Annotated in this window: 50 protein-coding genes, 1 pseudogene and 1 riboswitch (1 of these 52 running past the window's edge); of the genes and pseudogenes, 37 read left to right on the top strand and 14 right to left on the bottom strand. The window is 36.0% G+C overall.

The features are described from left to right. From K9V48_RS10555 to K9V48_RS10470, 18 genes are all read left to right on the top strand, one after another. Positions 1-724 carry the 3' portion of a Gfo/Idh/MocA family protein gene (locus K9V48_RS10555; protein ID WP_224138962.1) on the top strand. Its footprint begins 437 nt before the window's first position, so 724 of the gene's 1,161 nt are visible here — the last part of the coding sequence; its start codon lies beyond the left edge, outside the window; the stop codon is at positions 722-724. Between the two features lie 65 nt (positions 725-789). Beyond that, entirely contained in the window at positions 790-1,794 is a 1,005-nt protein-coding gene (locus tag K9V48_RS10550) for a Gfo/Idh/MocA family protein (RefSeq protein ID WP_224138961.1), read from the top strand. Positions 1,795-1,796: 2 nt separating this feature from the next. Continuing rightward, on the top strand, positions 1,797-2,657 hold the full coding sequence (locus tag K9V48_RS10545) for a sugar phosphate isomerase/epimerase family protein (RefSeq protein ID WP_224138960.1): 861 nt from the start codon (positions 1,797-1,799) through the stop codon (positions 2,655-2,657). A 395-nt stretch (positions 2,658-3,052) separates the two neighbouring features. After that, positions 3,053-3,913 carry a sugar phosphate isomerase/epimerase family protein gene (locus K9V48_RS10540; protein ID WP_224138959.1) on the top strand — a complete coding sequence of 287 codons (861 nt, stop codon included), beginning with the start codon at positions 3,053-3,055 and terminating at the stop codon, positions 3,911-3,913. A 375-nt stretch (positions 3,914-4,288) separates the two neighbouring features. Further along, the gene (locus K9V48_RS10535) at positions 4,289-5,506 is read left to right on the top strand and encodes an MFS transporter (RefSeq protein WP_224138958.1); all 1,218 of its coding nucleotides are present in this window, start codon (positions 4,289-4,291) and stop codon (positions 5,504-5,506) included. Positions 5,507-5,752: 246 nt separating this feature from the next. After that, the gene (locus tag K9V48_RS10530) at positions 5,753-7,222 is read left to right on the top strand and encodes an alpha/beta hydrolase (RefSeq protein ID WP_438803884.1); all 1,470 of its coding nucleotides are present in this window, start codon (positions 5,753-5,755) and stop codon (positions 7,220-7,222) included. Positions 7,223-7,963: 741 nt separating this feature from the next. Next, positions 7,964-8,947: a LacI family DNA-binding transcriptional regulator gene (locus tag K9V48_RS10525; protein WP_224138956.1), complete on the top strand. Its 984-nt coding sequence runs from the start codon at positions 7,964-7,966 to the stop codon at positions 8,945-8,947. A gap of 137 nt (positions 8,948-9,084) precedes the next feature. Then, positions 9,085-10,326: an MFS transporter gene (locus tag K9V48_RS10520; protein ID WP_224138955.1), complete on the top strand. Its 1,242-nt coding sequence runs from the start codon at positions 9,085-9,087 to the stop codon at positions 10,324-10,326. A 21-nt stretch (positions 10,327-10,347) separates the two neighbouring features. Continuing rightward, positions 10,348-11,823: a glycoside hydrolase family 32 protein gene (locus K9V48_RS10515; protein ID WP_224138981.1), complete on the top strand. Its 1,476-nt coding sequence runs from the start codon at positions 10,348-10,350 to the stop codon at positions 11,821-11,823. Between the two features lie 104 nt (positions 11,824-11,927). Continuing rightward, on the top strand, positions 11,928-12,917 hold the full coding sequence (locus K9V48_RS10510; RefSeq protein WP_224138954.1) for a carbohydrate kinase family protein: 990 nt from the start codon (positions 11,928-11,930) through the stop codon (positions 12,915-12,917). Between the two features lie 505 nt (positions 12,918-13,422). Further along, positions 13,423-14,277, top strand: a complete 855-nt coding sequence (gene ablB, locus K9V48_RS10505; protein WP_224138953.1) for a putative beta-lysine N-acetyltransferase — start codon at positions 13,423-13,425, stop codon at positions 14,275-14,277. A 257-nt stretch (positions 14,278-14,534) separates the two neighbouring features. Next, positions 14,535-15,935: a lysine 2,3-aminomutase gene (kamA, locus tag K9V48_RS10500; RefSeq protein ID WP_224138952.1), complete on the top strand. Its 1,401-nt coding sequence runs from the start codon at positions 14,535-14,537 to the stop codon at positions 15,933-15,935. A 16-nt stretch (positions 15,936-15,951) separates the two neighbouring features. After that, positions 15,952-16,230, top strand: a complete 279-nt coding sequence (locus K9V48_RS10495) for a YokU family protein (protein ID WP_224138951.1) — start codon at positions 15,952-15,954, stop codon at positions 16,228-16,230. Between the two features lie 173 nt (positions 16,231-16,403). Then, a complete protein-coding gene (locus tag K9V48_RS10490) occupies positions 16,404-17,741 on the top strand; it encodes an aspartate aminotransferase family protein (RefSeq protein ID WP_224138950.1) in 1,338 nt (445 codons plus the stop codon). Between the two features lie 17 nt (positions 17,742-17,758). Beyond that, positions 17,759-18,463, top strand: coding sequence for a CoA transferase subunit A (locus K9V48_RS10485; protein WP_438803882.1), 705 nt, complete (start codon positions 17,759-17,761; stop codon positions 18,461-18,463). Then, complete coding sequence (locus K9V48_RS10480) at positions 18,448-19,110, top strand: 3-oxoacid CoA-transferase subunit B (RefSeq protein ID WP_224138949.1); 663 nt, start codon at positions 18,448-18,450, stop codon at positions 19,108-19,110. The genes K9V48_RS10485 and K9V48_RS10480 overlap by 16 nt, the downstream gene beginning before the upstream one ends. Before the next feature lie 43 nt (positions 19,111-19,153). Next, on the top strand, positions 19,154-20,413 hold the full coding sequence (locus K9V48_RS10475) for a peptidase (protein ID WP_224138979.1): 1,260 nt from the start codon (positions 19,154-19,156) through the stop codon (positions 20,411-20,413). 26 nt (positions 20,414-20,439) lie between these two features. Continuing rightward, positions 20,440-20,643, top strand: a complete 204-nt coding sequence (locus K9V48_RS10470; protein ID WP_224138948.1) for a hypothetical protein — start codon at positions 20,440-20,442, stop codon at positions 20,641-20,643. 10 nt (positions 20,644-20,653) lie between these two features. Here the strand turns inward: K9V48_RS10470 and K9V48_RS10465 are convergent, their stop codons facing one another. After that, positions 20,654-21,145 carry a hypothetical protein gene (locus tag K9V48_RS10465; protein WP_224138947.1) on the bottom strand — a complete coding sequence of 164 codons (492 nt, stop codon included), beginning with the start codon at positions 21,143-21,145 and terminating at the stop codon, positions 20,654-20,656. A 581-nt stretch (positions 21,146-21,726) separates the two neighbouring features. Between K9V48_RS10465 and speD the strand changes: the two genes are divergently transcribed. The 3 genes and pseudogenes from speD to K9V48_RS10450 all read left to right on the top strand — a co-directional run bounded on the left by speD (position 21,727) and on the right by K9V48_RS10450 (position 25,666). Further along, entirely contained in the window at positions 21,727-23,049 is a 1,323-nt protein-coding gene (speD, locus tag K9V48_RS10460; RefSeq protein ID WP_224138946.1) for an adenosylmethionine decarboxylase, read from the top strand. Between the two features lie 272 nt (positions 23,050-23,321). Continuing rightward, positions 23,322-24,347, top strand: a pseudogene (locus K9V48_RS10455) (IS91 family transposase); the annotation flags it as partial. Positions 24,348-24,826: 479 nt separating this feature from the next. Beyond that, positions 24,827-25,666: a hypothetical protein gene (locus K9V48_RS10450; protein ID WP_224138945.1), complete on the top strand. Its 840-nt coding sequence runs from the start codon at positions 24,827-24,829 to the stop codon at positions 25,664-25,666. A gap of 46 nt (positions 25,667-25,712) precedes the next feature. Here K9V48_RS10450 and K9V48_RS10445 read toward each other — a convergent pair whose 3' ends face one another. From K9V48_RS10445 to K9V48_RS10425, 5 genes are all read right to left on the bottom strand, one after another. Next, a complete protein-coding gene (locus K9V48_RS10445) occupies positions 25,713-26,246 on the bottom strand; it encodes a cupin domain-containing protein (RefSeq protein ID WP_224138944.1) in 534 nt (177 codons plus the stop codon). A gap of 24 nt (positions 26,247-26,270) precedes the next feature. Next, complete coding sequence (mtnB, locus tag K9V48_RS10440) at positions 26,271-26,945, bottom strand: methylthioribulose 1-phosphate dehydratase (RefSeq protein WP_438803883.1); 675 nt, start codon at positions 26,943-26,945, stop codon at positions 26,271-26,273. Then, the gene (locus K9V48_RS10435) at positions 26,942-27,610 is read right to left on the bottom strand and encodes a 2-hydroxy-3-keto-5-methylthiopentenyl-1-phosphate phosphatase (protein ID WP_308012549.1); all 669 of its coding nucleotides are present in this window, start codon (positions 27,608-27,610) and stop codon (positions 26,942-26,944) included. Before K9V48_RS10435 ends, mtnB begins: the two co-directional genes overlap by 4 nt. An 11-nt stretch (positions 27,611-27,621) precedes the next feature. Continuing rightward, a complete protein-coding gene (locus tag K9V48_RS10430; protein WP_438803881.1) occupies positions 27,622-28,848 on the bottom strand; it encodes a 2,3-diketo-5-methylthiopentyl-1-phosphate enolase in 1,227 nt (408 codons plus the stop codon). Between the two features lie 100 nt (positions 28,849-28,948). Next, complete coding sequence (locus K9V48_RS10425; RefSeq protein ID WP_308012548.1) at positions 28,949-30,133, bottom strand: pyridoxal phosphate-dependent aminotransferase; 1,185 nt, start codon at positions 30,131-30,133, stop codon at positions 28,949-28,951. Between the two features lie 158 nt (positions 30,134-30,291). Between K9V48_RS10425 and mtnK the strand changes: the two genes are divergently transcribed. The 5 genes from mtnK to K9V48_RS10400 all read left to right on the top strand — a co-directional run bounded on the left by mtnK (position 30,292) and on the right by K9V48_RS10400 (position 37,068). Then, entirely contained in the window at positions 30,292-31,524 is a 1,233-nt protein-coding gene (gene mtnK, locus K9V48_RS10420; RefSeq protein ID WP_224138942.1) for an S-methyl-5-thioribose kinase, read from the top strand. Then, on the top strand, positions 31,514-32,578 hold the full coding sequence (gene mtnA / locus K9V48_RS10415) for an S-methyl-5-thioribose-1-phosphate isomerase (protein ID WP_224138975.1): 1,065 nt from the start codon (positions 31,514-31,516) through the stop codon (positions 32,576-32,578). The genes mtnK and mtnA overlap by 11 nt, the downstream gene beginning before the upstream one ends. A gap of 377 nt (positions 32,579-32,955) precedes the next feature. Continuing rightward, positions 32,956-34,179, top strand: coding sequence for a methionine adenosyltransferase (gene metK / locus K9V48_RS10410; RefSeq protein WP_224138941.1), 1,224 nt, complete (start codon positions 32,956-32,958; stop codon positions 34,177-34,179). 234 nt (positions 34,180-34,413) lie between these two features. Then, the gene (locus K9V48_RS10405) at positions 34,414-35,742 is read left to right on the top strand and encodes an aminotransferase family protein (RefSeq protein ID WP_410429610.1); all 1,329 of its coding nucleotides are present in this window, start codon (positions 34,414-34,416) and stop codon (positions 35,740-35,742) included. A gap of 207 nt (positions 35,743-35,949) precedes the next feature. After that, positions 35,950-37,068 carry a GerAB/ArcD/ProY family transporter gene (locus K9V48_RS10400; RefSeq protein ID WP_224138939.1) on the top strand — a complete coding sequence of 373 codons (1,119 nt, stop codon included), beginning with the start codon at positions 35,950-35,952 and terminating at the stop codon, positions 37,066-37,068. A gap of 554 nt (positions 37,069-37,622) precedes the next feature. Here the strand turns inward: K9V48_RS10400 and K9V48_RS10395 are convergent. Next, the gene (locus K9V48_RS10395; RefSeq protein WP_224138938.1) at positions 37,623-38,045 is read right to left on the bottom strand and encodes a YfmQ family protein; all 423 of its coding nucleotides are present in this window, start codon (positions 38,043-38,045) and stop codon (positions 37,623-37,625) included. A gap of 1,111 nt (positions 38,046-39,156) precedes the next feature. On the opposite strand from K9V48_RS10395, the gene K9V48_RS10390 reads away from it, so the two are divergent. Then, positions 39,157-40,353: an MFS transporter gene (locus K9V48_RS10390; RefSeq protein ID WP_251526278.1), complete on the top strand. Its 1,197-nt coding sequence runs from the start codon at positions 39,157-39,159 to the stop codon at positions 40,351-40,353. Positions 40,354-40,478: 125 nt separating this feature from the next. Here K9V48_RS10390 and K9V48_RS10385 read toward each other — a convergent pair whose 3' ends face one another. Continuing rightward, positions 40,479-41,432, bottom strand: a complete 954-nt coding sequence (locus tag K9V48_RS10385; protein ID WP_224138937.1) for a 3'-5' exonuclease — start codon at positions 41,430-41,432, stop codon at positions 40,479-40,481. 148 nt (positions 41,433-41,580) lie between these two features. Here K9V48_RS10385 and K9V48_RS10380 point away from each other — a divergent pair, with 148 nt between their 5' ends. From K9V48_RS10380 to K9V48_RS10370, 3 genes are all read left to right on the top strand, one after another. Then, positions 41,581-42,999, top strand: coding sequence for a YcdB/YcdC domain-containing protein (locus K9V48_RS10380; RefSeq protein ID WP_224138936.1), 1,419 nt, complete (start codon positions 41,581-41,583; stop codon positions 42,997-42,999). Between the two features lie 125 nt (positions 43,000-43,124). Further along, the gene (locus K9V48_RS10375) at positions 43,125-43,700 is read left to right on the top strand and encodes a chromate transporter (protein WP_224138935.1); all 576 of its coding nucleotides are present in this window, start codon (positions 43,125-43,127) and stop codon (positions 43,698-43,700) included. Next, a complete protein-coding gene (locus K9V48_RS10370; RefSeq protein WP_224138934.1) occupies positions 43,697-44,227 on the top strand; it encodes a chromate transporter in 531 nt (176 codons plus the stop codon). The genes K9V48_RS10375 and K9V48_RS10370 overlap by 4 nt, the downstream gene beginning before the upstream one ends. Before the next feature lie 323 nt (positions 44,228-44,550). Here the strand turns inward: K9V48_RS10370 and K9V48_RS10365 are convergent, their stop codons facing one another. The 4 genes from K9V48_RS10365 to K9V48_RS29050 form a co-directional block, all read right to left on the bottom strand. Beyond that, positions 44,551-44,832, bottom strand: a complete 282-nt coding sequence (locus tag K9V48_RS10365; RefSeq protein ID WP_224138933.1) for a hypothetical protein — start codon at positions 44,830-44,832, stop codon at positions 44,551-44,553. 516 nt (positions 44,833-45,348) lie between these two features. Further along, complete coding sequence (locus tag K9V48_RS10360) at positions 45,349-45,633, bottom strand: hypothetical protein (RefSeq protein ID WP_224138932.1); 285 nt, start codon at positions 45,631-45,633, stop codon at positions 45,349-45,351. A 330-nt stretch (positions 45,634-45,963) separates the two neighbouring features. Continuing rightward, positions 45,964-46,902, bottom strand: a complete 939-nt coding sequence (locus K9V48_RS10355) for a magnesium transporter CorA family protein (RefSeq protein WP_224138931.1) — start codon at positions 46,900-46,902, stop codon at positions 45,964-45,966. A 30-nt stretch (positions 46,903-46,932) separates the two neighbouring features. Next, a complete protein-coding gene (locus K9V48_RS29050; protein ID WP_263432793.1) occupies positions 46,933-47,061 on the bottom strand; it encodes a hypothetical protein in 129 nt (42 codons plus the stop codon). Positions 47,062-47,411: 350 nt separating this feature from the next. After that, positions 47,412-47,454: riboswitch (PreQ1 riboswitch) on the top strand. Between the two features lie 69 nt (positions 47,455-47,523). Here K9V48_RS29050 and K9V48_RS10350 point away from each other — a divergent pair. From K9V48_RS10350 to K9V48_RS10340, 3 genes are all read left to right on the top strand, one after another. Then, a complete protein-coding gene (locus K9V48_RS10350) occupies positions 47,524-48,063 on the top strand; it encodes a VUT family protein (protein WP_224138930.1) in 540 nt (179 codons plus the stop codon). 204 nt (positions 48,064-48,267) lie between these two features. Next, entirely contained in the window at positions 48,268-48,954 is a 687-nt protein-coding gene (locus tag K9V48_RS10345) for a GNAT family N-acetyltransferase (protein ID WP_224138929.1), read from the top strand. A 236-nt stretch (positions 48,955-49,190) separates the two neighbouring features. Then, complete coding sequence (locus K9V48_RS10340; RefSeq protein WP_224138928.1) at positions 49,191-49,706, top strand: DoxX family protein; 516 nt, start codon at positions 49,191-49,193, stop codon at positions 49,704-49,706. Positions 49,707-50,321: 615 nt separating this feature from the next. Here the strand turns inward: K9V48_RS10340 and K9V48_RS10335 are convergent. Further along, complete coding sequence (locus K9V48_RS10335) at positions 50,322-51,029, bottom strand: PRC-barrel domain-containing protein (protein WP_224138927.1); 708 nt, start codon at positions 51,027-51,029, stop codon at positions 50,322-50,324. Between the two features lie 551 nt (positions 51,030-51,580). Between K9V48_RS10335 and K9V48_RS10330 the strand changes: the two genes are divergently transcribed. Continuing rightward, complete coding sequence (locus tag K9V48_RS10330; RefSeq protein WP_224138926.1) at positions 51,581-52,540, top strand: aldolase catalytic domain-containing protein; 960 nt, start codon at positions 51,581-51,583, stop codon at positions 52,538-52,540. Positions 52,541-52,836: 296 nt separating this feature from the next. Here K9V48_RS10330 and liaG read toward each other — a convergent pair whose 3' ends face one another. Then, a complete protein-coding gene (gene liaG, locus K9V48_RS10325; RefSeq protein WP_224138925.1) occupies positions 52,837-53,691 on the bottom strand; it encodes a LiaG family protein in 855 nt (284 codons plus the stop codon). 296 nt (positions 53,692-53,987) lie between these two features. Here liaG and K9V48_RS10320 point away from each other — a divergent pair, with 296 nt between their 5' ends. The 3 genes from K9V48_RS10320 to K9V48_RS10310 all read left to right on the top strand — a co-directional run. Further along, entirely contained in the window at positions 53,988-55,529 is a 1,542-nt protein-coding gene (locus K9V48_RS10320; RefSeq protein ID WP_224138924.1) for an N-acetylmuramoyl-L-alanine amidase, read from the top strand. 256 nt (positions 55,530-55,785) lie between these two features. Next, positions 55,786-55,983: a hypothetical protein gene (locus K9V48_RS10315; protein ID WP_224138923.1), complete on the top strand. Its 198-nt coding sequence runs from the start codon at positions 55,786-55,788 to the stop codon at positions 55,981-55,983. A gap of 365 nt (positions 55,984-56,348) precedes the next feature. Beyond that, on the top strand, positions 56,349-57,671 hold a 1,323-nt coding region (locus K9V48_RS10310; RefSeq protein ID WP_224138922.1), incomplete at its 3' end, for an SSO2105 N-terminal domain-containing protein.

The following is a 57,671-nucleotide window of genomic DNA, read 5'->3' as shown; positions in this document are numbered from 1 at the left end:
TGGTAATATTCGTCGTACAAACTGGATCATTACAACATGGTGGAGACCACAAGGTTACTACGACCAAAGTGCATGGAGAGCAACTTGGGGCGGTGAAGGTGGCGGTGTCCTTGTAAACCAAGCACCACATCAAATCGATTTGCTTCAATGGATTTGTGGAATGCCTAAAAAAGTATATTCTAATGTGAAATACGGCTACCAAAGAAATATCGCAGTTGAAGATGAAGTAACAACAATACTTGACTACGGTAATGGTGCAACTGGTGTATTTATTACAGCTACGCATGATATTTTGGGTACTGACCGTTTTGAGATTTTGGGCGATAAAGGAAAAATCATTGTTGATGATAGCAAAAAAATTACAATCAAACGACTTAACACACCTGAGCCTGAAATGAGCGCTACGATGAGTTGGGCAGATGTAATGAAAATTTTCACTGGTCAAGGCCCATCAGAAATATCTACTGAAGAAGTGATTGAGTTTGAAAGCGTATGGGGTGCTCAACATTGCTCTGTATTAGAAAACTTTGCTGCAAATATCTTAGATGGTACACCTTTAATTGCACCAGGAAGCGATGGTATTAATGGTGTTGCATTAGCAAACGCAATCCATCTTTCAAGCTGGTTAGATAAAGAAGTAGAGCTTCCAATTGATGAAGAGCTATACTTTGCTGAATTAACTAAAAAGATTGAAGAAGAAAAAAAGAGTCCTGTTAAACAATAACGAAATAAAATCAAAAGAGCTCATGGCCACCTAGGTCATGAGTTGTTTACAAAGGAAGTGCTCTAATGCTGAAAATAGCCGTAATTGGTCTTGGGGATATCTCTAAAATTCATTTACCAGCTATACAAGCTAATCCAAGTGTTGAGTTAGTAGCTGTATGTGATCGTGATGAAACATTAAAGGATAACGTACCTGGTGTGAATTTTTATACCGATTATCACGAGATGCTAGAAAAAGAAGCATTGGATTGTGTTCATAATCTTTTGCCCCACTATCTTCACTACCCAGCAACGAAGGCTTGTGTCCAAAAAGGAGTTCATGTTTTTCAAGAAAAACCTTTAGGATTGAACACTGAAGAGGGATTAGAACTAGTCAAATTAGAGGAAGCCAATAAGGATATTAAAATTGGTGTATGCCTTCAAAACCGCTATAATGAATCCTTTGAAAAGCTGCAAGAGATTGTGAATAGTGGAGAATATGGCAAAATAATTGGTATCAAAGGGTTAGTAACCTGGTTTAGACCAAAATCTTATTATGATGTTAAACCGTGGCGGGGAAAAATGGAGTATGCCGGTGGAGGGGTTATGATTAACCAGGCGCTACATACTCTCGATTTAATGCAACTGATTGGCGGAGAAATTGCGTCCATAAGAGGGACTGTTGATCAGTTATTGGATTATGGCATTGAAGTAGAAGACACGGCTACAGCCAATATTAAGTTTAAAAACGGTGCATCAGGATTGTTCTTTGCGACGAATGCGAATGCAGGAAATTCCAGTGTTGAACTTCAAGTCGTCTTTGAAAAGGGAAAATTCACAATTAAAGACAGCACTCTTACTAGACTAAATGAAAATGGTAAGAAGGAAGAAATCATGGAAGACCGAAAGCTTCCTGGTACAAAATTCTATTACGGTGCAAGCCATACAAAAATAATTAATCACTTCTATTCTTGTATAGAAAATGATACTCAAGATTATGTTCACGCTAAAGATGCACTTACATCGATTCAAATAATTGATGCAATTCTTAAATCGTCCGAATTAAAACAAGCAATGACAATGGAGGGGTAAACATGAATAAAGGTAAAATTGGCGTTCAAATGATGATGCTAAAAGGCAAAGTAGAAGAGATTGGTGTTTATGAAACAATGAGAAAAATAAACGAGCTTGGATACCATGCTGTAGAAGTATCGCAAATTCCAATGACAGAAGAAAATGTCTCTGAGTTAAAAAGAGCAAGCGCAGATTTTGATATCAAAATTGCCGCTATGTCTGCAGGACTTGAGCCAATGCTACCTGGAATGCCTGGCGAGACATTATCAGCTGATTTTGAAAAAATTGTCAATGATTGTAAAACGCTTGACTGTAATTTCTTACGTATTGGTATGATGCCGCTAAACTTAATGGGCGATAAAGATCAAATCATGGCGTTTATCGATCGAGCTGAAGCTATGGCAGTGAGATTAGCAGAGCAAGGTATTGATTTATATTATCACACGCATCATCTTGAATTCCAAAAATATGATGGTGTCTATTTATTAGACATGATCAAAAATAATACATCTAAGCTTGGTTTTGAGTTAGATGTTCACTGGATTCAAAGAGCAGGCGAAAATCCTGCAGAGTTTGTTAAACAATACGCAGGTCGTGTTTCTTTATTGCATCTGAAAGATTACCGAGTAGGACAAATGGATTTAACTGATGTTGACTTTAAAGACATGGCCAAATTTATGCAAATCTTCACAAATACAATTGAATTTGCTGAAGTCGGTGAAGGTAACCTTGATATGAAAGCAATTATCGAAGCTGGCCTTGAAAGTGGCGCACAATATTTCTTAGTTGAGCAAGATGATGTATACGGAAAAGATCCATTTGATTGCTTGCAAACATCTGCAGAAAACTTACGAAAATTAGGTTATGCAGATTGGTTTTAAGGTAAAGCTGAAAATGAATTAGGGAATTTAAAAAAGGTCTGACTCTGTCAGATCTTTTTTATCGTTCTAGATTAATACGTAATTGATTAATAAAAGAAACAAACGGACATTAGAAAGCGCTCTCAGTAAATTTCATTTGAAATATCGACAGTTTGAGATAATGAAGTTCATAGAAATTTATATTAAACTAATAAGAGATTCGTTAGTTAATATTGATTAAAACACATGAGAGCTTTACTGAGAGAAGTAAGTAAGAATGAATTTTTTTGAAAACGTTTACCATGCGAGTCATAGAATTTCTCTTAATATGATAAATGTATATTAATGAAGATGTCTAGTGTTATTCGTCGTTAATCAGAAGTCACAAGGAAAATGAAACTGGAGGCTATCGAAAAATGAAAAAAGGCAAACTTGGCGTTCAAATGATGATGGTTAAAGGTAAAGTTGAAGAATTAGGTGTCTATGAGACGATGAGAAAAATAAATGAGCTTGGATATCATGCAGTTGAGGTTTCACAAATTCCAATGACAGAGGAAAATGTTTCTGAGTTAAAAAGGGCGAGTAAAGATTTTGATATTAAAATTGCAGCGCTTTCTGCAGGTTTAGAGCCAATGGCATCTGGTGCTCCAGGAGAGACGTTGACAAATAATTTCGAAAAAATTGTAAGTGATTGTAAAACGTTAGATTGTAGTTTCGTACGTATCGGCATGCTACCGGTAAATGTAATGGGCGATAAAGAAAAAATAATGAAATTTATCGAAAAGGCTGAAAAGATGGCCAATCGCTTAGCGGAGCACGGGATTGAATTATATTATCATAACCACCATATCGAATTCGCAAAATATGATGGTGAATATTTGCTTGATATCATGAAAAATAGTACCTCAAAGCTTGGCTTCGAACTTGATGTGCACTGGATTTATCGAGGTGGCGAAAACCCTGTTGAATTTATTAAAAAATATGAAAACCGCATTTCATTATTACATTTAAAAGATTACCGCATTGGTCAGATGGATTTAAGTGGAGTAGATTTAAAAGATCGAGCTAAGTTCGGCGAAATTTTCACTAATGTTATCGAATTTGCAGAAGTTGGTGAAGGGAGCCTTGATATGAAAGCAATTATTGAGGCGGGTCTTGAGAGTGGCGCACAATATTTCTTAGTCGAGCAAGATCTGCAGTACGGGCGAGACCCCTTTGATTGCTTAAAAACTTCCGCAGATAACTTGAGAAAACTGGGCTATGAAGATTGGTTCTAATGGAAAGATAGGGTTTGTTTTTGGAATTAAATGAAAATTATGTAATATAATCGAGAGAACAGAAATTGTTCTGTCGATTATATTTGTTACCGAATGAAAATAGATGGGAAACTTAATGAAAAGAATAAAACTAAACTAGGCGAGCTTTCATTAAGATAGAAATTAATCACTCCTCGGTTTATGTGTATTCATACCATCATTCATAACGATTGTAACTTTTAGCTATTTTATGAATGAGGTCTAGTTGTAAGAGAGTAAGTTACTCTTAACTAAATGGATTAAAAATTAATGAGTAACCACTAATTTAATTAATTTGAAAAACAAATTAAGAGGTGCTTACAATCTACTTGTGATCGAAAGAAGGAGAAAATCGAAATGGAACACAAAGATGTACCTGTACTTTGGTCAAAATCATTTATTTTACTAATAATAGGAAACTTGTTTTTGTTTATGAGTTTCATGATGTTATTACCTACTATGCCGCCACAAGCGAAAGCACTTGGAGCATCTGATATTCAAATAGGATTGGTCACAACTCTATTTGCTGTGTCAGCGATTTTAATTCGACCATTTATTGGATTTGTCTTAGAATCTAGTAGTCGTAAATGGTTAGTTATTGTAGGGGCTTTAGCTCTGGTGCTTTTAACGATTAGCTATTTGTTTACTTTTGCGATTCTACTATTCCTCATAGTGCGTTTTATTCATGGATTTGCATGGGGATGGTCCACAACTGTAAATGGTACAGTAGCTGTTGAACTAGTCCCCTCTAAACGAATCGGTGAAGGGATGGGGTATTTTGGCTTGTCAGCTACTATTGGTATGATAATCGCCCCTAGTCTAGGAATTTTAGTGTATCAAAATTTTGGCTTTCAATTACTTATCATTTGTGCGACAAGTTTAGCTTTGATTGCTATTGTGACTCTATCATTTGTTAAGTATGAAACGCCAAAATCAGTTCAAGAAACGACATTCAATCCTAAGGAATTTACTATTTTGGGCTCTTTGTTTGACAAAAATAGTTGGTATCCAGCAGTGATCGTCATTTTAGCGACATTTGGCTATGGTGCGATTGTTACATTTATCGTCATTTTTGGGGAAGAGCGGGGAATTGACCAAATCTTTTTATACTATTTTTGTAATGCAGTTATGGCTACAATCGTTCGACCTATCTCTGGGAAAGTATTTGATGCAAAAGGACCATGGGCATTGATCGTGGCATGTGCGATCTTAACAATTGCCGGGCTATGGGTGTTATCTTATACGTATTCTGTGGGAATGCTTATTCTCGCAGGGGCTTTATTCGGAACAGGTTATGGCTCTATGCTCCCAGCACTTCAAGCTTGGATTTTATCAAAGACTGATCCAGAACGACGCGGTATTGCCAATGGAATGTTTTACTCCTCAATCGATTTAGGACTTGGTGTAAGTGCCATCTTATTAGGAGCTGTTTCAGCATATGTAGATTTAGGAACTGTTTTTCAAATTTCAAGTATTTGTTTTGTGATTATCATCTTGATGACATTGTATGATAGCCTCAAACAAAAAAAGCAAGTTCAGAAAAAAGGTAAAATGTTTCTACTAGAAAATAAATGAAGCGATTAGTCTGTAGGTAAAAGTATCGAACGCATGCTACTTATGTCTTTCTGTAGTGTGCGTTTGTTTTCTTTTTTATAAATCTGCATTGTGCTAATAGTCAATTCGACTCGTGTAACTCTAGGTAAATAAATGTAAAATATGGATAATGATGGACAATTTTCACAAATTGGAGGGGTTTATTTGAAAAGGAAAATGTTAGCGTTTACTATTTCTTCCTCACTGCTTTTTACGATGAGTTCATTTATGCATAATCTTCCACATTCATTCGCGTCACAAGGCAATAAAGGTATTCCTGGAGCTCATAATGTTACGACTACTTATTTTGACGGTGTCGATGGGAATTGGTTAACAACGAAAAATCCTGCACAATATGAACAAGCAATTTTATATGGAAACCAGGCGCTTACCCCATTCAATTGGGGAAAGAAAACGGACAATTCAGGATGGCATCAAATGTACAACCCTGCTGAAATTACGGGTACACAGGTAAATGGAATCTTTGAAGATGCACACTTTGTTATTCGTATTCCCGATCATTGGAATGGAAAGCTTGTTGCCGCTGGCATTCCAGCCACTCGAAATGAAACGTCAACAGACCTATTATTTAGTGATTTTGTTTTAGAGAAGGGCTATGCATATGTAGCGACTGATAAAGGTACTCAAGGAGAAAGTGACCCAAGTGATCCACTCGCAAAAGTGAAAAATGCTCTAGTAAACGATGATGATACTGTAATGGAATGGAACTTTCGCTTTCGACAAGCAACGAAAGCAGCTCAAAATTACTTGCTTAAACATTATTCTCATCGCCTCATTCGTTCAACTGACGCTACAAATCCAGCAAGTCATTTAATTAAAAAAAATCATCAGGTACCTACATATGCAATCGGCCTATCGAATGGAGGTTATGTGGTTCGTTATGCGCTTGAACATGATGGAGCCCAAAAAACGGGAGAACCGCGTCTCTTTGATGGAGGAGTTGATATGGCGGGTGTTTTATGGTCGGTAGAAGCTCCCAATCTCATTAGCTCATTAGTACCAGTTGTTAATCATGCAGAAAAAGCGATCTATGGAAACGGAAAGGAAAGGGAAAAAGCAGTGAAGGAATTGTATCGAGCCGGAGTGCCAAAAGGATCAGAAAACCTTTGGGGTTACCATGATCAAGTATACTGGTTCGTTACATTAAATATCTACCGTGATCACTTTGATCCTACTGCTCCCAATAAAATTGATTGGAGAAACTATTTAAACTTTACGGAAGCTGGTCAAAGAGACCGTACCTATGATTCTATCTTTAAAGATTATCATTATAATAGCCGTAAAAAAAGTTTGAAAGAAAATGTTAAAAAGGTTGCCAATACAGGAGATATTGACGTTCCTCTTATTAGCATTGCGGGTTCATTAGATACGTTAATTTTTCCAGATGTTCATGCAAAAGGATATGAGAAACTAGTAAAAAAGGCAGGGAAAGAAAATTTGCATCGCCTCTACATGATTGAAAATGGAAATCACGTTGAGAGTCTTGTATGGAATCCATTAACAGATGCAAAACAAAAGCTACAACCGCTACTGCCATATGCTCACCAATCCTTTGATTTACTTGTTGATTGGGTAGAAAATAAGCAATTAGCTCCAGCAAGTCAGGTAGTTCCTGTTCCTAAGAATTCTGTAAAGGTGATTGATTTAAAATCAGGGAAAGAAAGAAATCCACTTTAAAAATGTGAATTTACCCACTGCTCCCTTTTTATTTATCAGTGCTCACATGTTTTGTGCATTATTTAATCGAAGAGGAAAAAATAGGCTGCCGAGCGGTTTTGCGGCAGCCTAAGTTAATGAAAAATGCATCTAGATCCACCTTTTTCTCTAGAGGTTAATAGTAAAATATTTAACAGTGAAACTTCCATAAATGGGGGGTCTTCATCCTCCAATTATGCTCTCTTTATTCCTCTGAAGTAGGAGCTTTCTTACGCCTATTAATCTCCGAAAAAAATTTCAAATCAACGCTACCGAACATGTGATAAAACCCTATATAACCTATGAAGGATTATATAGGGGCAGTCATATATGAAGAAAAAGGAAATCACACTTATCGCTTGTACAGATACTTATCAGACATTAAGTTCATTTTCATCATTTCATTAATCGAGATTCTTTTAGTATCCTTTTTGATATAATAAGAATATATGATTTGACTACTTAATGTTGATAAATGAAAAGACGAATAGTACATTTTGATTTAAATCGGAAATAAAGTCTAGCTGTATTCTTTATGTTTATGACAGATTAACGGGCAGAAAAAACCCGTCTTCTAGACTTCGAGGAGAAGAAGAGCTATAAGTGTGGGCTAAACTACCTGAAAGATTAAGATAAGTTTCGCTAACCATCCGTGGGGATAAAGAAAACCTTCACTGATGGAAGTCTCACTTTATGTTATTGAAAGCATTTGGAGGAAATGGAATGAAGCCTAAAATTAGTGATGTAGCAAAGCTAGCGGGTGTTTCGCCAACAACAGTTTCGCGGGTATTGAACAATCGTGGCTATATTAGCGAGGAAACAAGAGAAAATGTTCAGAAGGCTATGAATGAGCTTAATTATTTTCCAAACGATGTTGCTCGTTCATTATTTAATAAAAGATCTAATCTGATTGGAATCATTTTGCCTACAACAAGTAATCCTTTTTTTGGTGAGCTAACCTTTCATCTTGAAAATATCAGTGCTTCCCTAGGGTACAAGGTGTTACTTTGCAATAGTTTAAATCGTATTGATAAAGAAGAAAAATATTTAGAGATGCTTATGCGCAACCAAGTTGATGGAATTATTGTTGGTACACATAACCGCGGTATTCTAAATTATCATAAGCAAAATCTAGCTGTTGTGGCGATTGATCGAAATCTATCAGAAACAATTCCAGTTGTAAGTTCTGATAATTATGAAGGCGGAAAAATAGCAATAAAGCTTTTAATAGAGAAAGGCTGTCAGACTATTATTCATATTAATGGACAAAAGGAATTGGAAACACCGGCAATGTTAAGGCGAAATGCGTATGAAGATGTCATGAATAATAATGGAAGAACACCAATCACATATGAAGTTCCGGATGTTTTTGATCGACAAAGTCAACAACAAGTCATAAGTAAGATTTTTGATGATTATCCCAATGTAGACGGAGTTTTTGCGAGTAATGATTTATTTGCCGCATCTTTTATAACGGAGGCAAAAAAACGAGGTTTAGATGTACCAGGTCAGGTAAAAGTGGTCGGCTATGACGGAACAGAAACTACTCAAATATTACTGCCAGAATTGACAACAATTCAGCAGCCGATTGCATCAATTGCAAAAACAGCAATTGAATTATTAGTAAAAGAAATAGAAGGGGATTTTAGTGAAATCCCACTGGAAACACGTCTTCCTGTTAAATTAATAGAAGGAACAACAACGTAAAAACATTGCTGAGGGCAATGTTTTTTATTTTTTCATATGTCAACGGGTTGACATATGAAACCGGTTGACATAAAATGATGTTGAAAGTGCTTTCAGAAACGAAAAATTTATTATCCTATCTAAAAGGAGCAAATGCTATGAAAGATTCAAAGAGTCTTTATTGGAAATTAAGTGCATATTTTTTCTTTTTCTTTTTTACTTGGTCATCTAGTTATTCCTTATTTTCAATTTGGTTAGGACAAGAAATCAATTTAAGCGGGGCAGCAACGGGGATTATCTTTTCTGTAAACGCTATCTTTGCTTTGTGTATGCAACCAATATACGGTTATATTTCTGACAAAATAGGATTAAAGAAAAATATTTTATTTTTTATTAGTGTCATGCTCGTATTTGTCGGACCATTTTATATTTATGTATATGGACCATTATTACAATACAATGTCATCTTAGGAGCAATTGTTGGGGGACTTTACTTAGGGGTTGCTTTTCTAGCAGGTATCGGAGCGATCGAATCGTACATTGAAAAAATCGGTCGTAAATACGACTTTGAATATGGGAAATCAAGAATGTGGGGCTCATTAGGATGGGCAGCAGCTACATTTTTTGCAGGACAACTATTTAATATCAATCCAAACATCAACTTTTGGGTGGCATCAGTTTCAGCGATCATTTTAGTTGCCATCATTCTATCTGTGAAAGTTGAAATGACAGATCAAGAGTTAGAGAGAGCTGATTCTGTTAAATTAAAAGATATTGGGCAGCTCTTTCTATTAAAAGATTTCTGGTTTTTGATAGTATATGTGATCGGAGTAACATGTGTCTATAGTGTATATGATCAGCAATTCCCACTGTATTATGCATCATTATTTCCTACAGAAGCATTGGGAAATCAAGTATTTGGTTATTTGAATTCGTTCCAAGTATTTTTAGAAGCAGGAATGATGTTTCTTGCCCCATTTATTGTCAATAAATTAGGAGCGAAAAATAGTTTACTATTAGCAGGATTTTTGATGGCGTTTAGAATAGTAGGATCTGGGATGGTAGAGGGGCCAATCGGAATATCAGGGATGAAATTAATTCACGCTTTAGAATTACCGATTATGCTCATCGCTATTTTTAAATATTTAGCAGCAAATTTTGATACGCGTTTATCTTCCGTATTATATCTAGTTGGTTTCCAGTTTGCTTCCCAAGTAGGGGCATCTATTCTTTCACCAATTGCTGGTAAATTATACGATAGTATCGGTTTCCGAGATACGTATATGGTAATGGGAATTATGGTTTTATGTTTTACGATCCTATCAATCTTCACTCTCGTAAGCTCTAAAAAAAGTAAAGGGATCAATCACAATAAAAATGAAGTTCAAAAGGCTATTTAGGAGGAAATGATTATGTTAACAATTGATAGAATAAAACAAGCAGAAGAGGCACTAACGAAAACAAAGGAAACAATGAATCAACGTTATCGACTTGGTTACCACATTATGGCGCCAGCAAACTGGATTAATGACCCAAATGGTTTAGTACAATTTAACGGAGAATATCATGTATTTTACCAACATCATCCATATAATGAAAACTGGGGGCCGATGCACTGGGGACATGTGAAAAGTAAAGATCTTGTTCATTGGGAACATTTACCTGTTGCGTTAGCTCCTGGAGATGTTTGTGATGTAGATGGCTGTTTTTCAGGAAGTGCGGTAGATAATGATGGTGAGTTAACATTAATTTATACAGGACACCATTATACAGACAAAGAGAATGATGTTTTTTTTCAAAATCAAAATATCGCAGTAAGTCGTGATGGGGTTACTTTCGAAAAAATAGGAGAAAATCCTGTTATTGCAAAACCGCCAGCAGATAGTGCACATCATTTCCGTGATCCCAAAGTATGGAAGCATAACGACACATGGTATATGATTTTAGGAAATGCAACGAAAGAGAAGGTTGGGAGAGTCATTTTATATCGCTCAGCTGATTTGCGAAAATGGGAGTATGTTGGTGTTCTAGCTCAAAGCGACGGTACACTAGGGTTTATGTGGGAATGCCCAGATTTCTTTGAGTTAGATGGGAAATATGTGCTAATGATTTCACCACAAGGTATTGAGGCAGACGGTGATGACTATAATAACTTATTCCAAACAGGTTATTTAGTAGGGGATTATGATTATGATACAAATGAATTTGTTCATGGTGCGTTCACTGAATTAGATCATGGACATGACTTTTATGCAGTACAAACATTATTAGATTCAAAAGGTCGTCGAATTGCGATAGGCTGGATGGATATGTGGGAAGCAAACATGCCGACAAAAACAGATGGCTGGTGTGGAGCATTAACATTACCGCGTGAAGTAACATTAGGATCTAATAATAAAATTCTCATGAATCCTGTTGAAGAAGTATCTTTACTACGTGAATCAGAACATCATGTATGCAAGAATAAATCAATCTCTGGTGACTATTTAGTAAAAACGAAAGAGGATCTACTCGAAGTAAAGGCTGTCTTTGAGTTAACAAATACTACTGCATCTGCTGTTGGCTTGAAAATTCGTGGTCTTAATGATGAGGAGACAGTGATAACTTACCATTTGGAACAACAAAAGTTAATCCTTGATTGTTCTAAAAGTGGAAAGGTAGAAGATGGGGTTAGAAATGCAACACTTGAAGCAAATGGTTTGCTGACTTTACGTATTTTCATTGATCGTTCCTCAATCGAAGTATTTGCTAATGATGGACAAGCGACGATGACAAGTCGTATCTATCCGGGAGAAGAAAGATTAGGAGTTGAGCTTTTCGCTTACAATGGTGACAACAATAGTGAAGTACTAGTACAGGAATTAACTTATTGGAATTTGAAAGATATTTGGAAATAAAAAATCAGTGTGGGTGACTAAAAGAAAAGTGTCAATCATTCTAACTCTATTAGTTAGGGATGGTCTACTACCTTTGAGCTACCCACTTGTTTTGAGGTGAAGAGATGAAGAAAGTTTTTTGTATCGGTGAGACATTAATTGACTTTATTCCAGTTCAAAAAAATAAACCACTAAAAGAAGTATCAGGTTTTGAGCGTGTTGCGGGAGGTGCTCCAATGAACGTAGCTATTGCAATTGCAAAATATGGCGGCCATTCAGTCATGCTCACAAAAGTTGCGAATGATCACTTTGGAGATTTTTTGATGGATGTAATAAAAGAAAATGGTGTTGATACCTCATCTATTATTCGAACGGATGAGGGTGAAACCGGATTAGCCTTCGTTTCGGTCGATAAGCATGGTGAAAGAAGCTTTAATTTTTATCGTGAAAACGCGGCTGACTTAATGCTCACGCCACAGGAAGTGAAGTCAGATTTGTTTACAACAGGAGATTTTCTCCATTTTTGCTCAGTCGATTTAATTGAAAGCCCAATGAAACAAACTCATAAAAAAGTGATCGACGATTTTCGTGAAATTGGTGGGATTATTAGTTTTGATCCAAATGTCCGTCTTCCATTATGGCCGGATGCAGAAAGCTGTCGCCAAACAATCTTACAATTTTTGCCTTTAGCGGATTTGGTGAAAGTATCTGATGAGGAGCTCGCTTTCATAACAGGTATTGAAGAGGAAAAATCAGCAATAGCTTCTCTTTTTGTTGGTAATGTGAAAGTTGTAGTGTATACAAAAGGAAGCGATGGAGCTAGCATTTATTTGGAAGATGGCGTGGAATATGAAGATGAAGGATTTAAAGTAACAGTTGCTGACACTACTGGAGCAGGTGATGCTTTCATCGGAGGATTTCTATCGGAACTGTTACTTTTAGGAGTAACTACTGAAAATCTTTGTGAAAAAATTCATGAATATCATCAGCAAATTTTGGCTTTTGCGAATGCAAGTGGAGCACTTACAGCTTCTGTAAAAGGTGCTATTCAGGCAGCACCTTCAAGACGACATGTTATGAATTTTATTAATACTCAAGTGAGAAACAATAAATAGTATGAATGATCAATAGTTTTATTTTAAAAGAATGAAAATGAATAAAAGAGATCGATGTATTACGGATTGAATAAGAATCCGTGACATCGATCCTTTTTGATTTATACGAAAAAGATGTAGCTGTTTGTCGTAAATCTAACGATGGTATATCATAAAATCTATATTTTGACATCGGTGTCTAAAAATGGGGAAATTTAAATGGTAGTTTTATAGGACACTTATTTACTTGGGACAGACTTAGGCATTTGCGAGTTTGCCTGTACAAATAAATCCCCTGTTTCAACCTTTTTGTATGAACGGAATAGGGACGGTGAATAGTTGCTTGTTAAACTTAATAACTATATATAAATAGGTATAAAAATCAAGGAAAACATGTCTTAGCGAATTCTAAAACAATCTAGTCAACAGCAAGGAGCCACACGACCTTAGAACCCACGAGAAAAGCACTAAAATAAAAAAGTAAGATATTTTCTTGTAGAACAAATATACAAAAAGGAGGATACTTGTGAAGCCGACGTACGAAACGAAAAACGCGAAAACGACGGATTATTCAATCCAACTGTTTCTCGATTATTTTAATGAACGCCTTCGTGTCGATCATTACCGGGGAAATATGACAATGATTTTAGATGAACTTGAACGAGTGGTAGGTCAGCACAGATTTTCAAAAATCATCTTTTATTCTTTACCAGAACATTGGCAGCTACTTCTATCAAAGGGATTTGAGTTAGAAGCAATGATAAAGGGTTACTTTAATGGAACGGATATGTATATGATGACCAGTTACAAAGAAATCGAACGGAGAACGAGCAACTCTTGGATTGAAGAAGATGCGACACTTCATACGATAATGGAAAAAGAAAGAAAGACTGAAGAACTACTATCACCGGATTGTTATCATTTCCGAAAAGCGACGGTACAAGACGCTGATCAACTTGCCGATCTTTATAAAAAGGTATTTGCGGTGTACCCGACACCAATGAATAATGCAGAATATGTAAAAAAAATGATTAGTAGTGGTAATGCTTTTTACGTTGTAGAATGCGATAAACAACTAGTGAGTGCTGCATCAGCAGAAATTAATCACACACTCCACAATGCAGAATTAACTGATTGCGCCACGTTATTAGATCATCGAAAGTATGGATTGATGAAAAAACTGATAATCCACCTCGAAAATGAATTAAAGAATAACGGTATTCATTGCGCTTATTCGATTGCGCGAGCACGTTCGTTCGGGATGAATGCTGCCTTCTATCAGCTAGGCTATGAATATAACGGGAGGTTAACCAACAACTGTTATATTTACGAAAAATTAGAGGATATGAATGTATGGGTTAAGGATCTTTCTACTTTATAGTCGCTACTGAAAATTGGTAAACTGCTATGATTAATTTGTAGAACGATTCCCCTAATGGACCTAACTTGCATATATAGAAAAGAGGCGTATATCACGATTTTGATGTACGATAGCCTTTTTTAGCCTTCACATAAGAGAGACAATATTTTGTTTAAGAAACTATAATATGCTTGAACTGTGGAGAGCGCATGACATCCATTGCTTTTGTTATTGTGCAAAATTTGCGAGTTAATCAGGAAACTAAGGGGGAATCCAACATGCTTCATGATTTATATAAACCTGACCGCCATTGGAAAGATATTGAACTATGGAAGGATGTACCAGAAGAGAAGTGGAATGATTGGATCTGGCAGTTAACGAACACGATCCGGACACTTGATGATCTTAAAAAGGTCATCAACCTAACACCAGAAGAAGAAGAAGGCGTAAGAATTTCCACAAAAACAATTCCGCTAAACATTACTCCTTATTATGCAGCATTAATGAATCCAAATGATGTAAGATGTCCGATCCGGATGCAATCTGTCCCGATTGGAGAAGAAATAAAGAAAACGAAATATGATTTAGAAGATCCACTTGAAGAGGATGAAGATTCACCTGTCGCAGGTTTAACACATCGTTATCCAGATCGCGTTTTATTCCTCGTCACAAACCAGTGTTCAATGTATTGTCGCTATTGTACTCGGCGCCGTTTCTCAGGACAGATAGGCATGGGTGTTCCTAAAAAGCAGCTAGATGGTGCAATCGACTACATTCGAAACACACCAGAGGTTCGTGATGTCCTTCTTTCTGGTGGAGATGGTTTACTCATTAATGACACGATACTTGAATATATATTAAAAAACTTAAGAGAAATTCCACATGTAGAAATTATCCGAATTGGCACAAGAGCTCCTGTCGTTTTTCCACAACGAATCACTGAAAACCTCTGCAATATTTTGAAAAAGTATCACCCTGTTTGGTTAAATACTCATTTCAATACGTCAATAGAAATTACCGAAGAATCGAAACGTGCTTGTGAAATGCTTGTTGATGCAGGAGTCCCTGTTGGAAACCAGGCGGTTATTTTAGCTGGAATTAACGACAGCGTTCCAATCATGAAAAAACTTATGCATGATTTAGTGAAAATCCGCGTTCGTCCTTACTATATTTACCAATGTGATCTTTCAGAAGGAATTGGTCATTTCCGTGCACCGATTTCAAAGGGGCTTGAGATCATTGAAGGGCTACGTGGACATACAAGCGGGTATGCCGTACCTACCTTTGTCGTAGATGCTCCTGGGGGTGGTGGGAAAATCACTCTACAACCTAACTATATGATATCCCAAAGTCCTGCAAAAATAGTACTACGTAATTTTGAAGGTGTCATTACAACCTATCCAGAGCCAGAGAATTATATTGCTGGTCGTGCAGATGATTATTTTAATAAAATCTATCAAAGTCATGATATGGAACCGTCGAAAATAGGGATTACAGGTTTAATGAATGATGAACAATTCACCTTAGTACCTGATTCACTTGAGCGTTATGATCGCAGAAAAAACTTTCAAGAGAGCCCAACCTTTTCTACATTAAAAGATAAAAGAGAAAAACGTGATGAACTGAAAGAGAAAAAATATCTCGCACAGTTACAGAAGGAAAAGAAAGGCGAGAAATAATGCGTTAAGGGTGTGGATGATCTTGAAATGTGAATGGTGTGAAAAGTTACATGCTAGTGAAATCGCATGTACAGTATATTGGGAGCTTCCTGATGGTTCGCGGGCGATTGAAATAACGGAAACACCTGGAATAAAATGCACTTCATGTGGAATGGAGTATCAAACTGAAGCAACAATTGAGGCGTTAGAGGATCAGCTATTATTAGTGGACACAAAAAGGATAGGAAATGGGATCCCCTATGATGAGTTGATGGCACTTCCAAGATTTTTAAAAAGAAACTATTTTAAATTTTAATTTAAGCCTCAAATTGTCATGAGTGTTTATTTGAAAGGAATCAGTGGTTCGCTGATTCCATCAATTCCGACATAACTCTCCTCACATCAAATGAAAAACTCATCACAAGTAGAAAAATTTTAATAGCTAGATTAAATGTGATTGTTGCCTGCTATGAAAGAGAGGAGATTTATGTGAAACGTTCGTTATTGATTAAACCAATGATGAATGATCATTATCCAACAGTGACTCACGGGAATGGCATCTATCTTTATGATACTACTGGAAAAAAGTATATAGATGGTTCCTCAGGTGCAGTCACAGCAAGCATCGGTCACCGTGTCCCGGAAATTATTAAAGCAATGGATGAACAGGCGAATAAAGTATCATTTGTCTATCGCTCACAATTTACGTCAGAGCCAGCAGAAATGCTTGCTAGAAAATTAAATGAGCTTGTTGATGCAGATGAGGACTATTGGTCATTTTTTGTAAATAGTGGCTCAGAAGCAACAGAAACTGCAATGAAAATCGCAATTCAACATTGGCAGGAGCAGGGTAATTATCGGAAAAATAAAATCCTTTCCCGTTGGATTAGCTATCATGGAATCACGCTTGGGGCATTATCGATGTCAGGTCATGTTAAGCGACGTGAACGATTTGTTCCGTTGCTAGAGGAATATCCTTCTGTTTCAGCTCCCTATTGCTATCGGTGTCCATTTAATCAAACATACCCAGATTGTCACCTGTTTTGTGCGAGTGACTTAGAAGTCGCTATTCAGCGAATAGGTACTGAACATATTGCTGCATTTATCGCTGAACCTATTGTCGGAGCAGCTGGCGGTGTCATTGTCCCTCCAGAGGGCTATTACAAAAAAATCAAAGACATTTGTGATCAACATCATATTTTATTTATTGCTGATGAAGTGATGACAGGTATTGGTCGTACCGGAAAAATGTTCGGGATGGATCATTGGGACGTGAAACCAGATATCATTGCATTAGGGAAAGGAATGAGTGCTGGTTATACAGCAATTGCAGCAACACTTGTTAGCGAAAAAGTAATGACACCTATTTTAAAAGGTTCCGGGTCGATAATGAGCGGACATACGTATAGTGCAAACCCCCAATCGGCGGCAGTAGCTTTAGCTGTTCTTGATTATATAGAAAAACATAGGTTGATAGAAAAAGTGAAAGATAACGGTGACTATTTACTTGGAAAATTGAAAGCACTCGCATTGACCACCGACATCATTGGTGATGTACGTGGAAAAGGACTCATGATTGGGATTGAGTTTGTCGCTGATCCAACAACAAAACGTTCGTTTACGCCCGAAACAGAGTTAACGAGTAAAATCGTCGAAAAAGCTAGAGATAAAGGGTTGCTCATTTATCCGGCATCAACAGGTAATGAAGGAGTAAACGGCGATGCAGTCATACTTTCTCCACCGTTTGTCATAACGAAAGAGGAGATTGATCAGCTAGTTGTTCTTTTCGAAGAGACCATTTCAGAGATTCAAAGTGAAATTAGCTAAGGTAGGAGGAGACAGATGTGACGGAAATACCTCCAAAAAAATCAATCAGCAAAGTAGGAACCCTCGAAGATGCGCTGTCATATATTCATGATCGGTGTACCCTCATGTTTGGTGGATTTGGGGGAGTTGGAAATCCGCCAACAATCATAAATGGCATGCTTGAAAAAGGGGTAAAGGAACTAACCTTGATTGGAAATGATGCCGGATTTCCTACGATTGGAATCGGTAAGCTTGTAAGTCAAGGCAGAGCAAAAAAACTCATTGTTTCTCATATCGGTTCTAATCCGGTCGCCGGACAGTTAATGATGGAGGGGAAGCTTGAAGTGGAATTTTCTCCACAAGGAACATTAGTTGAACGTATAAGGGCAGGCGGTGTTGGCCTTGGTGGGGTTTTAACAGACATTGGGATTGATAGTATGGTAGAGGAAGGGAAACAAAGAGTCATCGTTCATGGGGAGGAGTATTTGCTAGAAACAGCTTTGACAGCTGATATCGCCATTGTCTACGCAAAAACAGCAGATACGTTTGGAAATCTCGTTTATGAAACAAGCGCTCGGAACACAAATCCGCTCGTGGCAATGGCGGGAAAATTTACAATTGCGGAAGTAGAGGAAATTGTTGAAATAGGTGAACTAAACCCCGAGATGATTGTGACACCTGGAGTATTCGTTGATCTTGTCATTCAAAGTAAAGGAGTAGATTGGAAATGGGCATGGGAGTAGATATTCGAAACCGCATTGCCAAACGAGCAGCACGGGAAATCAAGGACGGTATGATTGTTAATTTAGGGATTGGGATTCCCTCGCTTGTTCCAAATCATCTTAGTCATGATGTCCATGTCATGTTTCATGCAGAAAATGGGGTTCTCGGTATGGGGAAATCACCAGAAAAAGGGTTAGAGGATCCAAGCCTTTGCAACGCTGGAGGCTTTCCTGTTACCATTGTCCCAGGGGCTTCCTATTTCGACAGTGCCACAGCTTTTGGAATGATTCGCTCAGGTTACTTAGATCTTACAATCCTCGGTGGGTTAGAAGTGAGTGAAAAAGGTGATTTGGCTAACTGGATTGTTCCTGGAAAAAGAATTCCAGGAATCGGTGGTGCTATGGAGCTTGCGAAAAAGGCGAAAAAAGTCATTGTTCTCATGAATCATTGTAATAAAAAAGGTGAACCGAAAATTTTAAAAACATGTACATTGCCCTTAACTGCAAAAGAGTGTGTCAGTATCATCATTACGGATATGGCTGTGATTGAAGTGACAGACCATGGGCTGCTGTTAAAAGAGGTAATGTCTCCATTTACTACAGAAGAAGTTGTTTTGAATACTGATGCACCTTTACAAGTTTCGAAGGATTTAGGAACGGTTAACTAAGTCTGATTTTTTAGGGGGGAGCAAGGTGAGTGATAACCGTAAAATGCTACAAACGCGAATCAATCAGTGGCTAAAAAGGAACCGTGAAGAGGGTACAATGCTTTTGCAGAAATTAGTGCAGGCTCGTAGTACACAAGGAAATGAACAATTGGCACAAACAATTGTAATTGAAGCACTGCGTGACATCGGTTTGAAAGTAGATATATGGGAGCCTGATGGGAACGAATTAGTGAAGCATCCTTATTTTTCCTCATCGCGAACGAAATTTAATGGGAGTCTGAATGTTGTCGGAATCTTAAAAGGAACAGGTGAAGGACGCTCGCTTATTTTGAATGGTCACATTGATGTCGTTCCTGAAGGAGATCTAGAGCAGTGGGAGCATGATCCTTATAGTGGAGAAGTTATCGATGGAAAATTATTTGGGCGCGGTGCTACCGATATGAAAGGTGGTAATGTCTCACTGCTTTTAGCCTTATCAGCTCTTCGTGCACTTGGCATCCCCTTAAAAGGAGATGTTTTTTTTCAAAGTGTGATTGAGGAAGAAAGTGGGGGTGCTGGGACACTAGCTGCCATTTTAAGAGGATACAAAGCAGATGCTGCGATTATCCCTGAACCGACAAATATGAAAATTTTCCCGAAACAGCAAGGATCGATGTGGTTTCGAATTCACGTGAAAGGCCGCTCTGCTCATGGAGGAACGCGTTATGAGGGTGTAAGTGCGATTGAAAAATCATTACTTGTTGTGGAACATATTCGCGAGCTGGAAAAACGTAGAAATGAACGGATCACTGACCCATTATATAGCAAAATTCCGATTCCAATACCAATCAATATTGGGAAAATAAACGGTGGTGACTGGCCTTCCTCAGTGGCTGATTATGTCTCACTTGAAGGACGAATGGGAGTCTCACCAGATGAATCATTGGAAGAAGCAAAAAGAGAGATGGAAAGCTGGATCGCAAAACTAAAAGAACTCGATTCATGGTTTGAACAACAGCCGGCAATACTTGAATGGTTCGGTGCTAGGTGGGTTCCAGGTGCAATCGAGCTTGAGCATGAATTAATTGGAAAATTGATAAATAGCTATCAAGATGTCATAGGTGAATCCCCAATCATTGAAGCGTCTCCGTGGGGAACGGACGGAGGTCTATTAACAAAGGTTGGAGCAACACCGACGATCGTTTTTGGACCTGGAGTAACAGAAAAAGCGCATTTTCCAAATGAATATATTGAGATTAACAAGGTGTTCGAAGCGGCGGAAATCATTGCCTTAACAATCGTTGATTGGTGTGAAAATGAATAAAATTAAGTACAAAAAAGGTGGTAAGAATGCCAAACGGGACGGATGACATTCGTGAACTGGAGCAACTTGATATAAACTATTTTCTTCATCCAACATCCTCGATTCAACAGCAGCAGGATGCTGGACCTGCTTTTATTTTTAAAGAAGGGGAGTGTATTTACCTGGAAGATGGAAAAGGAAGAGAGTATATCATGTTTCCAATAAATATCGTGGCTATAAATCCTCTGTAATCATTGACGATTAATTACGGTTATTTTTCATTCTCTGGAGTAAGAGACCGTCAGTATACTTGCTTTCACCTGTTACAAAATCAGTCATATAATAAGTTGGAAATTGACCATAGTGGTTGCTTGTTTTTAACAATAACGCATCAACATAATAAACTCCTTTTGGTATTTGATCCAATAATAGTACGGATAAGGAAGCATAGATGCCACAGGCTACTTGAAAGTATGTGGCATTTGTATTGTATTGAGAAAAGATGGAATCATTGCTTAACACATTGTACATATATCGTTCCTTGTTTTCATAAACAAGAAGTACACCGACCAAATCCTCACCTTCCAATGTCGCGACAAGAGGATCTAGAACCTTCATGCCAGTGTTCCACAATTTATCCACGTCATCAAGATTTGAACGAATTAACTCTGTCGTATGTTCATTTACCTTATATAAAAAACCACCTTCCATGTCATACAACTTGCATAGAGGATATACTTTTTCATCTGGCATAAACAACCATAATACTGTATGTCTCCTAACGTTACCTTAAATTCGAGATCATAAAAATTTTCATACAGAAAGAGTGGTGTATGATGCTTCATAAACATTGGATAGCTAAATATTGCCACTTCAAGAAAACATTCAGGTGACCAGGTTGTATAAATGACATTCTCTTTCGCCATTTTCTTATTTTTAAAAAAAGAGTTGTCATGCTCTACAATAATAGCAGCCGAGAGGGCGTTTGGATTGGACGAGCTAGCTCTACACTGTGTGATTGAAGGAAACTAGTCTTTTTATAGGCTAATTTGGAAGCTATAAAACAGTAAGCGGGTTCTTTCCGCTTACCTTTATACAAGAAATATGATAGAGATTGAAATGGTATAGTTACTTGTTTTATAAATATGAAAATATGCTTCTTCACCATTTTGATAAATTAAGAAATGAGTACAAACTTAATTAATAGCCTGAACATATAGTATAAGAAGAAAATGGGGGTAATTAGAAAATATGCGATTATTAAAAAGATTTCGGGAAGGTAATCGTACTATGACAATATATCTCTAGTATACTAATTAGGAGTGTTTCTATCTATGGATATGAGAGGACAGCATTTTATTATCGATGCGTACGAGTGCAGCGAAGATATTCTTAATAATGCGGAACAGTTAAAAGAATTGTTAACGAAAGCAATCAATCAATTAGGAATGGAGATTTTATCAACTCATTTCCATTCTTTTTCACCTCAGGGGGTTACGGGGGTCATTGGTATATCAACTTCCCATGTTTCAATTCATACATGGCCGGAACATGGATATGCGGCATTAGATTTATATACATGTGGAAACCAGGATATATGGCCGGCGTTAAAAGCGATTCTTGAAAAAATAGAAGCTAAGCGTACAAACGTGTATGAGCTCTCTCGCGGAGAAGAATCCAACAACAAACCTGTAATGAAAAAAATAAATCTTACTTCAAACGCCTCGATAGAAAAAAACATAGAATCTCGATCATTGTTTCAATTACGCGATGATCGCGGAAATGAATGGGATATGAAGCAGTTAAAAGAAATGACAGCTGGAAAACATAACATTCTATATCATGGGGCAAGTGAATTTCAAGACATATTATTAGTTGAGGCCAATGATCTACGTTTGTATATAGACCAGGAGTTACAATTTTGTTCTTTGGATGAAAGACATTATCATGAAGCGTTAGTTTACCCGGTGATGGAGGTGGCAGCTTCCAATGAACGTGTTCTCATTTTAGGTGGAGGGGACGGTCTTGCATTACGTGAAGTTCTTAAATATCCAGATGTGAAACATGTTGATCTTGTTGACATTGATCCAATGATCATTGAACTTGCCAAAACCAATCCATCACTATTAGCTCAAAACAATCGCTCATTTTTAGATAGCAGGGTTCATGTTCACATCAAAGACGCCAAGAAATATCTAGCAGGAGAGCTACAACAATATAATGTAATTATCATTGACTTTCCAGATCCTGTTAATTCAATCTTAAGTTCATTATATACAAAGGAATTATTCAGTAAAGTAGCCAATCTTTTATCGGAAGATGGTGCATTAGTTTGCCAATCTAATTCACCTGAGGATGCACCACAAGTATTTTGGAGCATTGGTAAAACAATAAAGAGAACAGGCCTCTATACTAAGGGATACAATGTAATTGTTCCTTCCTTCGGTTTATGGGGATTTCACTTAGCAACACACGAAAAAATATCCAGAAAAATACCAAATATCTCTGTCCCTCATCAAGCCCTTCCTACTAACATGGAAACTATGTTTGAGATTCCTTCATCAATTAAGGAAGAACAAGAGAATGCGTTTGTTAATACGGAGACCCAACTAAAATTGCATGATTTATATCAAAAGGAAATAAAAGATTTATATTAAAAAGATTTGTTTTTTTATTAAGATATAACTAGTCTGTTAGTTCCAGAAGATAATAGATAAGGTGTATAAAGCTATTCTAAAAACTAATTTGGTTTATGCGTTTAAACGAAACCGAATACCGTTGCAATTCTTCGCGATATCATATTTCCAAAATGGTCGATTTTGCAAGGGTGAATGAAAAGAGGGAAATTATTCTTTTCATTCACTCTTTTTTATAATATCACCAGAATTTATAAGTTGTCCCTTTTTTGGATTTTCGAGAAAATAAGGGTATGGATACAAATATTTTAAGAACGCTCTTTTTTGATCATAACAAACACTGGGAGAAGTTCAAAAGTAAATATGATCGGTTACTTCGCTCTAACGTGATAAAAGAGGTGGAAAAGTTTCGAGATTGTGGTAATCCAAAGAATGGATTTAAATTATTTGTATGCGAAGGTTGTCATGATGTTAAGCGAGTTCCATACCGATGTAAAGGAAGGTTTTGTACAACATGTAGTTGTGGAGAGATGGAGGAACGGGGAAGGGTTCTACAAGAAGAAGTCTTTCAAGTCAATCATCGCCATATGATATTTACGATTGATAAAGGGTTACGAGATATTTTCTTAAAGCACCGATATTTATTAAAAGAATTTATGGATCAGGCAGTACGAATCGTTCAGAATTTTTTTGAAAAGAAAATGAAGGTGACTTCTGAAGTTATTGCTGGCTTACATACGTTTGGCTCGCGCCTTAATTTTAATCCCCATGTCCATATGCTCTTGACTATGGGAGGTATGAAAGAGAATGATGAGTGGAAAACATATAACTACATTCCGTTTGATTTGTTGAGAAAACAATGGCAGACAGTGGTACTTAAGTTGATTAGAAGGAATGTGAGTGAAAAAGAGAAAAAGCGAATCTAGCCCCTTTTACAAAAAGCCTTTTCTGCAAATGCGAAAGGCTTCTATGTGTATGCGCCAAAACAAAGAGGGAATGTAAAGGAGCAGCTAAAGTATATTGGCCGTTATATTCGTCGACCCGTGATATCTTTAGGGCGGATTGAGGAATATGATGGACAGTTCGTCACCTTTAAATATATTGATAAAACAGATGGCAAAGAGAAGAGAGAAACAATTTCGGTAGAGGAGTTTATCGGTCGTCTAATTCGGTATATTCCTGATGAGAATTTTAAGACAATCCGATATTATGAAGTGTATTCACGTCGTATAAAGAAAAAAGCAAAAGAACTCGTATCAATCTTTCAACAAACAGTGGGTAGAAATATCGTTAAAATCAAACGTGTCATGAAAAAGAAGAGATTCCTTTAAATGTAGTAAGAGATTGTGATTTAATGGATGATGGAGATCCAACAACTCCTCCGATGTTCTCATGCGAAAAATGTGGAGAACAAATGTATTTGTTTTTCTCACCGATCGTTATGAAAAAAATGTCCAAAATCCTCAGTACTTAAGAAGTACATCATTAATTTAAATGAGTTTAGTCATAATATGGGTTGTGCCGAAATAATATAATTTTGGAGTCATCTTAGTGATGGTGATTTTTTATCGTTTACCAGGAAATTATTAAATTCTTGTATTGTGGATAAGCGCTTTGCCATCCAGATCTGAAGCACAGGACGGGTAAGTAAAGTCAGTGCGACAGGACATCGTGTTTTTGACTGCATCTAGGGTCAAGCCACTAATTAAGGGGAAAGAGCATCTTCGATTCATGAACGTCTTATTTGCCCGATGCTGATTGAGGAATTTCGCTTTTGTTCGAAAGAAGGTGATGTACTATGAAATTAGTAAATGAGAAAAGTAACCCTTGGCGAGATAAGAGACAAGAAAACAAAGAAATACCACCATTGGATTTTAGTGAAATTCAGCAAAATTCTTTGTTTGTTGGAGTAAGCCTCGGTTTTAGTTACCAAAATGAAAGAGATTGTGTTGTAATTATGTATAAGGATAGAATGTATTGGGAGATGAAAACAAATGGAAGCGAAGATGCGTTCGAATTTCTGTACCGTAGTATTAAATTTTTTTCTGAAAACAGATATCAAAAGGCGAGGAATTCTTATTTAAAGGAATATATCATATTTACGACAGGTGCTAGTTTAAGTACTCCAGTAAAACCGGAATATACGATTCGTGATGTACAGCTTGAAAAAAATGATAGCACTCATTTTAATCAAAGGTGGCACTATGAAAGTTATCTTAAGATTAGTGATTGGATAAGTCGTTTACCTATATCAGGAGCAACGAAGAGAGTATATTTAGAAACAAGACCCTATAGTAATTTTCCGTTTAAAATAGAAGGAAATAGGGATGTTGAAAAAGAAAAAACGTTTTTAGTAGACGCATGGAAAAAAATAAACGGACGATCAAGTTCCACCGAAAGGATAAGGGGCTGGAATAACGAATATTTCAAGGATGATTATTTTCGTGATGCATTTGTATCGATGTTAGTGTCAATCACCTATACTAGGTGGAAATCAAACGATAAATCCGGAAAGGATGATTTTTTAAAAGTCATCGTGGATCATGACGGTATATCTTGGCTTCTTGATCATAAATTGTTAAAAGATAAACTTGTTAATGATAATATGGAAAAGCCTCTTTCAGATGAAAGAGGCTGATTACACAACATCGGTTTCTTAGTTTAAAATTAATCACTCATTTCTATTACGATTTGAAGTCCGGATCATCATATAGATGAGCAACCCAGCCTGAAGCATCAATAAACAATCGAACGGCCACTACTTGACGGTTTTCCATTAACGTAAAGAAATGGGGTATGTTAACAGGAACAGAAATTACATCCCCAGCAGACAATTCTACATCGAAATAACCGGAATCGCCTTTGATTGTAAAGATCCCATTTCCTGCTGTGATTGCACGAACTTCATCTTCGGTATGAACATGTACCTGTTCAAACTTCTTTAGGAGCTCATCTAAATTAGGAGTTGCATCGGACAATGCAACAATGTCCCATTCTTCATAGCCACGTCGATTTGCAAGGGATCTAATTTCGGAATCAAAGAGGGAAAGAATTTCTTCTTTTTTCTCATCAGAAAGGGTAAAATTATCATGCAGATCATTTGGTAACTTTTCCATATCCCAATGTTCATAAAGTACTCCTTGTTCATCTAAAAAACTTTTAACCTCTTGTTCTTGTGTTAATCTTTTATTGGTATTACGCATTCTAATTGTTGCCATAGTTCATTTCTCCTTTTTTATGATTTAAGTTTGATTAAATTTCTCTAAAAAAAACATGTTAATTTGATATTCAAATAGAAATTCAAATGCCTCTAAATGGCGTTTAGTAGCAAAGTCACTATCACCCCATACATAAATTCCATGGTTTTTGATTAATACTCCTGGTACCTCGGGGTGGATAACTCTCCTGATTTCTTCTGCTAATTTAGGAATATTAGCATGATTTTCTACAATTGGAATTGTTATTGAAGCATCTTCTTTCCAAATATTAAATGCTTTAAGCATTTCATGTTTCATGAAAATTACTTTCCCTTGATCACCGTAAAGAGCCGAAATGAGATTATTATAAATTGTATGGACATGAAAAACTGCTTCACAATTAGGGATCAATTGATATATAGAGGTGTGAATTAAAGTTTCAGCAGAAGGTTTTAAGTTAGTAGGATAAAAAAGATCTCCATTCAAATTTACTAAAAGAAAGTCTTCTGAAGTATGAACCGATTTGTCTTTACCACTAGAGGTTATTGCGATAATAGGCTGATTATTTTCTAATGAAGAACATTTGATACGAACGGACATGTTCCCACTAGTTGCTGGAAACCACCCTCTTTGTGATAGAGTTCCTTTAGCAGTTTGTAATGTTTTAAAGGCCTGTTGGATTGCTTCAAGATTGATATTTTCAAACTCATTTTTGGTTATAGGTCTTCACCACGCTTAATTTGTTTTAATATATTAACTACATCTAAAAATGTATCAAATTCTTTATAAGGAAGAGGCTGTTCTTTGCATTTCTGTAAAAGGAAATCTCTTGCGATAACAAGTTTAGCTAATTTAGCAATTTCTAAATCTGTGATACTATCTCCAATGACAATTTTTATATCATCATTTGCTGAAAGAGAACGAAGAATACTTGGTTTACACATTCCACAATCTTTGGTGCATAGTGCATCACAAGAAAAAGGCCATAGAATTTTGATTTGTTTGCCACTAAAATCGCAAGAATTGCAATAAATATCATGATTTGGAATAGGATAGTTAGATAAAATAGGGAAAACGAAAAAGTCTATTCCTCCGCTAGTAATGAGAAGGCGAATATTGCTATCCTGGCAGTATTGAATAAATTGATCAAAACCTGTTCGGATTTTGGTTTGTTTTATAGCGTAATGAGTGATTTCTTCTCGGTGTGATGTTGGTAATAGCCAAAACATACGTCCTACTCCTTCTCGAACACTCATTCGTCCAGTCAAAATATCATTCTTAATCGTTTCCCAACCAGGAGGATTAAAATACTTCATAATATTGATGATGTTGTCACTTTTTGTGATTGTTCCATCAAAATCACAAAAAATGGTCATTTTTTTGATTGAGCCCAAGGTTATAACGCACCCCATTTATTAATTGCCGAACGAAGTTCAGCAGAGTCTTCTGCTGCTTCCGCAAGTGTTCGACCTGATACGACTGCTTGAATCGCATCAGTAAATGCCTTTCCTCCAGCTGAAGTGCCTTGAGGATGTCCATGAATTCCTCCCCCCGCATTAACAATGAAATGATCTCCAAAATCGCGATATAGTGTTGGAACAAGACCTGGATGTATTCCTGCCGAAGGTGTTGGAAATGCTGGCCGATGTATTTTGTTAGGGTATTTTAGTTGTTTGGCTAAATTCAAAGCTTCATCTTTTGGCATCGCTACAGAACCGTAAGGAGAGGGGAAGAGAACAATGTCAGCACCTGATAAACGCATTAATTTACCTAAAAGCAACGGAGCAGATAAACCATAATAAGGTGAAGGGTAAAACGAACCGGTAAAGGCTGGATGTGCCATAATCGGAATATTCACATCTGGATCTGCGGCTATTCGGTGGAGAATATCAAATCCATATGGAGCTACATTTAGTAATAAGCAAGATGCTCCCGCATCACTTAAATGTTTTGCTTTCTCAAGAAGTTGAGTAACTGGTCCGGTTAGGTTAACTGCATAAAGTACTTTTTTTCCGGTTGTTTCTTTATGGTGTTGATTTTGTTTTTCAAAAGTAGCTATTCGTTTTAAAACGGGTGCATAATCATCACGAAAGAAAATCTCGTCATCTTTTATAAGATCCACCTGTCCATCAATTTGATTTTGATATTCTTTTTCTAGTTCATTTATAGGAAGCCCGATACATTGTTTGAAGATGCTCATTAGTAATGGTCGGTCGTGAACTCCTAACAGCCTTCTTATTCCATCGATTCCAAAACGCGGTCCTGGAAATTGCGAAAGAAGGGAATCTGGTATATGCAAATCTATTAATTTAATCTGACCGTCCATTGATAATTTACCAAAGACTGTTGTGAGGATCGAGGGAATATCCGGATTCATATTAACAAGCGGGTAACCGATCATTAATAGAGCTTGAGGTATTTCATCTGAATTATGATTTAGCACTTTTACTTCGATTACTTTCCCTAAATGCGGTATCATTTGTTCTTTTTTAGCATTAGGGAGATCTGTCCAACTTCCCACAGTAAGTCCTATAGCGATTTCTTGCGCTTTTTTGTAAAAATCAAAATGACCATGAACTAAATAAGTAGCAGTAACATAGTTTTGGTCAGTTGTCACAAACATTTCACCTCCTGAATATAAAGGTTGTAGAGAGATCTAAAAGATAGTGATGTTAGTAAGTTTTGTTGATTAACCAAGTTTTTTGTTCATTCAACACGATACTTTAAAAGATAGATAATTTAGAAATTCGCTGCACTGCTTCCCGAATGCGTTCCTCTTCAGTAAGAAATCCTACTCGAACATAACCCTCTCCGTATTTGCCAAAACCGATTCCTGGAGCCACAACAACTTTCCCTTTTTCTAATAAGGTGTCAGCAAAATGGCTTGATGTGTAACCCTTTGGAATAGGCAGCCATGCAAAGAAGGATCCTTTAGGAAGCGGTGCATTCCAGCCAATTTTATTTAGTTCTTCAAAAAGGGCATTGCGCCGTAATTCGTAGGTGTCAACAAGTTCTCGGACACTTCCTTGAGAGGAGGTCAAAGCTGTTATAGCCGCGTCTTGAATCCCACCGAATAAGCTCACAAAATAGTGGTCTTGAAGTTCATTAATTAAGCGAATCAGCTCTTGATTACCAAGTGCAAATCCGACCCGCCATCCAGCCATATTATAGGTTTTTGATAACGTGTAAAATTCGATGCCAACATCCTTAGCACCTGGTCGGGATAAATAACTGATCGGTTTGTGCCCGTCAAAGCCGATTGCTCCATAGGCAAAATCATGGGCAATAACAATATTGTTTTTCTCTGCAAAGCAAATGGCTTCATCAAAGAAGGAACTAGTCGCACAAGCGCCTGTCGGGTTTGATGGGTAATTAAGAAACATTAATTTTGTATGTTTGCGTTGGTACGGTGTAAGCGTTGAAAAATCAGGGAAAAATCCTTTAGTAGAATTTAGCGGCATAGGGACCATCTCAGCACCGGCAATGGCGATTCCTGACCAATAATCAGGATAGCCTGGGTCAGGGACGAGAGCCATGTCACCTGGATTCAGCAAAATTTGTGATAGTTGGATGAGTCCGGTTTTTGTTCCAAACAATATAGCTACTTCCTTCTCCGGATCCAATGTAACCCCATGTTCGTTTTGATACCAAGTACATATAGCTTTCTTCAGTTCAATTTTCCCTGTAAACGGCGGATATTTATGATTGATCGGATTTTCCACAGCCTTTTGTAATGATTGAACAATATGTGGCGGAGTAGGAAGGTCTGGATTGCCTTGTCCTAGATTAATAACATCATACCCAGCATTGATAAACCCATTCACTTTTCCAACTAAGGTGGAGAAAAATTGATTAGGAAGGCGATTCATTTGGTTGGATGCTTTGACTATAAAGTTGTTATTTTCGATAATTAATCACCTCTCTCTTAAAAACAACATATGATGACATGACCTTTTTAGTGAGTAAACTAAAAAAAACAGTTGTTTTGTCTAGCTTTTAATAGAGCCACGACAAACACATAGTTGATTTTACTCGGGAGAGAATCTATGAGAGGGAGAGGCGATTCATGTCAAATTCAAGTTACCATGTGCTTAGTGAGTTAGAAATAATCGAATATGTTAGAAAGATTCCGGGTTTATTTTCGGAAAATGCTCAGCTAATTTGCAAGGAAATAGGTGATGGAAATCTAAATCTAGTTTTCCGAATAATAGAAAATGGTTCCTCAGGTAAAAGTGTCATTATAAAACAAGCACTTCCTTATGCTCGCGTTGTTGGGGAGTCATGGCCGTTAACATTGGATAGGGCCCGTATTGAGAGTGAAGCATTAATGATACAAAATAGTATTTGCCCTGGCTTAGTCCCAAAAGTTTATCATTACGATAAAGAGTTGGCATTAACCGTTATGGAGGATTTATCCAGTCACATCATCATGCGTAAAGGACTCATTTCTCGTAATCGTTATCCTTATTTTGCAAAACATATAGGCACGTTTCTAGCTAGAACTCTATTTTTAACTTCAGATTTAGCGTTGGATCATCAGGATAAAAAACAGAAAGTAGTACAATTTATAAATCCTGAATTGTGTAAAATTACTGAAGATCTTGTGTTTACTGATCCATATTACGATGCGAAAACGAATCAATTTAACCCGCTAATTAAGGAAGTAATCGAAGAGATTTGGGGTCATGGTGAGCTTAAACTTGAAATCACTAAGTTAAAGGAAAAATTCCTTACTCATGCTCAGGCACTTATCCATGGAGACCTTCATACAGGAAGTATTATGGTCACAGAAACGGACACGAAAGTGTTTGATCCAGAGTTTTCCTTTTACGGGCCGATGGGTTTTGACATTGGAGCAGTGATTGCCAATCTATTACTCAATTTTTGCTCTCATGAAGGACATACCCTAGATCAAGAAGAACGGCTTCAATACCAAGATTATTTGTTAAATACAGTAGAGGAAATTTGGATAGTCTTTGAAGAGGAATTTAGAATTTTATGGAAGGGAAAAGCTAGTGAGCCTTATGCATCCATACAGGGATATGAAGATGATTATATACTACGTTTGCTTCAAGATTCATTAGGATATGCGGGATGTAAAATGATGCGTCGAGTAATCGGTTTAGCCCATGTTTCTGATTTGGAAAGCATAAACGATCCCAAATTAAGAGCAAAAGGCGAAAGATTAGCCCTCGCGATTGGACAACAATTAGTATTGAAAAGGGAAACAGCACAAAAAATCGGTGATCTCACTTCTTTAGTCAGGTATGTTAAAAATCAGGAGGTAGATCAAGATTAGTGAGTTTATTCAATCCGTTCAATGGAAAAAAGATCAACTAATATTACTCGATCAGACCCTCCTTCCTGAAGAAACTGTGTTTTTGTCACTGTCTACTATAGAAGAGGTATGGGAAGCGATTAGATTTTTGAAAGTACGTGGTGCACCAGCTATTGGGATGGCGGCTGCCTATGGTCTCTATTTAGGAGTTCAAAACAACCATGAAAATAATGTGAGTACCTTCATTGAAGATTTAGAAAAAAAATCGGATTTTTTAGCAACAGCACGGCCGACAGCTGTTAACCTGTTCTGGGCATTAAAACGTTTAAAAGAAAGAGCTTATCAAGAACAAAAACAAGGATCAAATGTAGAGGTTATTAAGAAAATTCTTCTTAAAGAAGCTTTACAGATTCAAGAAGAAGATGAAAAAGTCTGTCGAGATATTGGAGAACATGCTCTTAGCTTATTTCAAGACGGTATGGGAATTCTTACACATTGCAATGCGGGGAGTTTAGCGACTGCCAAGTATGGAACTGCAACAGCTCCATTTTATATCGCTAAAGAACGAGAGTGGAATTTAAAGATATTTGTAGATGAAACTCGTCCTGTTCTTCAGGGGGCACGTCTTACTACATGGGAATTGCAGCAGGCAGGAATTGATGTGACCCTTATTTGTGATAATATGGCAGCGGTTGTTATGGCCAATCAATCAGTGCAGGCTGTTATTGTTGGAACGGATCGGGTGGCTGCCAATGGTGATGTTGCTAATAAAATTGGAACCTATACAGTAGCTATCTTAGCAAAAGAGCATAAATTGCCATTTTATGTAGCAGCTCCGCTATCATCTATTGATTTAAGTACACCAACCGGAAAAGAAATTCAGATAGAAGAACGTTCGGAAGATGAAATTATGGTTGGATTAGGAAAACGGATAGCACCACAAGGGATAAGAGTGTATAACCCTGCATTTGATATTACGCCTTTTTCACTTGTAACTGCCTTTGTGACAGAACAAGGTATTGTTTATCCTGATAAAGCAGGTCAGTATTCGAGTAAACTTCAAAATTTAAAATAAAAATTAATCTATGGAAATTACTTTTGTGGTGGTGGTTTACTGTTAGATACAGTGGACCATTTTTAATTTAGATAAGCAATACGTAAGCCCAGAAATTCACGGGTTTTGAACTTTGTGTAAGGTGTTAAATTTTATTTATTTTAGCTAGGAAATAGTACAGACCTTTATTATCTAATTGCCGTATCATATTTTAAAATCGTTCTAATGTTCGTTGAAGAAATTAACTCTGTATGGAAAATTCCAAAAGGAAACTTTTTAAAAGTCTCAGATACCTGATAGAGTAATTTATTATTCAAAGCTTTTCATATGATCCTTGAAAACATTGGCGTAAAAGATAAATGGTATAAAAAATGATAATTTTTGGAGGTGAGAAAGTAATGTTTAAAGAACAACGACACCTATTTACTTCAGAATCGGTTACAGAAGGTCATCCTGATAAAATGTGTGATCAAATTTCTGATGCTGTATTAGATGCCATTTTTGAAAAAGATCCAAATGCCCGCGTTGCTTGTGAAAGTTCAGTTAGTTCAGACTTAGTTGTTTTATCGGGAGAGATTACAACGGATAGCAAAGTAGATTTCTTAGAAATAGTGAGAGAAACCATTCGAAATATCGGTTATACAAACACTGAATATGGTTTTGATGCGGATACATGTAAGATTTTAATTGCGTTGAATAAGCAATCTTCTGATATAGCTATGGGAGTTAATAAAGCTCTAGAGGCACGTGAAGGTTTAATGAATGAGGATGAAATAGAAGCAATTGGTGCCGGAGATCAAGGATTGATGTTTGGTTTTGCTTGCAATGAAACCCAGGAGCTAATGCCATTACCAATCTCTCTGTCCAACAACCTAGCTAAACGTTTAACAAAAGTGAGAAAAAATGGGATGATTAGTTATTTACGTCCAGATGGAAAAGTTCAGGTTACAGTAGAATACGAAGACGTGAAGCCTGTTCGCATTGATACAATCGTTATTTCTGCGCAACATGATCCTGAAGTAGAATTAGAACAAATAAAAAAAGATCTGCTTCGTCATGTAATTGCTCACGTGGTACCAACTAAATTAATTGATGATAACACAAAATATTTTATTAACCCGACTGGTCGATTCGTCATTGGTGGACCAAAGGGAGACGCAGGCTTAACTGGTCGCAAAATTATTGTGGATACGTATGGTGGATTTTCACGTCATGGGGGCGGTGCATTTTCAGGAAAAGATCCAACAAAGGTTGACCGTTCGGCAGCCTATGCAGCACGTTATGTAGCTAAAAATATTGTTGCAGCAGGGATTGCAGAAAAATGTGAAGTTCAACTCGCTTACTCTATTGGAGTAGCTACCCCTGTTTCAATAGCCGTTGAAACGTTTGGTACAGGAAAAATAGAAGAAAAAAAGATCGTTCAACTAATACGTAAATACTTTGACCTTCGCCCTGCAGGTATTATTCAGATGTTAAATCTAAGGCAACCCATTTATTTTCAAACTGCGTGTTATGGACACTTTGGAAGATCAGATATCAAACTGCCTTGGGAAAACACGGATAAAGCAGAAATATTAAAAAAGGAAACAAAAAGGATAAGCGAAGAGGACGAAGGATTTTAGATCATCTTTTAAAAGAATAGTTACAACATGTACATGCAACATAGAATTTATCTTCTATAAGCTGTTATGTTTGGAGAATTTTAGCATAAATAATGATTAAATATATTCAGAGAACAAAAAAGTGCAATAAACTTAAAATAAGATTTAATAAAGATTCTGTACTGTTACCACTTGAGTTTTTTAGAACACTTTCAAAGTATCAGGACCTTAATTCTAACAAAAAGGATGGTTATGATGCCTAACTGGATGGATGATATTCGTGAGCTTGAGGAATTAGATAAAAACCATTTTCTTCATCCAACATCCTCGATTCAACAGCAGCAGGATGCTGGACCTTCGTTTATTTTTAAAGAAGGGAGGGGCGTTTACCTCGAGGATGTAAAAGGAAAGATTGTGATCGATGGGATGTCATCACTTTGGAATGTGAATGTAGGACACGGAAGATCTGAAATAGGTGAAGTAGCAAAGGAACAAATGACAAAGCTTGCATATAGCTCATGTTTTGCGACGTTTAGTAACGAACCGGCGATACGATTATCCGCAAAGCTTGCTGAATTAGCATCTAGTGATTTAATGGCAACCTTTTTTACATCTGGTGGATCAGAAGCGAATGATTCAGCGTATAAACTTGCCCGCCATTATTGGATGTTAAAAGGGAAACCGGAGCGGAAAAAAATCATCTCAAGAACAAAATCCTATCATGGCGTGTCGATGGGTGCGACAAGTGCGACGGGCTTAAAGCCATTTAGAGAATTTTCGAGTTCACTAGCTCCAGATTTTTACTATGTCGATCATGTTGAACCTGTTATGTTACGAGAGCTAATTGAAGCGGAAGGACCTGAAACAATTGCCGCGTTTATTGCTGAACCAGTGCAAGGTGCCGGTGGAGTTCATATCGCACCTGCAACCTACTTTAAAGAAGTGAAGGAAATTTGTGTAGAAAATGAAATCTTATTTATCACGGACGAAGTGATTACAGGATTTGGGCGCACAGGCAAATGGTTTGGAATCGAACATTACGGAGTCACTCCTGACATGATGTGTTTTGCAAAAGGGGTAACAAGTGGATATGCACAACTTGGTGGAGTCATGCTAACTGAGCAAATCCATGAGGAATTTAAGAAGCTCTCAACAGGAACGTTATTACATGGTTACACATATAGTGGCCACGCGATGGCCTGTGCCGTTGCATTAAAAAATCTGGAACTAATTGAAACGGAAAACCTCATTGGTAATGCAGAGTCTATGGGAAAAGAATTGTTAGCAGGACTGATGTGGATTCAAGCTAATCACAAAATCGTTGGTGAAGTAAGGGGACTTGGGCTAATGGCTGCGATTGAATTCGTCGACGAAGATCAAAAGAAATTTCAAACACCGGTATCACCACTAATCGTTAATGAAGCTGCGAAACGTGGTCTCATTTGCCGCTCTGTCATATTTGATGGCCAAGATACAATTGTCATTGCACCACCACTGATTATTACTAAAGAAGAAATAGGGAATTTGATTCGTATTTTAGATGATTCGATTAAGGAGATTGAAGGTAAGATTCCATTGATATGAAAGATTCAAAAAAGCTCGGTCATATTCGACCGAGCTTTTTTGAACTTAATGAAGAGTGATTAGGGATAAATCGATTGTTTTAAAACCTTTGTAAATTTAACATAAAGCAACTTGTACTGCTAACTCACTTATACCCCCTCATAGTTTATCTAATAATTATAGGGATTTATTGGGATACTAAATATTATTTGAATGTTGGAGGTAACTATGCTCGAAAAGGGTAAGATAAATGCCAGTGAATTTCAAATATTAGTCATCATATTTACGTTAGGAAGTGCGATAATTCTTACAACCGCTCCCCTTGCGAGAGTAGCAAAACAGGATGCTTGGATTGCTGCTATCTTAACAACTCTTATTACTTTATTTTTCGTTTTATTATTTAATCAATTAGCCACCCTTTATCCATCCATGACTTATGTTGAATATAATGAAAAAATAGTAGGAAAATGGATTGGCAAAATGACAGCGCTAATTTATCTTTTTTATGTTTATCACATTACTTGTGGACAGGTTAGAGATATGGCGGATTTTTTTACTTCGCAAGTATTGGTTGAAACACCCATACAAATGATTATCATTATTTTTGTGATTACAAGCTTAATCGGTGTACGATTAGGATTAGAAGTCATCTGTCGTTCAGCAGTAATCTTTTTCCCTTGGATTATAGCGCTGCTTTTCTTGTTATTCTTTTTTCTTATCCCTGAAGTAAAATTAGAAAACATTCAACCTATTTATGGAGAAGGTATAAAGCCAATTATAAAGGCCTCATATGGTAGCTTGGGGAACCCCTTACAGCTTGCCCTCTTTTTAATGATAATACCGTATGTTACTGATAAAACAGAAATGAAAAAAGCCTTTTATAAAGGACAGTTAATTGGAGGAACCTCCATAATTATTATCACTATTTTCAGTATTTTGGTATTGGGTTTTGGCATTACCGCAATCCAACTTTATCCCACGTTCACATTAGCGAAAAAAATAAGCATTGGTAACTTTTTAGATCGAATCGAAATCATTTTGACAATTGTTTGGATTTTATCACTGTATTTTAAGATGACGATAGGTTTTTACGGACTTTCTCTTGGGTTAGCTCAAGTTCTTGGATTAAAAAGCTATAAAATCCTTACTTACCCATTAGCGTTTTTAATTATTACTTTTTCTACCTTTATGCATCCAAATTCTGTACATTTACATAACTTTCTTAAAAACACATTGACACCTTATTCCTTAACAATTTGTTTGTTTTTTCCACTTTTATTATTAGTAATCGGGAAAATAAGAAAAAAGCACTCTGCTTCCACAGCAACTAAACTCCCAATTCGTTAAACAAGATCCAAAATTATCAAATGTAAACATTATACAAATAAAGTCAATCCCTTATCTAGCGAAGGATTGACTTTATCTCTTTGTTTAGGAATTTATCCCGCATTAACGGGCAGTAATACCCCCACCTCTAAGCTTGAGTGAATCACAAAGAGGCGAAGGTGGGGGATAACTGCCCGTAAAGGCCCGATAAGTCTCGCTATCCATCAGTGGGGGATAAGGAAAATCCCCACTGATGGAAGTCTCGCTTTATAAAAGTCTTGTACTGTGGATAAGTGCACGACATCCAGCGCAAGCGTCCGGTCCCTCTTAGGTCTAAGGCAATCAGAAATTGAAGGTGAAAAATCCCTTCTATTCCTGATTGCCTTAGGCTGATCAAGGCGCTTGCGATTCTGTTCATGGGTTAGAAGCCCGAATCAAGGAAAATGGAGCCAAACCGGTCACTGTTGATGGCACTCTATATGACAGTAGCAACAAAGTCTGCGAAAACAGTCATTAATAATAGCAATTAGCCCTTTTTTAATTAATGAAAGGACTTTATCAACTTTAGGTAACTATTAAACTAACTCCTCAGTTACGAAACTAGAACGTTTCTGAAGACTATCGGAACGCAGACGATATGCGATTTCTTTCTTTTTGTATGTTTTGATTACATCAACGTGATCGTTGTAACAATACACAAAAAGCCTAACATTGTTTTTTCCCATTTTCGTATCAATAACTATAGGAGTTCCACTGTTCTCTGGAGGAAAAGAATGCTTCTCTAAAAATAACGCTTGATTAAAATGATTAATAACTTGATTTTTTTCTTCACCTTCCAAGCGTTTTCCGTCGATGGTTACAGTGTCCATCGTGTCACTAAGCGTTGGATGTATTTCAAATTTGCCGAGAATCCATTCCACAACAGAGGTTGGAAGACACGTCAATAAAATTTTAGCTAAACTCACAAGAATTAACATTAGCACAAACGTCCATGTCATATTTTTCATCCCTTTATGTTCTAAAGTAATTGTATTACATGAGGTAATCCTTATCATAATAAAGCTTTTTTCTTGAAAAATAACCATCCACTTTTATAATAATTTAACCATCCACTTGTCTAACTGTATATAAGTTTCCAATAATTGAGGAAACATGATGAATACTGATAATTTCATAATAAAACCAAAAAACTAATATCTGGAATGTGAGATATTAGTTTTTTTAATTACTCGCTGTTCCTGAAAAACTATGGTCGCAATTTAGTAAGTTAGTAAAAGTTGTTGGAGTTGGTTATTAATAATAACTTATATTCCCTTTCTGTTTTTTACTTTAATAAAGTTAAGAGTTGATAGTCTTTGCATTATTTTTTTATAGATAAGTATAGTTATTATATAAATCACTATTTTTATTCAGTCATAAACTAGACACATTTTTCTTGACTAAAAAAAGATTAAGAATCACTCCAGCACATTTATTTTTAGAGTGAACAGAATTCAAGATCAATTGAGTAATTTAAATCGGAATGTACAGTAAATTTGGTTATTCTTAATTTTTTAATAAGATGTCTCGAAATCTAGATTTTTAAAGCAATTAGAGATTATAAAAAATAAAGGTTATAAAGATTTTGCATCATATAAAGGGGGAATATCATGTCAACATTTGAAACACTTGTAAGAGAACGTCGTTCAGCAAGTAATTTTCTACTCATACTAGTAGGTAAGTCAAAAATATTATCTATCTCCTTTTGGTCATTAAGAATATCTTAATCGATACCTACTTGAAGAATGATTAAAACGTAGCCAGTCAGGTCTAGGTGATTTAGCATGAATCAAATGGTACAATTCATTATGCGCTAAAATATTCATTTATTTTCCAGTTTATTTGTAAGTTTAGTTGATTGACAATTCTGAAAAAAAGTATAATGTTAAATTTACAGTCAAATAACTTAAATTGGTAATAAACTAATTATTGAATCATTTAAATGGGTATTGCTATGTAGACATTCTAGTTGTACGCGATCTAATTGATACGAAGATTATGAAAGGAGATTGCGGAAGTCTTTGCATACCCAAATCAAGAAACTACACTTTGAAATTGGAGATTGTAAAAATGAGTAAAACAAAATTATGGACGAAGGATTTTATCATTCTTTCCGCAGCTAGCTTTTTCATTGCGTTAACCTTTTACCTATTAATGACTACGTTAACCGTTTATGCTATCCAAGAATTTAGCGCCTCACAAAGCATGGCTGGTCTTGCCTCTAGTATCTTCATCATCGGCGCGCTCATTCTACGCCTATTTTCGGGAAAATACATTGAAAGAATTGGTCGTAAAAAAATGCTTTTCGGTGGATTAGTTCTATTCTTGATTGCTTCACTGTTGTATTTTACAGTCGAAAACATTAGCTTATTATTGTTGGTTCGTTTTATTCATGGCGCGGCATTTGGATTGGCTACGACAGCGATGTCAATTGTTGTAATGGATATTATTCCGAATGAACGTCGCGGAGAAGGAACAAGCTATTATTCACTTAGCATCACTCTTGCAACTGCAATTGGTCCCTTCATTGGTCTTTTTATTAGTCAGCATGCAAGCTTTACAATGATTTTTGTATTATGTACTCTATGTACTGTTATTAGTATTATCATCTCGTTATTTGCACAAATCCCTGAAGCGAACATCACAAAAGCACAGCTTGATGAGATGAAGGGGTTTAAATTGACAGACTTTTTCGAAAAAGGTGCCCTTCCTATTTCAATCGTTATCGCCATCATTGGTTTTTCTTACTCGGGTATTCTGTCGTTTCTTGCTACATATGCGAATGAAATTAATTTAGTAGACGCAGCAAGTTTCTATTTTATCGTCTATGCTATATTTCTCTTAATTTCAAGACCATTCACTGGTCGGATCTTAGATAAAAAAGGCGATAATATTGTTATTTTTCCAGCAATTATACTATTTGGGATTGGGTTAATCATCATTAGCCAAGCAGAACATGGTTTTACGCTTCTTTTAGCAGGAGCGCTCATTGCACTCGGATTCGGGACTTTGCAGTCATGCTGTCAGGCAATTGCCATTAAGGAATCTCCACGGCATCGAGTTGGACTTGCCACCTCAACCTTTTTCATATTCTTCGATGCAGGGACGGGGATTGGACCTTTTCTATTAGGGGCAATCATTCCCCTAGTTGGTTTTCGTGGATTGTATATGACGTTGGCTATAGTTGTATTTGGATGTATCTTTTTATATTATTTACTACACGGGAAAAAGAAAGCATACAAGCAAGCTTATTCTCAAGCGAGTTAGAATAGTAGATTGGGCTAATCAGTACTTGTGAAAAACTGGGATTACCTTCAGTGAAGAAAGTACAAACAGTTACTAAGATAAGGGAGACTCAAATAATCGAAAAGTCGATATTTTGTGTTTCCCTTTTATTCGCTTGCTTTCAAACTTTTCTTCATAGCAAGCTGTTTTAATGGTTGGAACATGTATTCATCGAAAAGAATAATTTTAGAAGAATACGAGAAATGTTCATTATATGAAAATTGTAACTCGTGATAAAAAGTTACTAAAATGCTTGCTTGTAAAACATTCTCCTCAGAAAATAATCCAGAGCGATTAATTAGGACATTTTCATATTTTTCAACGATTCTTCTAACGGGTTTTAGTAATTTTTTAGCGTTTCTCATTCGAGATACTTCCCGTAATTGTCCAGTTATTAATGCCGCATCTTGTCTTATATAATTGTTCAAGTTCAAATTTATTTGATCCGTTTCGAGTGGGACTTCTTCTTCAAAAATGAATCGCTTTAGCATAATCAAATCGGATTGCACGGGCTCATTTAAAAAGCTTAAATAGATTCGTAAAGTGTTATAGGCATCATACATCGGGTTATGTTTTTCTCCGATAAATTCCATTCCATATAAAGTCAGTGCATCTTCAACAGAAATATTTCCCTTCGCCACTCTTTTATTAAAAATAGCTTGAAAATCAATGTAACGCTTTTTAATCTTATCAATGGTACGAAATGGAAGACCGTGTTTTTCTGCATCAATTTTCAATCGTGACAAATCGCTAGGAGACCAAGAAAAATAACGAGATTTTTTCACTCCACCAACCCATACTAGAAAATCATCAAAGACGACTTTAAAATCACTTGCATCAACTAAATTACTATCTTCTATCTGAGTTAATGATTTACAAAAATCTGATAGAGGCTCACGATTTTCAGGTCGGATAAATCGATCAAAATATGAAATGCTTTCTGTTTCAAGATCATATTTTACAGCGCCTAAACGAATGGCCTCCATATGTTCAAAAGCCATACCTTTGTCAGAACAGAGCATTTCAAAGTCAAAGAAGATAAATTGTTTTATTTCAGCCATTCATTTGCACCTCCCAGCAAGTAATTATATGTGGGAATACATAATTGGGAAAGGTCCAAATAATGTTAAACTAGATAATAGTGGATAAGAAACTTCAATCTCGAAGTGTAAGTGTAAGAGGTTAAATAGGAGAGTGGGTGAAAATGATATGTCAATAGACGAATTAAGAGTGATCGCATTGCAAATCGGACATGTAGATGATGAGTATGAAGCGGAGATTGAGGATTATAATCAAGATGCAGGGGTTGCCGTTTTCGCATGGAAGAAGAAAGAGAGCGAGGAGCTTGGAATTTGGATTGAGCTTGCTAATGATGGGAGTTTGCTGAATTTAAGTAGAGATGTATGGTCTACTAAAAAGGGATTTTCAAATTTTTCAGAGGAACAATTGAAAAAAAGAGCTTTAGAATTCGTAAATCATCACTATCCATATGCAGAAAATCAATTCACTCTTGAAAAATGGAATCAGCTCGAGGAAGGGACTTACAGGCTTTCGTATGTCTCGATGGCGCTTGAATTACCTCTTCCTTTTTCAGGTTTTTTCCTTACTATAGCCAAATCAGGAGAAATCACCGAATTTCGTTATTATGGAGAAGCTATAAATATCCAATACCCTGAAATGCTTGTTGAAAAAGAAGTGATAAAGGAGAAATTTTTGACAGAACTAAACATGGACTTGCAAATTACAGAAATCAGCAGTGAATTATATGTTGATGGTGATAGTCAGCTACATCTCGTATATGAGCCTTCACTTCCATTTTATTCTTATCCAGCTGATGGACATAGGGACGAGTATAGTGATGATGAAGAAGATGAAAGAAGTGAATCACTTGAATGTATTTTTCGTCCTAAAGAAAATCAAGAACAACTTAATGACTTAATAGGCTTTGATGAGCAATCGTTTGAAAAAATTCGTGAAGTAGATTTAGGAAATGTTACTGGAAGTGTCTGGAGGACAAAAGCTGGAAGCAGTGAGCTACAGGATGATTTAACAATAGATGGATTTTTCCATCGAAGAAATGATTACACTTTGAAATTGATGCATGACAATGAATCTGGTAATCTACATAGTATGTATTCATTTCTTAACCGAAAAGGGAATTTGTTGCTTGATTATTTGGAATGCAAAGAGTTGGCCCTTCAAATGTTATTTCATCTCTACCCTTTAGCAAATCAAATTTTCCGTTTAGTGGTAGCAAAAGAAGGTAATGAGGAAGGAAGCAACCATTTCCACTATGAGTTTCGTGTTTTTCATAAAGAGATACCGATTAGAGTTGGGGCAGCGATGATAAGTGTTAATCGGACAACTGGGAAGATTGATCATTATATGAGCCCAGGACTAGATCCCGAACTCTTAGTCAGCGTTAACACTCAGCCAGCAATCACAGAAGTCGAGACCAAAGAAATTTATCAACGTGCATTTACGATTAAGCTTGAATGGACGCAGGAATATTTAGAAAATCACGAATCACATTATACATTGACATATGTTCCGAGTTTTCCATTATTAGAAGGGGAAATAGCATTTATCGAGGCACAAACAGGTCAAAAAATATTGAAAAAGATATAGCGAGAAAGCGAAGTAGATAAAAAAGAACTATTGCAAAAGATCATATTGGTAAGGACATAAGAATGGATAATCGATGTTCACCATTCAGTAGTACTTTTGTAAAATATGTAGAAAAGGTTGATAGGATGAAACAGCTTCAATTATTTTTAGCATTCTTTCGGGTTGGGATGTTGGGCTATGGTGGTGGACCTTCGTCCATTCCGCTTGTACATAAGGAAGTCGTTGAAAAGTATAAATGGATGAATGATGATGAATTTGCAGACATCCTAGCTTTGGGAAATACATTACCGGGACCAATTGCAACAAAAATGGCGGGGTATATTGGGTACCGAGTAGCAGGGATTATCGGATTGATTAATGCAACACTTTCAACGATTCTCCCGACCATTATCTTAATGATTGTATTATTAACAACAATCTCTTCTATTAGAGAGTTACCATGGGTACAGGGGATGACTGCTGCAGTTGTACCGGTTGTTGGAGTGATGTTGGCTGTGTTAACATGGGATTTTTTTAAAAAATCAAAAGCATCTCTCGGATGGGGAAAGGCGATTATTTTGATTGCTTTAAGTTTTTCATTAATGGAAATAGCTGGATTACACCCTGCGATATTAATTATAGGTCTGCTGCTTGCTGCAATCTTAAAAAAGGATAAACCAGCAGAAGAAGTAGGGGAGACAAAAAGGGAGGATGCAACGTGATTTATTGGGAACTATTCTTAGCCTTTTTCATTCCAGGAATTTTAGGTTACGGAGGTGGTCCTGCTTCGATCCCTTTAATAGAAAATGAGGTTGTCGATCGATATGGTTGGATGAATCTAAATGAATTCAGTGAAGTATTAGCTCTAGGAAATGCACTTCCAGGCCCGATTGCAACAAAGATGGCTGGGTATATTGGCTATCAGCAAGCTGGTGTATTAGGAGGGTTTGTTGGGGTTTTTGCTACAGTCGCACCATCACTCATTTTAATGATTGCACTCTTAAGTTTTTTATATAAATACAAGGAATCACCAAAGGTAAAAAGAATGACAAATTTTATTAGACCAGTGATTGCAGTATTATTAGGGGTAATGGCATTTAATTTCTTTTTTACATCGTATAAAGATACGGGAACATGGCAAACGCTCATCTTAATAATTGTTAGTTTTTTCTTATTAGAAAAGTGGAAGGTCCATCCAGCTTTTGTTATTATCGGGGCAATGGGTTATGGAGCGTTATTTTTGTCTTAATCGGAAGCATTAGTAGGAACCATCGATGTCGCAGCTACATTTTAGTTGCGACATTTTTTATAATATCAAAATTTATAAGTTTAGGCTTCGAGAATTGTCCAGCGCAAGCGTCCTAGCCCCTCTTGGGTCTAAGTCACTCTTGAATTGAAGGTAAAAAACACTTTCTATTCAAGAGCGTCTTATTTGCCATTTTGCTGATCAAGGCGCTTGCGCTTTTCTTAATTAGCAAAATGGCATAAAAAAGGGCAGGAAGAGTAAACCTCAACCTATCCATATTGGAAATTTATAGAAAAATAAACCGTTCTTTTTTATAGATATAGCTCTTATAGTTGAACTCTCTTAATCATAAACTGGATTAAGTCGATATTGTTATCGATAAAGTTTAATCTTTCACGTGACGTAATTGTCCATTCGGAATTTTGATTCATCGCAGCAAAAAGATGTGTGAAATTGAACGTGTATCTTTTATAAAGCTCAGAAATCACATAACTTATTCTATTGTTACTATTTGCATCTTCTACAATCATTTCAACATCAGCTTTTAACCAGTTTGGGGCATTATCAATGGCTTTATTAACTAAAACTTCATATTCTTCGTTTGACATGTTGAATTCTCCTTCGACTAAAAAAATAGGTTGTTTAGCAAACTTACTGTCGTGTTATGCATTTTGTAACGAATGGAAACTATACATCATTATGATGTAAGGAATTGATAAGTTTATTGTACCAATTAAATACCGATCAATCAAAACAAATCGATTGTTTAGCACAACATTGGAAGCTAGTGCAAACGCTGCGGGTGCATGGCATATTTTTTATGGATTTTCCGAATGAAGGTATTTCTGGAAAATAGGAACGATGTGTGATAGGAAGATAAAAAGATAGATTACTACAGGAGAAGAGTAGTAATCTATTTTTCATGATGACGTCCTTGTTTTTATGTCCATTGCATTCTTAAGCAAAGGTGATGAAAGGGGATATAAGGAGGAGGATGCAAGTTTCGACCTGCCTACCATTCCTAATCCCTTTTCAGTTTGGAAATAATCCAACGATTATTATGTATGTAAATGAGTGAAATGCTCGTTAAGTATGAAGTGCATAAGGTTTTGTGTTAAATCTATTTACTGTTGCTGAATTTTCTTAATCATAAACTGGATTAAGTCGATATTGTTATCAATAAAGTTCAATCTTTCACGAGAGATAACAATCCACTCTGTATTATGCCCCATCGCTGCAAAAAGATGGGTAAAATTAAATGTATATTTTTCATGTAGTTCAGAAATTGCCTGACTTATTCTAATCCTACTGTTTGAATCTTTTACGATTGTTTCAATGTCCCATTTTAGCCACTCAGGGGCATTAGCGATGGCTTTATTAACTAAAATTTCATGATCAGCATTTGACATGTTTTTTCTCCTTTATTACTAAATTTTGGTTGACCTCGATATGGAATCAAATATAAATGATGAGCTGTTCCTAGTGGACATCGATTTGTATAAAGTAACACATAATTTCTTAGACACGTTTATTGTATCAATTTCGTTTCTAGTAATCAAAAAATTCATTTTGTGCTCCTGTAGAAAACACATTTTATTGGCTTCAATTGTAAGACAAACTTCTTTTATCCCATTTTTAAAGGAAGTAAAACCCCAGCTCGGAGATTCATGGGAAACAAGAAAACGCCATTCGACTTAGAATGACGTACAAAAATTTGCTCAATGATGATTTTTAGATTTTTAAAAGAACCTCTTTTTCCAGAAGATGATTGCGGTAATACTTGATAATATAAAAGAGATGATGATGGCAATTAGGAATGAATATGGATAGTCTTGAAATGGAATGGGAACATTCATTCCATAAAAGCTTGCAACCATTGTCGGTAAAGCCATAATAATTGTAATGGAGGTTAAAAACTTCATCACAATGTTTACATTATTTGAAATGACAGATGCAAAGGCATCCATCATACCACTTAATATTGATGTATGTGTTTCCGCCATTTCGATGGCTTGTTGATTTTCGATAATAACATCCTCTAGCAAGTCCTGGTCATCTTCATACATTTTTAAATAATTACTTTTTAACATTTTCTGCATCACAATATTGTTCGATTTTAACGAAGTAGTGAAATAAACTAAGCTTTTTTCTAAATTCAACAAGGAAAATAGCTCTTTATTTTTCATTGATTGATGTAGTTCCTTCTCGATGGTATCTGTCTGCTTACTAATTTGCTTTAGGTATTTGAGGAAAGTAGTTGCCATCAAATAGAGAATTTGCAGTGAAAATCTTGTTTTCTTGTATGTGAAAAATTGTTTTACTTTATTTTGGACAAATAAGTGAAAAATAGGATTATCCTTTAAACATACCGTTATAAAGCAATTGTTCGTGATAACCATCCCTAATGGAATCGTATCATAAATGGGGATGTCATTTTCATCCTTCGTTACTAAAGGTATATTGACAATGATGAGAATATTGTCATCGTCCTTTTCAATTCTTGACCGTTCCTCTTCGTCTAACGGGTCCTTTAAAAAGTCCAAAGGAATTTGCAATTTATCGGCTACTTCGTGAATTTCTTGTTCTGTTGGAGATACTAAGTTAACCCAGCAACCGTTGCTAATGTCCGTTGTTTCTTGAAGTATTCCATTCTCATTCGTTAAATAAATTTTTTTCATAATAAATACCTCCTCATGTTTAGGAGGAAATCAAAAGTAGGCCGGCCATACATAAAGAGTTGAATTTTTATCAGTATTCAACCTTAAGAGGATTGGTTTGATAATGACTTCCTCTTTGATCGATCCGGGTTCTGGTTCGTTGGTACTTCCACTACTCATAAAAGCTCAACTCCTTACCATCAAATAACTCAAAGTACTTCCATATCATACTCTGCACGCCCGGTATTGTAAACTTAGTTTTTACTATTAACCTTTAGGAAAACCAAAAATAGTTCACTTTTGTTGTTTAAAGGGTTCTTAACCATTGATGTTGCATGTTTATAAAAAACAATAATAGAACAGCACATCAGATACACCCAAAAATTCTTGGACTATGGATAAGCGCACGAAATCCAGCTTCAGTTCTTTTGTTCAAATGTTTTCAAAATTGCCCTAAATCATTCATTCGAATAGCAATTTGTCGAAAAATGAGGTATTATTACGCTAGTAAATGATAATATCCGCTATAAGCGGTAGAGGTTCTAGCTACCCTCTTTAAAAAACTAAGGTGAAGCAACACTTCTCTTTGGTGTTGTTTTTTATTTTTGTGGCTTAATTCAAAGATTAAGGTGAGAGGTAAAGATGAGAATAGTATTATATTTAGTTTCAATTATTTTAGCAAACGTCATAACTGCTGCATTCGCGCCGTTAAAATTTTGGGTTTTTATTGTCCCAATGGGTACATTATTAATTGGTGCAACCTTTATTTTTCGTGATCTTGTCCAAAACAAATACGGTAGAAAAAAGACGTATTTGTTAATTGGAATAGCGTTACTGCTTTCTGCGGTCGTTTCCTTTTTATTAGGCGATACATTAATCATTGTTTTTGCCTCGGCTATTTCATTTCTATTAGCTGAAACGACTGATACTGAGATCTATTCACGTCTAAAATTGCCGATGAGTTTGAGAGTTTTCTATAGTGGTTTAGTAGGCGGATTTTTAGATTCTGTTGTGTTTGTTATTATTGGCTTAAGTCCAATCGGTGCAAATTTCTTACCATGGGAAGCCGTTCCGGCAGCAATCATTGGGCAATTGGTAGTGAAGACGGTTATACAGGGACTTGGGGCGATTGTGCTACATCGAGTTCATGATGTTTTAGATAAAAAGGTAAGTATGAACTGAAATAAGAAGTATGCTGCTATAATCCAAAGACGTAGTTACCATGAAAATAATGGTTTCGTTTTGATGGGCACATTATTCAAATAGAAGGATAGATAACGGGACGAATTTAATCTTTCGTCTTTTTTTCGGTTTTAGCATTGTTAAATCGATGATTAAGAGTATGTGTTATTTTTGATAAACATTAAATCAAAGGGTGGTGCGTTTATGACAATTAGATGGGGAGAAATAACAGATGACCATTTAAGCAACCTAGAAAATGCTTTGAAATTATATGATCAGACATTTCCAATTGAAGTGCGAGAGTCCCATGAAGTATTCATGCAAGGGCTTCATTATGCGAAAAGTAGCTTTCCGAATAATTTTCACTTTTTAGTTGGTTTTGAAAAAGACGAGCTTGTTTCTTTTGCAACAGCTCATTATTTAGCTGAAGTAAATTCAGGGTTTATTGTTTACTTAGTAACAAACCCTAGCATGAGAAGGATGGGAGTAGGAGAAAAAACTTTAGTGGAATTAGAAAGTTTATTAAACGAAGATGCAATTTTAGCAGGGAATGACTCGTTGAGAACGATCATCTTGGAAACAGAAACAGAAGAAATGGTACATTCAGAAGCAGAAAAAGCAGATTGTATCAAAAGAAAGCAATTCTATGAAAGAAATGGTTATAAACAATACGGTGGAATTGCTTACGTTCAGCCACCATTACATGATGTGGCGGGGAGTGTTCCATTAAATCTTTTTCTCAAAGATTTTCAAAAAGATGAACAGACGCAGGAGGAAATCAAAGGTATTATTCGCGCTATGTACCAAGAGAAATATTACAAAGTAAATAGAATTGAGAAAAAGGTCCTTAAGCATTGTTTTATAAAAATGGGCATGGATTTTATCCTGTAACTGCCCACATTCGGTAGATCATTTTCGAAGTGGCAGGCACCTTCGTATGACAACTCCTTGAACATCTTGAAAATCTATTGCAATCACCTTTAAAAAGGAGTACATTAAGAGTGTAAAGTGTATGTGAAATAATTCACAAGTTATATCGCAACATTATAAACCGAAATTAATCATATTTTTTTAATTTAACTTGTGAAATAATTCACAAATAAAAAGACTAAAGGAGCTGAGCTATTATGAAATGGTGGGAAAACGAAAAAGTAAGTGTAGTTTGGACAGTCTTACGAATTTGGTTAGGAATTCAGTGGATTGGGGGAGGTTGGCATAAAGTTCAAGGTGGATTTGATGCTAGTGGATTTTTACAAGGAGCATTGGCAAAAGCGACAGGTGAAACTCCGACAGTTCAAGCTTGGTATGGGACTTTCTTAGAGAGCTTCGCTTTACCAAATGTAAATATCTTTAACATCCTTATCCCGTGGGGAGAATTGCTAGTTGGTATTGGATTAATCGTAGGAATTGCAACCGTCCCAGCATTACTAGCAGCAGCGTTTATGAATTTAAACTTCCTATTAGCGGGTACAATAAGCACTAATCCAATCCTTTTCACAGCAGCAATCATATTATTATTCGTAGGAAAAGGAGCTTACATTTGGGGTGGAGATCGCTTTATCATACCGTTTGTAAAAGAACATTTTTTACAAAAACAGCAACAACTTGGGCAGAAGAAAAATGAGAAAGCAATCGCAAATTAATGACAATCAATAGATAAAAGGACGAATCTAGTAAAATATACTAGGTCCGTCCTTTTTATGTTATGAAATGTTTGTGATGGTGTAGACTTGCTTTATTCATTGATAAATAATACTTATTATTGATTACTTTGAAAATTCTACCCTACATAGTAGGAAAAGAAATAAGATTTGAGAAGGAATATTGAGGGAATCTATTACATCTATCAATTTTAGGCAAGAGTACCCCTCCCTTCTTCAAGGAATGAGTAGGGAGGGGTACTCTTGCCTTTTTACGTAGTGAAACATTTGTTTTCATGGTATAATATTCCTGTACAGATTGTTCATTGATAACCGAACATATGAGGGTGTTACGAGAAAGGTTTCGTACCGTAAAATGTTCAAGCTAAAAATAACAGCGAGGCAGACAATTGTGTGAAACCAAATAATCTGTAAAAGAAGTCCCAACGGCAAGACCAATGGGATAGAGGGGTTGGGTGTTTATCGCACACCATTGTGTCAACTCCACTAACGTTAAGCGTTCAGAAATGTTCGATACGTTAGAAACCCCCACTTCAAATTTTCGTTAGAAAATTAAGTGGCGGGAGTACTCATATTTAATTCAAAATAAAGTACTGATTATTCCTTTAAATCCAACGAAATTTCAATAGATACTTTTGCCTTTTCATTTTTAAGAGTTGAGATGTCTTCATTGTTTAAAATTCTACCTTTTTCAAATAATAATTCGCCATTCTTACTAAATATATCTTTGGAAAGAGGGTTTGCTTTTAAAAGTTCAATTAATTTTGCTGTTAATGCAGCTTTCTTATCTGTTGGACTCTCGTGTTTTGCACTCGTTTTTATTATTTGTTCGCTTATTTCTTGTAAAGAATCATTTATAATAACACGCTCTTTACCAAAAGATAAAACATTTTCGATAGGGAAAAATAGTTCTTTGTTTTCCGAATTAATAAGTAATGTATCTAATTGACCAGTTTCATCACTGAAAAAATAGTCTGAAATTTTACCTAAAAGATCACCTTTTCTCGTTAAAACTTGTGAATCAATTAAATGAACTTGTTTATTTATCAATTGATTGATAAAAGGAATCTCATTTAGGTCAATAACAGAATTACTCTGTTCAACCATTACCGCGGATTCTCCAATTCCAATGATCTTTTTAAAAGGAATTGCTTTTACACTTACTTGCCAATTTTTTTGTTCCACTGTAAAAAAATCGACGGAAAATTTTTCGGGATTTATGATCAAACCTTTGACTTTTCCAAGCTGCTCTCCATCGTAAATACTAATTATGGGAAGTTCTAATACTTCCTTGCTTTTTTTCATTACTCAGCACTCCTGTTCCAAAATTTCGTACTATTAAGTTTGTCATTGTTTGCACATTAACGTTTAAATTGGTGTCATACCATTTGTTTATTTAATTTGGTTTATCCTAGATTAATTGGCATTCATACCTCATAGTTGATAGCCTCAATTTTATTCTTTTAAGACATATTAAAATTCATCTTGAATAACTAAACGTATTTCCCATGGCATCTTTTATATACTTATATGTATTTTATGGCTGGGTGTGACTGCTGAACGAAGGTGAAAAGATAACAATTTGAACTGATGAAAGATATTAATTTCTGAAGATAATTTCGGATTGCAGTGAACGGCTGTCACAGCATTTTCTTAATTAAGAAAATGAAAATTAAAGGGGGGATTAGTAGGAGTGATTTAAGGCTAAAATAATATTATTTGTTTCCTTTTGGAAAATAGATTGACACATGTAAATGAGTCGTGTTTAAATCATTATATATATTTTAATGCATAAAAGCATAAAAGCGAAAAAGCGAAAAAAGTAACTGTGAGATAAACAGGAGGAAGTGACGACCATGGAAAAACGTAGCAATATTATAGACTGTACAATCCGTGATGGCGGGTTGGTTAATAATTGGGATTTTAGTGTCGAATTTGTTCAAGACTTGTATAACGGTCTTAGTGAAGCTGGTGTTGAATATATGGAGATTGGTTATAAAAATTCACCTAAGCTTCTTAAAGCAACCGAGCCCAATCCATGGAGATTTCTTGACGATAACTTCTTGAAGGAAATTATCCCTGAGAAAAAGTTCACGAAGCTGTCCGCTCTAGTAGATATTGGGCGCGTAGACCCAAATGACATTCTACCACGAGAGCAAAGTGTTTTAGATATGATTCGAGTAGCATGCTATATTCGTGAAGTGGACAAAGGTCTTGAGCTTGTACAAATGTTCCATGATTTAGGCTATGAGACTTCACTTAACATTATGGCTTTATCAAGTGTACCTGAACAACAGCTTATTGAAGCGTTTGAATTAGTAAAAGCAAGTCCAGTTAATGTTGTCTATATCGTTGACTCCTTTGGAAGCCTAGATCCATCGGATATTGAACATCAAGTGAAAAAGTTTAAAGAGATGCTTCCTAATAAACAGCTTGGCATTCATACCCATAACAACATGCAGCTAGCATTCGCCAATACATTACGTGCGATGCAAAATGGAGTAAGTTTCCTTGATTCGTCTGTTTATGGAATGGGCCGTGCCGCTGGAAACTGTCATACAGAGCTTCTCGTTAGCTACATAAAAAAACCAAGCTATGAGATTAAGCCAGTTCTTAGAGTAATTGAGGAGCACATGCTAGAAATGCGACAACAGTGGGAATGGGGCTATATCATTCCTTACATGATCTCAGGCGCACTTAATGAACATCCACGTGTTGCAATGGCATACCGTGATAGCGACGATCGTGACAAATTCGTAGATTTCTACGACAAGGTGACTTCACCGGAATCCCTTCCTGCTCGGGCGTCAAAGTAGGTTAAATTATCAAAGTACCTCATGGATAATGTGCTTTTTAATCTATTCTAAACAGTCAGAAAAACCACCACCTTGTGAATCAAGAGGTGGTGGTTAAAAACTGACCGTAAGTTGTTGATGAAGAACCCCCTATATAATGGCTAGCAAGATCTAGTAAATCGATTATATGAAGAGTGAATTTCTCTTTAAAAAGCTAAAATGATTAACTTTTATTTGAGGGAAGTCCATTATGAAAAAATCAATACCTAGATGATTAGAACATTGTCTACTCATCTAGGTATTTTAGATAAGGTAGTTCAATTTACTTCAATCTTTCCACTGTGTACATCTAAATTGATGTTATGTTCACCTGAACCGTGAATTCCTTCGATATTATGTTTGTCTCGTTTTGAATCTATTAGCGGAAAATCAGTCGTGATTGCGCCGCTACCTATTTTCCCATTCAATGCAAAGTTTGCATCTTGAGGTAAATCAAGTATTGCATAACCAGAATTCACTTCAAGATCGATATCATCTGTTACATTTTCTATTTGCAGCTTTAGTCTTCCAGATGATAATGTGGCTTTTATGTCACCAGAGTATTTCCTCACATCCATATTTCCAGAGCTCATATTAATTGATCCCGTTTTTGTCGTTAGCGATTCAATTGTTACATTTCCTGATGAGCCATCTTGTTCAAAATGATTCGTCGATAAATGACTTAATTGAACGTTTCCAGAGCTCATATTTAGTGAAAAGTTATCGATTTGCATCGGATGATTTTTTGATTGACCAGAAAAATGTAGGCTTCCAGAGCCACTATCGATTGCCAAATCTCGATTGTAATCTTCTGGGATATAGATCGTTAAGTCATTTTTCTTAAAAAATGAAAAAATATTGAACCAATTTTTAGATGTAAATTGAACCTCGATCTTATTTCCGCTTTCTTCAACAGTCACTTTTCCCTTACCATTGTACTCTGTACTTATATTGTTTTGATTTACAGGAATAATCGTTGTACTTACTCCAGAAACATCAATTTCAATCATGTCAATTTTATCCGTAACTTTAACTTGGCTGTTTTTCTCTCCAAATGATAACCAAGAAGTGTTAGTTATAATGAGTACAAAAACACCAATAATAAAAAATAAGATGATAAAGAGTTTTTTCAATGAAATACCTACTTTCTTAAATTGTGTATTTAGTGGTAGGTTCATTTTATGTAAAAAGTAAAAATCATACAACGAACGTAAGAATTATTTCCATCTAAGGCTAGAGGCGTATCTAAATAAATGTTTTTTCAATTTCTTCGCAATTTTAATGATGTGGTAATTGAATAACTTGAATCGCATTTTTTCGTTTTTAAGCATAGACTACAAATGGTAAAAGTGGGTTGTGTCCAAACGAATTGCTAAATTCTCAATACAATATGAATGAAATATCATATAAAGAGAATGGAGGAAATGTAATGGTGAAAATTTATTTAGATCCAGGTCATGGTGGTGCAGATCCAGGTGCTGTCGGTCAAGGAATAAAAGAGAAGGATATTGTGTTGGATATTGCTCTTAAAATGAGAACAATTTTACTCAATGATTATGAAAATATAGAAGTAAGAATGAGTCGTTCAAACGATTCTACTAGAAGCTTAAGTCAGCGGTCAAGTGATGCCAATTCTTGGGGAGCCAATTATTTCTTATCGCTTCATTGTAATGCTGCTAATGGTTCTGCACAAGGGTATGAAGATTATATTCATTATAGTCAATCTAGCTCTTCAAATTCAGCAAAATATCAAAATCTGATCCATTCAGAAGTGAGCAAAGTCAACGAACTGCAAAATCGTGGAAAGAAAAAGGCGAATTTCCATGTTTTACGTGCAACAGCGATGCCTTCCATCTTAACGGAAAATGGATTTATTGATAATAGTCATGATGCGTCCTTGATGAAAGAGTCTTCATGGCGTCAAAAAGTAGCACAAGGTCATGTAAATGGTTTAGCCAAAGCATTTAATTTAAAACGTAAATCAGCAGGTGTTTCTGATAAATCAGGAACAAAAGGTGGTTCAAGTAATTCAGGTAATGCAAGTAATTCAAGTACTACGAGTAATTCTACTTCATATAAAATCATCGCTGGCTCATTCAAGTCAAAGGAAAATGCAGTCGAACGTATCACTTATTTACGTTCAAAAGGAATAGAGTCGTTTGTTAATACGTCTACTGTCTCAGGAGATACTTTTTATCGTGTCCAAGCTGGTGCCTTTTCAAGTCGGGAAAATGCAGAGAAACAACTAACAGTGATAAAAAATGCAGGTATCAACGATGCATTCATTTTAACTGAAAACATAGATGCAAAACAGAGGGAGGTCCCCTCGCGAACGAAAGAGACAAATTCAAATCAATCCAAGCCAGTTAACGAGAATAAACCTAATCAAAATGACGAAACAATTCCTGTAGAAAATACAAATGCTGATCAAGCTAACACTTCAGAATATTCGATTCTAGGTCCAACTTATTTATCGCCTGAAGACATGAACCGGTTCGTCAAGCAAATAAATCCAAATGCAATCGAGCTAGGGTATTATTATTCGACATATGGAGAGTACTACGGAATTAGAGGTGACATTGCGTTTGCTCAAGCGATGAATGAAACAAATTTTCTTAGATTTACAGGAGACGTAAAAGCAGAACAAAACAATTTTAGTGGGCTAGGAGCAACAGGTTCTAATAATCCGGGAGCAAGCTTTGAAACTCCAAGTGACGGTGTACTCGCCCATCTTCAACATTTATTCGCTTATGCTTCTACTAAGCCATTGCCAAATAAATATCCATTACTCGATCCACGATTCAATCTTGTAAATAGAGGAATAGCTACAACATGGGTTGGATTAAATGGAAAATGGGCCGTACCAGGCACAACTTACGGACAATTGATTCTTGATATTTATCAACGAAATATTAAGACAACAATGCAAAATTTAGAAGAAATCCTTGAGGAGATCAAGTCTAATAAGTAACGGAAAGTACACCTTAAGTTATTCAAGGAGTAAATCGTGTAAAGCATCATTATTTTGATAATAGTGATGCTTTTTAATTGTCTTACGAGGTGGATTATATATTGTGTAAACAAAGAGTGATTTTTCATTGGAGTAAATGTTTAAAAGGAGAAGAGTTTGTTGAGAAAAAATTCCATTTGTCTTATAATTTATTGATTAATAAATAAAGAATGAAAGACATAAAAGAATGCTCATCCATTTTGGCAGTATCACGTGGATGGTATCGATTATTCTGATAGGTATCCAAACTGCATTAGGACGCACTGTTTTTGAACTATCACCAATACCAATTTTAACAGGATGGTTGTTATTTTTGTGGCTAGGTTCAGTAGTAGTTGCTAGTGTGTTTTTTATTAGGGATAAGAGTCAAGCGAATTTACAGATTAATCATGTCCAAACTGAGAAAGTTGAGTAAACTGTATTAGAATTTCATAATCTTTCAACAAGAGCTTAGAAAACTTTCTAAGCTCTTTTATGAGTCTAATACCAACCCCAAATCACAAAATAGTCAAAAAGCAAGATTGTTTTAAAAGTCGATGTTAAATTACTCTGAGAGAGATAAAAGATTGGATATTTATGTTAAAGTGATGATGGAGATTATGGTGGTACAACAGTTAATTAAAAAATATAACAAATAGTAACATTTAATAATAAAACGCGCTGTTTTATTGTTTTTTATATTAACAATTTTTTCTTCATTTTTATTGAATTATTTTATGGATTTTTATAAGATAAAAACATATACAAACATCAGTTCTGTTTGAAGAAGGTGCATCTCTCATGGCAAAGAAAAAAAGCTCTTTAACGTTTACATATATCGGTGTAATGGAAAAATCCGATGATGTTGAAACGATTATGTTGGATGAAATCATGCGTAAGTTTCAATCTGGTAAACGTTACCTACGTGAACGAATTTTTGAAGGCAAAAATCGAAAAGAAGCTGTAGACATGGCAAAACCTTTATTTATCAATAATTCACGTTACATGAGAGATGCGTTTCTTGAAGCAGAAGCATCGATTTCTTCTCAAAAAGAATTGTTACCTACTTACATACAACAAAATCAATCGAAAATAGCTACATTAAATGAACAAATTAATAAATTGGCCAATTCTAAAAAGAGGAATAAGGATGAAAAAATTAAGTATAAGCAGTCGAGATTAAAAAAACTTACGAAACAAAATAATTATTATCAATACCACCTTGATAATGGGACAGTTCCCAAAATGGTTGATGGGTCTAAACAGATGTTTAAGGAGTTAGTACATAAAAAAATAACAAAAGAAGAATGGCGCGACGCCAGAAGCAATGCGGTTTATTCCCGTGGAGAAAAATCCAAAGGCGGGAACGAAAACATTAAATTGTCTTACCTAGGAGAAAACCTCTTCGAAATGCGGGTATTAAATCCTTTTAGTGACAAAAGAGGCGATCGATTATCTTTTGTGGTTTATTTTCCTGATAAATTTGTGTTTTCTATGGCTTTTTATTTAGAAACAGGCAAATCTTATTCCGTTCGTATTTTACGAAGAAAGGATAAGTACGAGGTACATTTTGCAATTGAAGAAGAAAACTCATGTGAACCTACCTTTGAAAAAGGAATCGCTGGATTAGATGTGAATCCTACTAACCTCTCCGTTACGATTGTTTATCCGAATGGTAATTTTAGAGTTTCCAAAGTATTTTGGATGCATGATCTTACTACCGTTTCTGCAGACAAACGTGATTGGATCATTCAACAAACGGTAGTAGAGATGCTAATGTGGGTGAAATCATTTGGCGTAGATACGTTATCTATGGAAGAATTAAAGTTCTTGCAACAAAATAAGAACGCTTCATTTAATCGAATGGCAAGCAATTTCTCTTACAGTAATATAACAAAAACACTTATTTCTACTTGTTTTAAAGAAAATATCGCGCTCATACAAGTGAAGCCCTATTATTCGAGTTTCATCGGTAAAATGAAGTACCAACAAACCTATGGCTTGTCCATACACCAATCTGCTGCTTTTGTATTAGCCCGAAGAGGGTTGGGTTTTGAAGAAAAAATACCGAAAGAATTGTTGTCAGTCCTTTTTGCAAAGGAAGCAAAAAAGGGACAACCTCTT

This window comes from Metabacillus rhizolycopersici (genome assembly GCF_020075705.1).
This window is presented reverse-complemented; position numbering and strand designations above follow the sequence as displayed.

Excerpts from the sequence above, each read along its gene's own strand:
- K9V48_RS10530 (WP_438803884.1), top strand. The coding sequence starts at position 5,753 with ATGCATAATCTTCCACATTCATTCGCGTCACAAGGCAATAAAGGTATT.
- K9V48_RS10520 (WP_224138955.1), top strand. The coding sequence starts at position 9,085 with ATGAAAGATTCAAAGAGTCTTTATTGGAAATTAAGTGCATATTTTTTC.
- K9V48_RS10430 (WP_438803881.1), bottom strand. The coding sequence starts at position 28,848 with ATGTTTGTGACAACTGACCAAAACTATGTTACTGCTACTTATTTAGTT.
- K9V48_RS10365 (WP_224138933.1), bottom strand. The coding sequence starts at position 44,832 with ATGTCAAACGAAGAATATGAAGTTTTAGTTAATAAAGCCATTGATAAT.
- K9V48_RS10510 (WP_224138954.1), top strand. The coding sequence starts at position 11,928 with ATGAAGAAAGTTTTTTGTATCGGTGAGACATTAATTGACTTTATTCCA.
- K9V48_RS10380 (WP_224138936.1), top strand. The coding sequence starts at position 41,581 with ATGTCAATAGACGAATTAAGAGTGATCGCATTGCAAATCGGACATGTA.
- K9V48_RS10465 (WP_224138947.1), bottom strand. The coding sequence starts at position 21,145 with ATGCCAGATGAAAAAGTATATCCTCTATGCAAGTTGTATGACATGGAA.
- K9V48_RS10475 (WP_224138979.1), top strand. The coding sequence starts at position 19,154 with ATGCTACAAACGCGAATCAATCAGTGGCTAAAAAGGAACCGTGAAGAG.
- K9V48_RS29050 (WP_263432793.1), bottom strand. The coding sequence starts at position 47,061 with ATGAGTAGTGGAAGTACCAACGAACCAGAACCCGGATCGATCAAAGAG.
- K9V48_RS10525 (WP_224138956.1), top strand. The coding sequence starts at position 7,964 with ATGAAGCCTAAAATTAGTGATGTAGCAAAGCTAGCGGGTGTTTCGCCA.
- K9V48_RS10385 (WP_224138937.1), bottom strand. The coding sequence starts at position 41,432 with ATGGCTGAAATAAAACAATTTATCTTCTTTGACTTTGAAATGCTCTGT.
- K9V48_RS10335 (WP_224138927.1), bottom strand. The coding sequence starts at position 51,029 with ATGAAAAAAAGCAAGGAAGTATTAGAACTTCCCATAATTAGTATTTAC.
- K9V48_RS10480 (WP_224138949.1), top strand. The coding sequence starts at position 18,448 with ATGGGCATGGGAGTAGATATTCGAAACCGCATTGCCAAACGAGCAGCA.
- K9V48_RS10445 (WP_224138944.1), bottom strand. The coding sequence starts at position 26,246 with ATGGCAACAATTAGAATGCGTAATACCAATAAAAGATTAACACAAGAA.
- mtnK (WP_224138942.1), top strand. The coding sequence starts at position 30,292 with ATGTCAAATTCAAGTTACCATGTGCTTAGTGAGTTAGAAATAATCGAA.
- K9V48_RS10405 (WP_410429610.1), top strand. The coding sequence starts at position 34,414 with ATGCCTAACTGGATGGATGATATTCGTGAGCTTGAGGAATTAGATAAA.
- K9V48_RS10360 (WP_224138932.1), bottom strand. The coding sequence starts at position 45,633 with ATGTCAAATGCTGATCATGAAATTTTAGTTAATAAAGCCATCGCTAAT.
- K9V48_RS10315 (WP_224138923.1), top strand. The coding sequence starts at position 55,786 with ATGGTATCGATTATTCTGATAGGTATCCAAACTGCATTAGGACGCACT.
- K9V48_RS10390 (WP_251526278.1), top strand. The coding sequence starts at position 39,157 with ATGAGTAAAACAAAATTATGGACGAAGGATTTTATCATTCTTTCCGCA.
- metK (WP_224138941.1), top strand. The coding sequence starts at position 32,956 with ATGTTTAAAGAACAACGACACCTATTTACTTCAGAATCGGTTACAGAA.
- K9V48_RS10470 (WP_224138948.1), top strand. The coding sequence starts at position 20,440 with ATGCCAAACGGGACGGATGACATTCGTGAACTGGAGCAACTTGATATA.
- K9V48_RS10495 (WP_224138951.1), top strand. The coding sequence starts at position 15,952 with ATGATCTTGAAATGTGAATGGTGTGAAAAGTTACATGCTAGTGAAATC.
- kamA (WP_224138952.1), top strand. The coding sequence starts at position 14,535 with ATGCTTCATGATTTATATAAACCTGACCGCCATTGGAAAGATATTGAA.
- K9V48_RS10535 (WP_224138958.1), top strand. The coding sequence starts at position 4,289 with ATGGAACACAAAGATGTACCTGTACTTTGGTCAAAATCATTTATTTTA.
- K9V48_RS10550 (WP_224138961.1), top strand. The coding sequence starts at position 790 with ATGCTGAAAATAGCCGTAATTGGTCTTGGGGATATCTCTAAAATTCAT.
- K9V48_RS10450 (WP_224138945.1), top strand. The coding sequence starts at position 24,827 with ATGAAATTAGTAAATGAGAAAAGTAACCCTTGGCGAGATAAGAGACAA.
- K9V48_RS10345 (WP_224138929.1), top strand. The coding sequence starts at position 48,268 with ATGACAATTAGATGGGGAGAAATAACAGATGACCATTTAAGCAACCTA.
- K9V48_RS10320 (WP_224138924.1), top strand. The coding sequence starts at position 53,988 with ATGGTGAAAATTTATTTAGATCCAGGTCATGGTGGTGCAGATCCAGGT.
- K9V48_RS10545 (WP_224138960.1), top strand. The coding sequence starts at position 1,797 with ATGAATAAAGGTAAAATTGGCGTTCAAATGATGATGCTAAAAGGCAAA.
- K9V48_RS10355 (WP_224138931.1), bottom strand. The coding sequence starts at position 46,902 with ATGAAAAAAATTTATTTAACGAATGAGAATGGAATACTTCAAGAAACA.
- K9V48_RS10395 (WP_224138938.1), bottom strand. The coding sequence starts at position 38,045 with ATGACATGGACGTTTGTGCTAATGTTAATTCTTGTGAGTTTAGCTAAA.
- K9V48_RS10400 (WP_224138939.1), top strand. The coding sequence starts at position 35,950 with ATGCTCGAAAAGGGTAAGATAAATGCCAGTGAATTTCAAATATTAGTC.
- K9V48_RS10540 (WP_224138959.1), top strand. The coding sequence starts at position 3,053 with ATGAAAAAAGGCAAACTTGGCGTTCAAATGATGATGGTTAAAGGTAAA.
- K9V48_RS10330 (WP_224138926.1), top strand. The coding sequence starts at position 51,581 with ATGGAAAAACGTAGCAATATTATAGACTGTACAATCCGTGATGGCGGG.
- K9V48_RS10350 (WP_224138930.1), top strand. The coding sequence starts at position 47,524 with ATGAGAATAGTATTATATTTAGTTTCAATTATTTTAGCAAACGTCATA.
- K9V48_RS10375 (WP_224138935.1), top strand. The coding sequence starts at position 43,125 with ATGAAACAGCTTCAATTATTTTTAGCATTCTTTCGGGTTGGGATGTTG.
- K9V48_RS10340 (WP_224138928.1), top strand. The coding sequence starts at position 49,191 with ATGAAATGGTGGGAAAACGAAAAAGTAAGTGTAGTTTGGACAGTCTTA.
- speD (WP_224138946.1), top strand. The coding sequence starts at position 21,727 with ATGGATATGAGAGGACAGCATTTTATTATCGATGCGTACGAGTGCAGC.